The organism is Pseudohongiella nitratireducens, from assembly GCF_001642735.1.
Taxonomy (GTDB): Bacteria; Pseudomonadota; Gammaproteobacteria; order Pseudomonadales; family Pseudohongiellaceae; genus Pseudohongiella; species Pseudohongiella nitratireducens.
In genome coordinates this window covers 1-57,671 of sequence record NZ_LWHM01000031.1, presented here as the reverse complement: position 1 = coordinate 57,671, position 57,671 = coordinate 1, and the positions used below count along the sequence as shown (strand labels likewise).

The 57,671-nt window shown below is 53.4% G+C and carries 47 protein-coding genes and 1 tRNA gene; 32 read left to right on the top strand and 16 right to left on the bottom strand.

What is annotated here, in order from left to right; translation table 11 throughout:
• Positions 1-7: 7 nt before the first annotated feature.
• The 4 genes from PSCS_RS10765 to PSCS_RS10750 all read left to right on the top strand — a co-directional run bounded on the left by PSCS_RS10765 (position 8) and on the right by PSCS_RS10750 (position 2,935).
• Positions 8-439, top strand: coding sequence for a MotA/TolQ/ExbB proton channel family protein (locus tag PSCS_RS10765; RefSeq protein ID WP_068812108.1), 432 nt, complete (start codon positions 8-10; stop codon positions 437-439).
• Between the two features lie 2 nt (positions 440-441).
• Positions 442-849 carry an ExbD/TolR family protein gene (locus PSCS_RS10760; RefSeq protein WP_068812107.1) on the top strand — a complete coding sequence of 136 codons (408 nt, stop codon included), beginning with the start codon at positions 442-444 and terminating at the stop codon, positions 847-849.
• Between the two features lie 83 nt (positions 850-932).
• Positions 933-1,505, top strand: a complete 573-nt coding sequence (locus PSCS_RS10755) for an energy transducer TonB (RefSeq protein ID WP_229694612.1) — start codon at positions 933-935, stop codon at positions 1,503-1,505.
• 14 nt (positions 1,506-1,519) lie between these two features.
• Positions 1,520-2,935 carry a tetratricopeptide repeat protein gene (locus tag PSCS_RS10750; protein ID WP_082866344.1) on the top strand — a complete coding sequence of 472 codons (1,416 nt, stop codon included), beginning with the start codon at positions 1,520-1,522 and terminating at the stop codon, positions 2,933-2,935.
• Between the two features lie 4 nt (positions 2,936-2,939).
• Here the strand turns inward: PSCS_RS10750 and PSCS_RS10745 are convergent, their stop codons facing one another.
• Positions 2,940-3,902, bottom strand: coding sequence for a helix-turn-helix domain-containing protein (locus tag PSCS_RS10745; protein ID WP_068812106.1), 963 nt, complete (start codon positions 3,900-3,902; stop codon positions 2,940-2,942).
• 222 nt (positions 3,903-4,124) lie between these two features.
• On the opposite strand from PSCS_RS10745, the gene PSCS_RS10740 reads away from it, so the two are divergent.
• Together PSCS_RS10740 and PSCS_RS10735 are read left to right on the top strand one after the other, a co-directional pair.
• Positions 4,125-9,872 carry an MBG domain-containing protein gene (locus PSCS_RS10740; RefSeq protein WP_068812105.1) on the top strand — a complete coding sequence of 1,916 codons (5,748 nt, stop codon included), beginning with the start codon at positions 4,125-4,127 and terminating at the stop codon, positions 9,870-9,872.
• Positions 9,872-11,647 (top strand): ShlB/FhaC/HecB family hemolysin secretion/activation protein, encoded by a 1,776-nt coding sequence (locus tag PSCS_RS10735; protein WP_068812104.1) that lies wholly within the window; start codon positions 9,872-9,874, stop codon positions 11,645-11,647. Before PSCS_RS10740 ends, PSCS_RS10735 begins: the two co-directional genes overlap by 1 nt.
• A 92-nt stretch (positions 11,648-11,739) precedes the next feature.
• Here PSCS_RS10735 and PSCS_RS10730 read toward each other — a convergent pair whose 3' ends face one another.
• Together PSCS_RS10730 and pckA are read right to left on the bottom strand one after the other, a co-directional pair.
• The gene (locus PSCS_RS10730; RefSeq protein WP_068812103.1) at positions 11,740-11,925 is read right to left on the bottom strand and encodes a ribbon-helix-helix domain-containing protein; all 186 of its coding nucleotides are present in this window, start codon (positions 11,923-11,925) and stop codon (positions 11,740-11,742) included.
• A 50-nt stretch (positions 11,926-11,975) separates the two neighbouring features.
• Positions 11,976-13,598, bottom strand: a complete 1,623-nt coding sequence (gene pckA, locus PSCS_RS10725) for a phosphoenolpyruvate carboxykinase (ATP) (protein WP_068812102.1) — start codon at positions 13,596-13,598, stop codon at positions 11,976-11,978.
• Between the two features lie 334 nt (positions 13,599-13,932).
• Here pckA and PSCS_RS10720 point away from each other — a divergent pair, with 334 nt between their 5' ends.
• Positions 13,933-16,419, top strand: a complete 2,487-nt coding sequence (locus PSCS_RS10720) for a zinc-dependent metalloprotease (protein WP_188619127.1) — start codon at positions 13,933-13,935, stop codon at positions 16,417-16,419.
• Positions 16,420-16,702: 283 nt separating this feature from the next.
• Positions 16,703-17,146 (top strand): pseudoazurin, encoded by a 444-nt coding sequence (locus PSCS_RS10715; RefSeq protein WP_068812101.1) that lies wholly within the window; start codon positions 16,703-16,705, stop codon positions 17,144-17,146.
• Between the two features lie 150 nt (positions 17,147-17,296).
• Here PSCS_RS10715 and PSCS_RS10710 read toward each other — a convergent pair whose 3' ends face one another.
• Entirely contained in the window at positions 17,297-18,145 is an 849-nt protein-coding gene (locus PSCS_RS10710; RefSeq protein ID WP_068812100.1) for an arylamine N-acetyltransferase family protein, read from the bottom strand.
• Positions 18,146-18,332: 187 nt separating this feature from the next.
• Between PSCS_RS10710 and PSCS_RS10705 the strand changes: the two genes are divergently transcribed.
• On the top strand, positions 18,333-18,674 hold the full coding sequence (locus PSCS_RS10705) for a MerR family DNA-binding transcriptional regulator (protein WP_068812267.1): 342 nt from the start codon (positions 18,333-18,335) through the stop codon (positions 18,672-18,674).
• A 17-nt stretch (positions 18,675-18,691) separates the two neighbouring features.
• On the opposite strand, the gene PSCS_RS10700 is transcribed toward PSCS_RS10705, so the two are convergent.
• Together PSCS_RS10700 and PSCS_RS10695 are read right to left on the bottom strand one after the other, a co-directional pair.
• Entirely contained in the window at positions 18,692-20,719 is a 2,028-nt protein-coding gene (locus tag PSCS_RS10700) for a hypothetical protein (RefSeq protein ID WP_068812099.1), read from the bottom strand.
• Positions 20,720-20,796: 77 nt separating this feature from the next.
• Positions 20,797-22,020 carry an ATP-grasp domain-containing protein gene (locus PSCS_RS10695; protein WP_068812098.1) on the bottom strand — a complete coding sequence of 408 codons (1,224 nt, stop codon included), beginning with the start codon at positions 22,018-22,020 and terminating at the stop codon, positions 20,797-20,799.
• Between the two features lie 260 nt (positions 22,021-22,280).
• Here PSCS_RS10695 and PSCS_RS10690 point away from each other — a divergent pair, with 260 nt between their 5' ends.
• Positions 22,281-23,258, top strand: a complete 978-nt coding sequence (locus tag PSCS_RS10690) for a DUF6607 family protein (protein ID WP_229694613.1) — start codon at positions 22,281-22,283, stop codon at positions 23,256-23,258.
• Here PSCS_RS10690 and PSCS_RS10685 read toward each other — a convergent pair.
• Both PSCS_RS10685 and PSCS_RS10680 read right to left on the bottom strand, forming a co-directional pair.
• Positions 23,226-23,561, bottom strand: a complete 336-nt coding sequence (locus PSCS_RS10685) for a DUF3817 domain-containing protein (RefSeq protein ID WP_106387108.1) — start codon at positions 23,559-23,561, stop codon at positions 23,226-23,228. The two genes, PSCS_RS10690 and PSCS_RS10685, sit on opposite strands and share 33 nt — an antisense overlap.
• Before the next feature lie 47 nt (positions 23,562-23,608).
• Positions 23,609-24,880, bottom strand: a complete 1,272-nt coding sequence (locus PSCS_RS10680) for a DUF2254 domain-containing protein (RefSeq protein ID WP_068812097.1) — start codon at positions 24,878-24,880, stop codon at positions 23,609-23,611.
• A 200-nt stretch (positions 24,881-25,080) separates the two neighbouring features.
• Between PSCS_RS10680 and tadA the strand changes: the two genes are divergently transcribed.
• The 3 genes from tadA (at position 25,081) to PSCS_RS10665 (ending at position 29,932) form a co-directional block, all read left to right on the top strand.
• The gene (gene tadA, locus PSCS_RS10675; RefSeq protein WP_068812096.1) at positions 25,081-25,551 is read left to right on the top strand and encodes a tRNA adenosine(34) deaminase TadA; all 471 of its coding nucleotides are present in this window, start codon (positions 25,081-25,083) and stop codon (positions 25,549-25,551) included.
• A gap of 116 nt (positions 25,552-25,667) precedes the next feature.
• Positions 25,668-29,603, top strand: a complete 3,936-nt coding sequence (purL, locus tag PSCS_RS10670) for a phosphoribosylformylglycinamidine synthase (RefSeq protein WP_068812095.1) — start codon at positions 25,668-25,670, stop codon at positions 29,601-29,603.
• A gap of 17 nt (positions 29,604-29,620) precedes the next feature.
• The gene (locus PSCS_RS10665) at positions 29,621-29,932 is read left to right on the top strand and encodes a Nif3-like dinuclear metal center hexameric protein (protein ID WP_068812094.1); all 312 of its coding nucleotides are present in this window, start codon (positions 29,621-29,623) and stop codon (positions 29,930-29,932) included.
• A gap of 492 nt (positions 29,933-30,424) precedes the next feature.
• On the opposite strand, the gene PSCS_RS10660 is transcribed toward PSCS_RS10665, so the two are convergent.
• Genes PSCS_RS10660 through pspA form a run of 5 tightly spaced genes read right to left on the bottom strand, consistent with a single transcriptional unit; the run spans position 30,425 to position 33,189 of the window.
• Positions 30,425-31,009, bottom strand: coding sequence for an NUDIX hydrolase (locus PSCS_RS10660; RefSeq protein ID WP_068812093.1), 585 nt, complete (start codon positions 31,007-31,009; stop codon positions 30,425-30,427).
• Positions 31,010-31,054: 45 nt separating this feature from the next.
• Complete coding sequence (locus tag PSCS_RS10655; RefSeq protein WP_068812092.1) at positions 31,055-31,444, bottom strand: DUF3135 domain-containing protein; 390 nt, start codon at positions 31,442-31,444, stop codon at positions 31,055-31,057.
• 4 nt (positions 31,445-31,448) lie between these two features.
• Positions 31,449-32,300, bottom strand: a complete 852-nt coding sequence (locus PSCS_RS10650; RefSeq protein WP_068812091.1) for a PspC domain-containing protein — start codon at positions 32,298-32,300, stop codon at positions 31,449-31,451.
• On the bottom strand, positions 32,293-32,520 hold the full coding sequence (pspB, locus tag PSCS_RS10645) for an envelope stress response membrane protein PspB (RefSeq protein ID WP_068812090.1): 228 nt from the start codon (positions 32,518-32,520) through the stop codon (positions 32,293-32,295). Before pspB ends, PSCS_RS10650 begins: the two co-directional genes overlap by 8 nt.
• A gap of 9 nt (positions 32,521-32,529) precedes the next feature.
• Positions 32,530-33,189 (bottom strand): phage shock protein PspA, encoded by a 660-nt coding sequence (gene pspA / locus PSCS_RS10640; protein ID WP_068812089.1) that lies wholly within the window; start codon positions 33,187-33,189, stop codon positions 32,530-32,532.
• Positions 33,190-33,417: 228 nt separating this feature from the next.
• Here pspA and pspF point away from each other — a divergent pair, with 228 nt between their 5' ends.
• From pspF to PSCS_RS10620, 4 genes are read left to right on the top strand one after another with little or no spacing between them, the layout of a single operon-like run.
• Positions 33,418-34,479, top strand: a complete 1,062-nt coding sequence (pspF, locus tag PSCS_RS10635) for a phage shock protein operon transcriptional activator (RefSeq protein WP_068812088.1) — start codon at positions 33,418-33,420, stop codon at positions 34,477-34,479.
• A 23-nt stretch (positions 34,480-34,502) separates the two neighbouring features.
• The gene (locus PSCS_RS10630; protein ID WP_068812087.1) at positions 34,503-34,817 is read left to right on the top strand and encodes a histidine kinase N-terminal 7TM domain-containing protein; all 315 of its coding nucleotides are present in this window, start codon (positions 34,503-34,505) and stop codon (positions 34,815-34,817) included.
• Entirely contained in the window at positions 34,814-35,278 is a 465-nt protein-coding gene (locus PSCS_RS10625) for a PAS domain-containing protein (RefSeq protein WP_068812086.1), read from the top strand. Before PSCS_RS10630 ends, PSCS_RS10625 begins: the two co-directional genes overlap by 4 nt.
• Complete coding sequence (locus PSCS_RS10620) at positions 35,275-36,138, top strand: 4'-phosphopantetheinyl transferase family protein (RefSeq protein WP_068812085.1); 864 nt, start codon at positions 35,275-35,277, stop codon at positions 36,136-36,138. Before PSCS_RS10625 ends, PSCS_RS10620 begins: the two co-directional genes overlap by 4 nt.
• A gap of 33 nt (positions 36,139-36,171) precedes the next feature.
• On the opposite strand, the gene PSCS_RS10615 is transcribed toward PSCS_RS10620, so the two are convergent.
• Together PSCS_RS10615 and PSCS_RS10610 are read right to left on the bottom strand one after the other, a co-directional pair.
• Positions 36,172-37,470, bottom strand: a complete 1,299-nt coding sequence (locus tag PSCS_RS10615; RefSeq protein ID WP_068812084.1) for an HlyC/CorC family transporter — start codon at positions 37,468-37,470, stop codon at positions 36,172-36,174.
• A 7-nt stretch (positions 37,471-37,477) separates the two neighbouring features.
• Positions 37,478-38,287, bottom strand: coding sequence for a cytochrome C assembly family protein (locus PSCS_RS10610; RefSeq protein WP_068812083.1), 810 nt, complete (start codon positions 38,285-38,287; stop codon positions 37,478-37,480).
• A gap of 208 nt (positions 38,288-38,495) precedes the next feature.
• Here PSCS_RS10610 and ffh point away from each other — a divergent pair, with 208 nt between their 5' ends.
• The 15 genes from ffh to PSCS_RS10535 all read left to right on the top strand — a co-directional run bounded on the left by ffh (position 38,496) and on the right by PSCS_RS10535 (position 56,289).
• On the top strand, positions 38,496-39,881 hold the full coding sequence (gene ffh, locus PSCS_RS10605; RefSeq protein WP_068812082.1) for a signal recognition particle protein: 1,386 nt from the start codon (positions 38,496-38,498) through the stop codon (positions 39,879-39,881).
• A 186-nt stretch (positions 39,882-40,067) separates the two neighbouring features.
• Entirely contained in the window at positions 40,068-40,328 is a 261-nt protein-coding gene (rpsP, locus tag PSCS_RS10600; RefSeq protein WP_068812081.1) for a 30S ribosomal protein S16, read from the top strand.
• Between the two features lie 34 nt (positions 40,329-40,362).
• Positions 40,363-40,947 (top strand): ribosome maturation factor RimM, encoded by a 585-nt coding sequence (gene rimM, locus PSCS_RS10595; RefSeq protein ID WP_068812080.1) that lies wholly within the window; start codon positions 40,363-40,365, stop codon positions 40,945-40,947.
• 19 nt (positions 40,948-40,966) lie between these two features.
• The gene (gene trmD, locus PSCS_RS10590; protein ID WP_068812079.1) at positions 40,967-41,725 is read left to right on the top strand and encodes a tRNA (guanosine(37)-N1)-methyltransferase TrmD; all 759 of its coding nucleotides are present in this window, start codon (positions 40,967-40,969) and stop codon (positions 41,723-41,725) included.
• A 59-nt stretch (positions 41,726-41,784) separates the two neighbouring features.
• On the top strand, positions 41,785-42,144 hold the full coding sequence (rplS, locus tag PSCS_RS10585) for a 50S ribosomal protein L19 (RefSeq protein WP_068812078.1): 360 nt from the start codon (positions 41,785-41,787) through the stop codon (positions 42,142-42,144).
• A gap of 212 nt (positions 42,145-42,356) precedes the next feature.
• Positions 42,357-43,166 carry a DsbC family protein gene (locus tag PSCS_RS10580; protein WP_082866348.1) on the top strand — a complete coding sequence of 270 codons (810 nt, stop codon included), beginning with the start codon at positions 42,357-42,359 and terminating at the stop codon, positions 43,164-43,166.
• 83 nt (positions 43,167-43,249) lie between these two features.
• Positions 43,250-44,593 (top strand): homoserine dehydrogenase, encoded by a 1,344-nt coding sequence (locus tag PSCS_RS10575; RefSeq protein ID WP_068812077.1) that lies wholly within the window; start codon positions 43,250-43,252, stop codon positions 44,591-44,593.
• Between the two features lie 30 nt (positions 44,594-44,623).
• Positions 44,624-46,015, top strand: coding sequence for a threonine synthase (gene thrC / locus PSCS_RS10570; RefSeq protein ID WP_068812076.1), 1,392 nt, complete (start codon positions 44,624-44,626; stop codon positions 46,013-46,015).
• Positions 46,009-47,802 (top strand): DHH family phosphoesterase, encoded by a 1,794-nt coding sequence (locus PSCS_RS10565; protein WP_068812075.1) that lies wholly within the window; start codon positions 46,009-46,011, stop codon positions 47,800-47,802. Before thrC ends, PSCS_RS10565 begins: the two co-directional genes overlap by 7 nt.
• A 217-nt stretch (positions 47,803-48,019) precedes the next feature.
• Positions 48,020-50,203, top strand: coding sequence for a protein-disulfide reductase DsbD family protein (locus tag PSCS_RS10560; RefSeq protein WP_068812074.1), 2,184 nt, complete (start codon positions 48,020-48,022; stop codon positions 50,201-50,203).
• A 144-nt stretch (positions 50,204-50,347) separates the two neighbouring features.
• Positions 50,348-51,439, top strand: a complete 1,092-nt coding sequence (locus PSCS_RS10555) for an AI-2E family transporter (protein WP_068812073.1) — start codon at positions 50,348-50,350, stop codon at positions 51,437-51,439.
• Positions 51,440-51,665: 226 nt separating this feature from the next.
• Positions 51,666-54,272 (top strand): alanine--tRNA ligase, encoded by a 2,607-nt coding sequence (gene alaS / locus PSCS_RS10550; RefSeq protein ID WP_068812263.1) that lies wholly within the window; start codon positions 51,666-51,668, stop codon positions 54,270-54,272.
• A gap of 113 nt (positions 54,273-54,385) precedes the next feature.
• Complete coding sequence (locus PSCS_RS10545) at positions 54,386-55,618, top strand: aspartate kinase (protein ID WP_068812072.1); 1,233 nt, start codon at positions 54,386-54,388, stop codon at positions 55,616-55,618.
• 316 nt (positions 55,619-55,934) lie between these two features.
• Positions 55,935-56,138 carry a carbon storage regulator CsrA gene (gene csrA / locus PSCS_RS10540; RefSeq protein ID WP_068812071.1) on the top strand — a complete coding sequence of 68 codons (204 nt, stop codon included), beginning with the start codon at positions 55,935-55,937 and terminating at the stop codon, positions 56,136-56,138.
• 61 nt (positions 56,139-56,199) lie between these two features.
• Positions 56,200-56,289, top strand: a tRNA-Ser gene (locus PSCS_RS10535).
• Positions 56,290-56,403: 114 nt separating this feature from the next.
• On the opposite strand, the gene PSCS_RS10530 is transcribed toward PSCS_RS10535, so the two are convergent.
• Positions 56,404-57,594: an ISL3 family transposase gene (locus tag PSCS_RS10530; RefSeq protein WP_068809987.1), complete on the bottom strand. Its 1,191-nt coding sequence runs from the start codon at positions 57,592-57,594 to the stop codon at positions 56,404-56,406.
• Between the last annotated feature and the right edge of the window lie 77 nt (positions 57,595-57,671).

Sequence of the window (57,671 nt, the reverse complement as noted above, 5' to 3'; positions counted from 1 at the left end):
GCCGACCATGGTTGAGCAAATGACGATGATTGAACAAATGGCCGGTAACTGGCTTTGCTGGGCAATCCTGGTCATGGCGATGGTCTGTTACCAACAACTCTGGCTTGAATACTTTGCTCGTCGTAATCGCGTTGAGGATGAAGCAGCGGCAGTCACGGACGACCTGAAACGGGAGTTTTCCGGCACGTTGATTGGTGTGCTGCCACTGATGGGGCTGCTAGGTACTATTATCGGCCTGCTGGATGTCTTTGCCGGCATATCCGTGGATGGTGCCAGTAGTGAGCTGGTCAATGGTGGCATCGCCGATGCATTGATCACTACGCAGCTTGGCTTGATTTGTGCGATTCCAGGCTGGTTGCTGCAGGCTTTTGTTCGAGCCAGGCAGGGCAGTGCTGATACCCGATTGGTTGAAGCGGTTACTGAAACGGAGCGGGGGTAACTATGTCCAGTCGATTACAGCGACGCCTGGAGCAGCAGCACAACGAAACCATCGATATGTCGCCATTGCTCGATGTGGTGTTTATTCTATTGATTTTTTTCATTGTCACCACCGTTTTTGTCAAGGAAACCGGGGTGGAAGTGGATAAACCCCAGGCAATTTCTGCGCAACGACTTGAGCAGACTGTGGTGCTGATTGCGATAACGGATGCTGGAGAGGTCTATTATGATGGCAGCCAGATTGGTGTCGCAGGTGTAAGAGGTACGGTAGAACAGTTACAGCGAAATGAACCACGACCGGTCGTGGTTCAGGCCGATAAAATGGTACCCACTGAGTTACTGCTGCAGGTTATTGATGAAGCCAAACTTGCGGGTGCCCAAACCGTTAATCTGGCAGCACTGAACCCATAATGATGTTATCCGCCGATACATATCGAAGATTCAGGTTGTCCAGGCATCACTGGACGTCAGTATTGTTCAGTATGGTGATGCTGATGGCCGCATTGAGTCTGCTGTTCCTGGGCTACTGGTTGCCTGACCAGGTTCAGGAAACCATTGAAGTCAGAGAGGTAGCGATTGCCGTGCCGCCACCACCGCCGCCGCCTCCGCCCTCAGTGCAGCAAAATGTTGTGGAAACGCCGGTAAATCTGCAGATACAGGGCAGTGGACCGGTTTTACAGATGGTGGAAGTCGAGCCCAATATTGATATTGCGCCACCCGAGATCCCCGACATTGTCACCGAGGCAACGCAGTGGCAGTCACTGGAAGTCAACTGGGATGCCTTTGATCTTAACCAGTTGGACAGTCCGCCATCGTTGCTGACGGCACTGCGTGTGAATTTCCCACGAAGTCTCAGCCGACAGGGCATTGGAGAAGTACTGGTGAGACTGGATGTTGTTATCGATGAAGAGGGGCGCGCGACCCTGGTAGAGATTGTCGAAAACCCTTATCCGGCATTAAGGGGGGAGATAGAACGTTTGGTGCGTAGCAGCCGGTTCACCGCTCCGCAGAAAGATAATGAGAGTGTTCGTGCCCGTTTTATCTGGCCAGTCGAAATAAAATCATAGAGATGAAATAGTGTATGTGGAAAATGTATTCACTGACAAAAGTTCCTGCCATCACGCGCCGCACATTCAGCCATGTCTGCTCAACATTGATGCTGTGTATGCTTACCAGCATGTCCGGTAACTTGCTGGCGGCAGAGGTGCAATTTGAACTGGCTGAGCCACAATGGCAGTTTCTGTTGGAAAACTATCCATTGCATGAAACGGAAGCCACACTGGACAGCAGCGAAAGTGAGTTCGCCAGTGTCATTCAGCCTTTGCTGTCTGCCGGGGATCATGAAGCTGTTGTTGAAGCGTTTAACAATCGTGATATCAGTGAGGATAGTACAGCTTTAAGGTTATTAAGAGGTCAGGTTTTACTAAATCTTCGCCGTACCGTAGAGGCCGAGAGCGCATTACAGTCGGCGCTGGAATTAATGCCGGACCTGGCCATGGCTCATCGCAGCCTGAGTATGGTTTACCTGGTTAGTGAACAGTATGAAAAGGCGAGATTACATTTAACGCGCAGCATTGAGCTTGGTGTCAAAGATGCGCAGCTTTATGGTCAGTTGGCCTTTGCCAATCTGGAACTGGGCAATGCAGCCAGCGCCATAGCCGGTTATCAGATGGCGACTTTCATGGCGCCTGAAAACAATCAATGGCGTCAGGGGTTACTTTATGCATTGATCAATAGCCATGCCTATGACCAGGCGCAGGGATTGCTGGAGGAAATGATCCAGTCAGACCCTGATAACAAGGACCTCTGGTTGCAGCGCAGTCAGATCGCGCTCAATCAGGAACGGGAAATGCAGGCACTAAGCAGCATGGAACAGGCTATTGCGTTGGGAGAAGTTGCTCCGGCTAACCTCGTCATTGCTTCGCAACTCCATATCCAGATTGGCAGTCCGACCAGAGCCGTCAGTCTGCTCGCTGAAAATATGATCGCACTAATGGAATCTGATCCCGGTAGTGGCGCGGAGACGATTGATCAAATTGGTGCATGGTTGGCAGGGCAGGAGAACTGGGAGGGGCTGGATCGGTTGATGTCATCGCTGTCAGACAGTGATGTGTCTCTGCCAGATCGAATGGCGTCACGGTTTGATGTCTATCGTGCACAGGTTGCGCTTAGTCGGGATGCACTTCAGGATGCGAATGAACAGCTACAGGAGGCATTGATGCGTGACCCCGCCAATGGCGAAGCGCTGCTGACATTGGCCTCAGTGTTGCGGGATCAGGACAGGGCCAATGCAGCATTATCATATTATGTGCGAGCCGAGGCGCTGCCTATGTTCAAGGAAAGAGCAATGATTGGGCGTGCCCAGCTTGAAATTGATCGCCAGAATTACGAAGAGGCATTACGGGTGCTTCGCCAGATTGTGCGCAGCAGCCCCAATCGTGCGGATATCATGGCAAATATTCGCTCGCTGGAAAGTCTTGTCCGTAACCGCAGTTAAGTCCCTACTTGTTGTAACGGGGACGTCCCGGGGTTTCACCGTGAAAATCCCGGTAGGCCTTGGTGAAATTACTGACGTGATTATAGCCAACGAGGTGGGCGGATTCCTTGACGGTCAGTCCTTTGTCATTGATCAACGTAAATGCCCGTTTCATGCGCTCACTTTTAATCGCTTCCCTGATAGAGCAATCGAATTGATCTTTGTAGAGGGAAGCCAGTCTTTTTGGCGACAATAAAAATTGATCTGCCAGCATCTCTGTGCCCAAAGGTTGGTTGAGATTGTTCTTGATGTGGTCGTTAATTTCTTCCAGAAGATTTAATTCCCAGGGCGATGCAGCCACTACGCTTTTGTCGTTTTTCTGCATGGTGGTGTAGCCTTCAAGTACTTCGGCATAGATCGAGAGGGCCAAACTTTCCAGCTTTATTTTATGAATAGGATTGGTGGCCTGTGTGGTAAATGCCTGGGTCAGCAATTTTCTGAAACGGGAGGTAATAGGAATTTTCGCGGAAATGATCCGGGCATCACCGAAACTCTCAAAATGCTTCAATGCACCGGGCAGCCTGGAATCTAGCATTTCATGCAGCGAATCAAGATGACATGATACCCCAATGTGCTTGATGATCTGATTGCCAGGTATCTGAATTTTTGTATGGATATCTTTGATCCGGTGTAACGTGGCATGTTTGCTGTCTACTTTTATCTCACTGCCGTCGGGAGAGAGATAGCTGCAACGTCCAACCACGTGCATGCTGCTACTGAGCGAAGACGAAAAATCATCTTCAGCTATCGTATCAATCACACAATCAGAATCGACACGAAATTCGGATCGATAAAAAACTAAATCATTGCGGAATCGAAATTTTTGCAGCCTTCCCAGGCCACCATTGTCAGGCAACGTGAAACTGTCTGTCTGAAAATCCCATAGGGCGTTGGATTGACTGTAGCCTGTCTTGCCGGTAGTGCTCATATCACGCGTCCTGCTGATATTCCTTTAAATCGGTTTACAAGATAACGGATTGAGCCTTGCCTGTCGATAACACACCAGCATCAAGAATGATGGTTAAATCACAGAAAAGTCAGTGTGTTGGTAAAGCGCATAAATTGGTACTGAAACTATAAATCCCTTTGCTTGAGCTTCTGGTGTCTCCTCCCTAGCATACCGAAGACCAGTGCTTTGAGGGTAGGTGCCATGTCAATTCCAGATAGTTGTTTCGATTCATTAGACAGAAAAAACTCGCGAAAACGACTGCTGGTATATCTGATAAATTGCTCTATTGTTTGTGCACCACTCCTCCATAATACAGCGTCTGCCTTACCCACTGGCGCAGGCATCGTCGCTGGTGATATTGATATCCAATCGTTTGCGAATGAGCAACTGATCAATCAGTACTCTGACTTGGGCATCATCAACTGGGATGATTTTTCGATTTCAGCCGATGAACTGGTCAGAATCCTGCAAAACAGTCCGGACGCCACCCTTCTGAACCGAGTCACCAGTGCGAATCCCAGTGAATTACTCGGTGCGCTACAGGCCACGGGAAAAGTTTACGTGATCAACCCCAACGGCGTGCTGGTTGGGGAAAATGCTGAAATCAATGCAGCAGAATTTATTGCGTCCACCCTGGATGTTTCTGACCAGGATTTTCTCAATGGTGGTGATCTGCAGTTCCTGGGGAGCAGCGAATCGGCTGTGGTGAACCTGGGCAGTATCACGGCGGAAAATGGCGATGCCATTCTGGTTGCCCAGATTGTCGACAACCAGGGTGAGATCACTGCGCCAACCGGCATGGCTGGTTTGGTCGCTGGTCAGGACGTGCTTTTCATGCCAGAAGGCGATCAGCGTATTCGTGTCCAGCGGTCACTTGAGGCAGAACTTGAAACTGGCGTAATCAATAGCGGTCTGGTCGAAGCGGCCCAGGCCGAGCTGAAAGCGGCCGGCGGTGATGTCTATCAACTGGGTATCAACCAGCAGGGCGTGGTTCGCGCCAGTGGTGTTGAAAACGTGGGTGGCCGAGTCCTGTTGACGGCCGAATCCGGCATGATTCAGCACAGCGGTGTTATTTCCGCGGTCAACGCTGACGGCAGTGGTGGTGACGTTCGTATCGGGGGCGATTTTCAGGGCAAGGGCAGTGAACTGCCAACGGCTGATTATGTGAGTGTGTCTGAGTCGGGCAGAATCGATGTCTCAGCTCAGGCTGATAATCAATCCGCCGGTGAAGCGATTGTCTGGTCGGATGTTCAGACCGATTTTGCTGGGCGTGTTGATGGCCAATCCGGTTCCGCCGCTGGCGATGGTGCTTTCGTCGAGGTGTCTGGCAAGAAAGTATTGAATTACACAGGCCTGGCAGATTTGCGCTCAACACAAGGACGTGTGGGCACCCTGTTGCTGGATCCGGAAACTGCCGTGATCAGCGATGCCACCGATGACCAGGGCAACGGTGTGTTTAATACCACCGTGCTGGAAAACAACCTGGCTTCAGCAAATATGATCATTAATGCCTCCACTTATGGCGATAGCAATACAGGGGCTAAAGGCGATATTGAGGTCAATAGTGCACTGGGATGGACATCGGGTAACAGCCTGACCTTGAAAGCGGGTAGCCGTATTCTTGTCAATGCAAATGTCGATGCCGGCACGGGTAGGGTCAATTTGCTGGCAGGTGCCTATGATTTCTCCAACTCGACCAGCATCAATCTGGCCAGTTCGGCCACCATCACTGCGGGCACCCTGCAAACCGGACAAAACCCGGACGCGGCGCCGCCCGGCATAAACCTGGAGCCGATTAACTCTAGGAGAACAGGTGCCGTCAACCTGGCAGGTACGTTGGATGTCGGTACATTGGACATCACCACGCTGGGTGGCGGGATTCAGGGTAATTACGAGGCAGACAATGCGGGTAACCGGATTGGCACACTGACGACCAGCAGCACCAGTGGCACCATTTCAGGTGAAATCGATATCGTTGACGGCTTTGGTGAATTGACCGTGGGCGGCACGATTACCACAGACATACAGGGCCATATTTCGATTGTGACGCCCGGGGATCTGACCTTGTCGTCTGGGACAGGTATCAATGCAGGCTATAATGGCAATATCGTGCTCGCCAGCCAGGACGGCAGTTTTATCAATAATGCGGGCTCCAGCGCGCTGACCGTACAGAATAATGGGCGCTATCTGGTTTACTCTGACACGCCTAACAATACGACAACGGGCGGCCTTGCAGGGGCGCCAGTCTACAATACCCGTCACAGCACCAGTGCACCGTCCACCATCACCGCGACAGGCAACCGTTTTCTGTATGGCATGCCGGCAACAGCCACCATCACGGCGGATGACCTGTCTCGCAGTGCTGGGCTGGCCAACCCCAGTTTTACCTACCAGGTCAGTGGTTTGGTCGGTAGTGATACCGCAGCACAGGCCTTTACCGGTATACCCAGCCTGACCACGACGGCGGATAACAGTTCCGCTGCTGGCACCTATACCATTACTGTCGGTCAGGGCAGTCTGCAGGCAACCGATTACAATTATGGTTTTCAGTTTGTCGACGGCACATTGACGGTGACGGCAGACAAGGTGCTCGTGGTCACGGCCAACAATGCGACACGTGACTTTGGCGATGACAACCCGAGTTTTTCATCTTCCTTCTCAGGGTTTCAGGGCAGTGATGATGAAACGCTGTTTGATGGGTTCAACATCTCTTACGCTACCAGTGCGGTTCCCAGTTCTCCCGTTGGCACTTACAGCATCACGCCGTCAGGTGCATCGTCATTGAACGATTATGACGTAACCTACCAGTCAGGTACTTTGACCATTGATCGACGCATGGTCACGATTCGGGCCGATGATGCTTCGATGACCTATCTGGATACCACGCCATCGTTAACCAGCACTATCAGCGGTCTGGCATCATTTGATGATGAAAGTGTCATTAGCGGCTTACAGGTGGTAGCGGATAACATCACCGGAGCTGGCACATTTGCCATCCGTCCCTCATCAGCCACTGCCAGCAATTACGCCTTCAATTATGTCAATGGCGAGCTGACGGTTAATCCTCGCGATATCACCTTGCGGGTAGGTAATGGCAATATCACCTATGGTGAAGCCACGCCGGATTTTGGTCTGTTTTATAGCAACCTGAATGGCCATAGCAGTAGCGTTGTAGATGCCAGCGACCTGGTGCTGGAAAAGCCGAGTTCACCGACGGCGGCGGGTACTTATACCATATACGCCAGTGGTATCAGTGATTCAAACTTTAATGTGACATACGAGCCTGGCACGTTAACTGTCAATAAGGCAGACTTGATAGTGACGGCCAATGATGCAAACCGTGAGTACGGTGACGAAAACCCGACTTTCAGTGCATCTGTGACCGGCCTGGTTGCGGGTGACACGATTAATACCGCCGTGCCTGGCTTGTCGTTTAGTACGAATGCCAGTCAAAGCAGCAATGCAGGTCAGTACAGTATCATTCCCTCGTCCACTGCCGATTCCGGTAATTACAATATCGACTACAACTACGGTCAGTTAACTGTGACCAAAGCGCCCATTTCGTTTCTGAGCACAGTGCCTGCCAGTCGACAATATGGTGATGACAATCCGGGCTTCACCCTGCAAGCGACTGGCCTTAAAAATGGCGACAGTGTGTATAGTGCATTCAATTTCGCCGCTTCAACGACGGCACAAGTTACGTCTCCAGTGGGGCGTTACGCAGTCAATATCGATTCAGTGAACTCGGTCAATTATTCAATTCCCAGTCACGTTATCACGCAAGGCAGTTTAACGATTGCACCGCGTGACCTGAATGTGGTGGTCGATGATGTGGTGCGAGAGTACGGTGATCCCAATCCCGAATTTACAGCATCAGCATCAGGTGTCGCCTTTTTTGATTCGGTGGATCAGGTGCTGGGCGGATTCAGTTTCCTGGCACCGGAACAATTCGCTAACGCAGGGTCTTATACCGATGCCATTGTGCCGTCAGCGACGAGCAATGCGAATTACAACATCGTCGTTGATGCCGGTGATATGACCATCACACCCGCAACGGTCACGCTGTATGCGGCAAATAGCAGTCGGATATATGGTGACAGTGCTGATCCTGCGATTCAGCTAAATCAGGTCCAAGGGCTCAAGCGAGCCAGCGACATTGGCATTCTGGATGAAACCATTCGCTCTAACGCGACATCATCCAGTGATGTTGGATTCTATTCACTCGAGGCGACACTGGGCACACCCAATTATGAAGTGGTGTCAACAGAAGGCACCTTATATGTCGTACCCGCGCCCATCACTGCCTCGTTGTCACCCACTACGGTGACTTACGGGGATGATCCCTCGGATCAGTACAACTTAACGGTGGACGGTCTGAAAGCGGGAGATTCTGCTAACAGTATCTTTGACATTGGACCGATAACATCCACGAAATTGAATGTGGGTACCTACGACGTGCTGGCGTCGCTGACTTCGCCCAATTATCGCTTGCAAGGCACCGTCGATGGCAGAGGCATGTTGAATGTGACGCCCAGGCTGATTGCCGCTGACTTTGTCGGTGAATTCAGAAAGGAATTCGGTGGCCCCCACCCCAACTATTACGATGGATTCACGCTCAGCAATAGTATCGTCGACCCCATTACCTCAGTTTTTCAGATCAATGGCCTGCCGAGTGTTGAAATGCCTGGCAGGTATCAGCTGTCGGCGGAACTGATTAATCCCAACTATCAACTCGATCCGACGGTGGTTGGTATCCAGGTCGCCAGTTTGACAGTTGGAGACATCATCATTGACGCGATTGATGTTGATGTCGATGTCACGGTGAAAGAAGAAACGGCCGTTGTGCTGGACAACATCGATTTGTACCAGGACATCGAAGAACGACTGGAGCAGCAAAACCAGAACATCGAGGTGATACGGGCCGACCGCTATTACGGTAACGCGGATCGCTGGTTTTCGGATTTCCCGGAGTTAGGGCTTGATCAAATCCGCAGCTATCTGGATTCACTCGGCCCTGCTGAGCGTGAGAACAGTATTATTCTTCAAATGATTGTCGAAGAAAACGGTCTCACGGGCGGGGAAGTGACTGATGCCATGATTCGGGATTTTATGGCAACGCTGGAGATGCCTGAGGAACCAAGTGAGGGAGCCTCTGAGAGTGAGCTGGCCGCATATGCCGAACAACTGGAACGACGAGGCATCGCGATTGGTGGACTGGCTCCGGTACTGGTGGGGTTTAGTGAGGACATGCAAGCACGTGTGTCCAATGGTGAAGCATTAAGTGTCGGTGAACGCAGGCTGTTTGATGCAATAAATCGCAAGTTTACGGAAAACCGTGATGCCATGATCTCTGATATGAGCAGTCGGGCTGCAGCGTGGCAGGCGCAGCAGGAAGAAATAGCACGGAATAACCCAGGGGCCACGTTGAGTAATTTATTGGGTAATGACGTCCCTTATACCAGTTTTATTGATGGGGCTGAAGCTGATTTTATGGCTGAGCGCACGGCAGCATATGCAGCCATGATTGCTGCAGGGACAGCGGGTGTGGTTGGCGGTGCAGTCGCAATTTCATCAGGGTTGGCAGGGTCGGCGGCTGTGGCAGCCTTGATGGGGTCGCTAGTTGGAATGAATCAGGCGGCTTATGGTGCGGCTACATCAGCGATGATAGCTGGTATCAGCTCTGGTTCACTTGCCGGTGTCTTTGTCGGTGTGTCTTTTGGGGTACTCGTCGGCGCTGCTCGAACTGTTCAGGTGGTGCAAAATGCCGAACAGGAGGCTTTTTATAACCAACTTGTTTCCGGGGAAAGCGCTGGATCCCTTAATTTCAGTGAAGTACCACCGCCAGATATGATCACTACGGTCTTTGGTGATCCAATTGATGAAGTGGCGGCATCTCTGGATCGCACGGCCAGTATGATGGCGATCATGGATATGTTGGTGGAGATTTAATGATGAAGTTGTATTCGAAACCAGCCTGTCTGCTGATGTTTTTGACTACTTTCTCTGCGCAACACACGCTTGCCCAGAATCTCAATAACGCCATGCCTGATGAAGTGCCACAACTGTTTGATGATGAGGTTATGCAGTCGACAATGGAGCCTGCTGATGTCACTGCCAGCGAGCTGTCCAATGAAGTGCTGGTGGAAGCGTTTACGGGCATTGTTATCGTGGCGGACCCGTCGTTGATTGAAGAGGCTCCCACTGTATCCTCGTCACAACCTGTACGGGTGAAAGGGGAGACCGTTTTACCGGATGATGAACTCACGGTTATTCGTGAGCTGTTTATCGGTCAACCGATCTCCCGAGCCATGCTCGATCTCCTGGAGCAAGGCGTTACGCAAGCCATGAACCTGGCAGGACATCCATTCTCTTTGGTCTACTTGCCACCCCAGGATATCAGCGAAGGTATGGTACAAGTGGTTGCTCAGCCCTCAGCGCTATCATCACTGGAAATTGAAGGTGCCAACTATTTCTCCGAGCAGGACTATCGGCGCCGATTGCCGCTGGTGGTCGATAATGCCATTGATCAGGCTGCGCTGAGTCGCGGCCTGGACAGAATCAATGCCAACCCTTTCCGGCGCGCCACGCTCTCGGTTGCGCCGGGGGATGAGCCCGCCACCAGTCAGGTGGTTGTGCAGGTACAGGAGATGAATCCCTGGCGGTTTTATGTGGGTGCCAATAATCAGGGGACATCTACCACAGGAGAAGAACGGCTGACTCTCGGTATGAACTGGGGCAATGTGCTGGGTCGTGGCTATCAGGGATCGCTTCAGTTGATGACGGATCCCGCGGTTGAACGTTTTCGAACCATCTCGGGTGACCTGGCGCTGGATCTGTGGAATGCTGATATGCTGACATTCTTTGGCGCATACTCTGAGATCGAGGGAGACGTGCCGGCACCGCTGGACCAGGCAGGCAAGAGCTATCAATTGGGCAGCGTCTGGTCTCATGATCTTGCCAGTACCAGCACAAGCTTCCAGCACAGTGTACAGGCAGGACTGGATTACAAGTACAGTGATAACAACCTGGATTTCCTGTTTCCCGGCGTGATCGTACCCGTTGTTGATAACGCGACAGAAGTGTTTCAAGGCAGCCTGACCTATCAGGCCAGCTATCGTGACGCCTACGGTGACACCCGTGGCCGCCTCAAAGTGACAGCATCACCAGGCGATCTGTTTGGTAAAAATTCCGATGAGGCGTTTGCTAAAACACGTGCTGGTGCAATGTCAGATTATGCCTATGCGACGCTGGATATCACCCGCAATACACCGCTGACAGCCGTGCTGCCAGGCTGGAACTGGCAACTGCGGGGTTCTTACCAGCAGGCCAATGGCAACTTGCTGGGCAGCGAGCAGTTTTCCGGCGGTGGTACGGGCCGGGTACGGGGCTATGAAGAAGGCGAGGTCATCGGTGATGAAGGTTACCTGCTAAGTCAGGAGCTGCAGATGCCCGCTTTCTCCCTGATTGACCGTTTTTCAGGCAGTGAGCAGGGGATGGACCAGTTCCGTCTGTATCTGTTTCAGGATTACGCCTCGGTCTGGAATGTGGACAAGTTACCCGGAGAGTCCACCTATCAGTTGCATAGTGTTGGGCTAGGCTTTCGTTACCAGTGGATGCAGCGTCTGAGTATCAGCCTGGAACAGGGTTGGCAATTGAAGGACAGTGGCAGTTCCGTGTCAGGTGATAACGGCGATTTCCACTTGAGTGTCCAAGTGAATTTCTAGCAGTCAGCACAGAGTTGCCACAGTACCCATGCATCCTGGCCTGGTCATGAATAGCTTACCGGACCAGAGTGTATTCTACTGACAGCTTATTTCTAATCTCCGTTGCTATTAAATACTTGATCCCGCCAGTCTGGTCCGAGTTCCTGCTCAATGTACTCACGCATCAGCTGACGGATTTTCTGTGACGGAGTGACGTCTTCCCGTTCGCAAAGTTTTTCAAAAGCTGACTTCTTTTTGGGATCAACCAGCACTGTTAATCTCGCTGTGCGTTTCTCCATGGTGTCCTCGTCTGACTCAGGTTAGCGAAAGCGGCGGCATTCTACCTGTTTCAGGGCATATTCTCGACCTGTGGTCCAGCAGCAACCAGTGCTGCCCCTTCGGGCGTATCAGTAAAGCGCTGGAAATTGGCGACAAACTTTTGTGCCAGCCCCGTTGCTTTTTGGGTCCACTCATCAGGGTGCACATAGGTCTGGCGCGGATCCAGAATATAGCCATCGACGCCCGGCAAGGCTATTGGGACATCCAGATTGAACAAGGGCAATGAGTGGAATTGGGCATCTTCAATGGAACCATCGAGAATGGCATTAATAATGGCCCGTGTCGCTTTGATGGAAATACGTTTGCCGCTGCCGTTCCAGCCGGTATTGACCAGATAGGCCTGGGCATTGGCATCGGCCATGCGCTTGTTTAGCACCGCCGCGTACTGGGTAGGGTGCAGGCTCAGGAACGCCGCGCCAAAGCAGGCAGAGAACGTTGGCGTGGGCTCGGTGATGCCTCGCTCGGTACCCGCCAGTTTAGATGTATAGCCGGACAGAAAATAATATCGGGCCTGCTCCTTGGTCAGCCTGGCCACTGGAGGCAGCACACCAAAGGCGTCCGCGGTCAGGAAAATAACCTTGCTGGCATGTCCTCCCACTGATATGGGTTTGACGATATTATCGATGTGATAAATCGGATAGGAAACCCGGGTGTTTTCTGTTTTGGATCCGTCGTTGTAGTCAATGTTGCCGGCATCATCGACGGCCACATTCTCCAGAAGCGCATCACGGCGAATCGCCGCATGGATCTCAGGTTCATGATCTGGATTCAAATTAATGGTCTTGGCATAACAACCCCCTTCAAAGTTGAACACACCATGATCGTCCCAGCCATGCTCATCATCGCCAATCAAAGCCCTGTGCGGGTCTGTTGACAGCGTTGTCTTGCCCGTGCCCGAGAGGCCAAAAAAGATGGCGGTGTCTCCGTCTTTGCCCACATTGGCCGAACAATGCATGGAAGCAATGCCCTGTTGTGGCAGGAAGTAGTTCATGACGGAGAACATGCCTTTTTTCATTTCACCGCCATACCAGGTACCGCCGATCAATTGCATTTTCTCGGTCAGGTTAAAGGCGACAAAGTTTTCTGAATTCAGCCCCTGGCTTTGCCAGTCAGGGTTGGTGACCTTGGCGCCGTTGAGCACTACAAAGTCAGGTTCGAAGTCCTGGAGTTCTTCCTCGCTGGGGCGAATGAACATGTTTTTGACAAAGTGCGACTGCCAGGCCACTTCCGTAATAAAGCGGACTTTCAGGCGAGTGGCCGGGTTGGCACCGCAGTAGAGATCGTTGACAAACAACCGTTTGCCGCTGAGCTGTTGGGTAACCAGTGCTTTTAGAGATTGCCAGACCTCGGGAGTGATGGCCTTGTTGTCATTGTTGCCCTGGTCAGACCACCACAGCGTATCTCGCGTGGTATCGTCTTTAACGAAGTACTTATCCTTTGGCGAGCGCCCCGTAAAAATACCGGTATCAACAGCCACAGCACCGGATTTGGTGACCCGCCCAGCATCATAGCCGCTCAGTTCCGGTCTGGTTTCTTCACGGAACAGCGTTTCGTAATCCGGGTTATAGAGAATTTCAGTAGGCGATTGGATGCCAAGTCGTTGCAGGGCTTGCAATGGGAGTGTGCTGGGCATGAGGTCGGGTCCTTGGTCGCTGTGGGTGACGGTGCTGGATCGATTCCATTTGATTCTAACCAAAGGGTGATCACATGTTAACCTCATTAACATACAAAATGACCATGAACGTGCCTGTTCTCCAGCAACCGAAGGCTGTGTTGTTATCGTCAAATGTGCAATGACAGGGCAAGGGGTGCCCCACAAATGGGCCGTACTCCTGGAATCATATTGCTCCGCAGTGGACTTTGGCGGCGCAGGCTGCTACTTCTAGGGTCAATACATTGAGCATCTGGCTGGCACTTTTCTTGCTCGACTTTATTTCTGACTGATTTAATCAATGAGAGTAATAACGATGGCGCTATCAAGTGATTTCCCTGGATACCTGCGACCTCGCCGGTACCTGTCTCGGCTACTGAAACGAAGTTCAACCGTATTGGTCCTGTTGTTGGCCACTGTTGTTATGGGACAGGCTCAGGCTCAGTCCCTGCCGTCCATTGCGGAAACGGTAACTGGCAAACGTGCCATGGAAGGTTATTTTGACCTCTACTGGGATGATTCAACGGGCAAGCTCTACTGGGAAATCGACAAGCTTGATACGGAGTTTTTGTATCAGGTATCCATGGGTTCCGGGTTGGGTTCCAACCCCATCGGTATTGACCGGGGACAACTCAGGGGTACCTATTTGCTGAAGGCGGAAAGAGTCGGGCCGAAAGTGTTCCTGAAAGAACCCAATTACCGCTACCAGGCGCTCAGTGATAATCCGCTGGAACGCCGGGCGGTACAGGATGCCTTTGCACCCTCCATTATTTGGGGCTTTGATATCGTCGCGGTCACGGGTGAGAGCGTACTGGTCGATGCGACGGATTTCTTTGTCAGGGACACGCGCGATGTGATTGGCCAGATTGCCAGCCGTGGGCAAGGAACTTTTTCCCTTGATAAAAGCCGCAGCGCTTTCTATCTGGAAAACACCAAAGCCTTTCCCGACAATGTCGAAATTGAAGTCGAGCTGACCTTTACCAGCAGCAATCCTGGCAACCTGGTCAATGCTGTCGCAGCTACCGGAAGTGCCATTACGCTGCGTCAACATCACTCACTGGTCAAACTGCCCGATGATGATTTTCAGACCCGCGTTGCAGACCCCCGAATCGGTGTAAACGGGCCAACCATCATGGACTACGCCGCTGGTATTGGCGAAGGCATGCCAATTCACCTGATTGCCAAACACCGACTGGTGAAGCAGGACCCCGAAGCGGAACGTTCCGAACCTGTCGAACCCATTATTTATTACGTCGATTCTGGTACGCCTGAGCCCATCAAAAGTGCCCTGATTGAAGGCGCAAGCTGGTGGAACCAGGCATTCGAAGCAGCCGGTTTTATTGACGCTTTCCAGGTGAAAGAATTGCCGGAAGGCGCTGATCCTCAGGATGTTCGTTACAACATGATTCACTGGACGCACCGTCGTACCCGTGGTTACTCCTATGGTTCATCGGTCATTGATCCACGTACCGGTGAAATCCTCAAAGGCAACGTCAATCTGGGTAGTCTGCGTTTACGCCAGGATTACATGCATGGCCAGGGTATGATTCCTGCCTTTGATTACCTGGAAACGGTCGCGGATAACAATACGGCCTCGATTAACATGGCACTGGACCGGGTGCGTCAGCTGTCAGCACATGAAGTGGGTCACACGCTGGGTTTCCCACACAATTATCTGGCGAGCTCCTATGATCGTGAAAGCGTGATGGATTACCCGGCACCTTATGTAGAGATCACTGATGATGGTGAACTGGATTTTGCCAATGCTTACGTTCAGCGTATTGGTGAATACGACAAACTGGCGGTGCGCTATTCCTATGAACAGTTTTTACCCGGTGAAGATGAGGAAGAAGAACTGGCGAAAATCGTACAGGAAAGTCTGGATCGTGGTCTGATCTTTGTTGCTCATAATAACAATAACTTCCGGGGGGCAGGACACCAGTACGCCAGCGTCTGGGACAATGGCTCCAACCTGGTCGATCATTTGAAGCATGAGATTGAGGTCCGCCGTATTGGTCTGGAAAGTTTTGGCCTGGCCAATATCCGCGAGGGTGAACCGGTATCAACACTGGAAGATGTGCTGCTGCCGCTGTATATGCATCATCGCTTTCAGCTCAATGCCGCTGCGCAAAGTATCGGTGGTGCTGATTATCGCTATGCGGTACGTGGTGACGGGCAAATTCCGTTTCAGATCATTGCTGGTGAAGAGCAGCGTGATGCCCTTGAAACCGTGCTATCCACCCTGGATACGGAGTTTCTGGCATTGCCAGACAGAATTCTGGAGTTGCTGCCGCCAGCAGCCTATCGATTTAACCCCAGCGAACCTTTTCCTGGCCGTACCGGGTTGTTGTTCGATCCACTGGGCGCTGCGGAAGCCTCTGCCAGTTTGACGGTACAAACCTTGTTACACCCGGCACGGATGGCACGACTGGTTGCCTATGGCAGCATGGGTGGCAGCATAGAAAATTATCCGGATCTGGAAGAGGTCGTAGATCGGCTGATTGAGGTCACCTTTGGTGTTTCAAACCCGGATGATGGCTACCATTTGCAACTGCTGAGGACGATACAGCGTGTGACAGCCGATGAAATGATGATTCAGGCGTCCAGTGATGAAGCCTCCGGAGAGGTTAAGGCCGTGCTGGCAGATCGTCTCGGCAAACTGGTTCGACGACTGGAGCGACAAGGCAATGCCATCAGTGCGCACCAGGCTGCTGTGGTTGCTGATATTCGTCGCTGGCAGCAGCGTGTTGATAACACCGTACCCGGGCCTGCGCTGCAGATGCCTGCGGGTGATCCGATCTGATCAAGGGGAAAGGTAAAGGGGGTGTGCCGATCTGGCAACACCCTCAATATCAATTTCTGGTACAGCTCCTTTTTTGGCCCCAAAATGCATCCTGCGTACAGTTTGTTATACTTTCCCTAATGGCCGGGCTTCACAATACGGTGAAACCCTGGCGCTGGCCCTGAATACCGACCTGAATATCCCGGTTGGCCGCATAGTTGACAAATAAAAAACAGAAATGATTATCATTAGCGTAAGTGATATTCTACATCCACAATGTATTTGTTAAAGCAGGAGCTTTAAGATGAAGTATCCAGTAATAATTGGTCTGGCAGCGATGGCGCTGGCAGGTAGCGTTCATGCTGAAGAGCATGTTGTTGAAATGAAAAACATGGGCGCTGAAGGTCCAATGGTCTTTGAGCCTGCGGTTGTTCAGGCGGCAGTTGGTGATACAGTACGTTTCGTACCAACAAACCCAGGCCATAATTCCGTATCCACAGAAGGTCTTATCCCTGCAGGTGCCACTGCCTGGGAAGGCGGTCTGAGCCAGGAAGTCACAGTCACCCTGGATGCAGAAGGTGTCTACGTCTACGAATGTGAGCCGCACACCATGATGGCGATGGTGGGTGTGATCGTTGCCGGTGAGCCGGTAAACCTGGAAGAAATCCGTGCCAATGCGGGTGATCTGGAAAGCGAATTTCTGGCAAACCAGGATCGTTTAAACAACTACCTGTCTGACGTCGAATAAGTCACAGGTTGAGTTCAGCCTGCTCACCAAATCAATACCACAATCGTGTGAGCAGGCTTCAATATTTTCAGAAATTATTTTTCCCTCCAATTTTCCCTCCAATATAGTATTCAGATTTAGTTTGTTTTACCTGCAAGGTCCAACAGCTTGCTAGCTGTTCTCCTGAACAATGCGATTCAGCACCTCATCCAATCCAGTCAATGGCTCAACGTCGATGTTAAAAACATCATGTAAAACACCACGTATTTCAGACGTACTCGTCAGTATCTGAGTGGTATCGTCCCCGTCCAGAGATCGAGTCGTGAGCCGGTTGTTACTCAATGTTAAGCGGCCATTAGCAACCGGTTTGCTGACGATCAGATTGTTGACGAACATGGATTCGGGGTGTGTTGACACATACCAGTTGAATACCTCGTAATCGGCTGGTTGCTGAATTTGCAGATCAAACTGGTAGAGGTCATGCCAGCTCTTATCAAACTCTACCTGGAGTTTGAATTCACCATCGTCTGTCATCAGCAATTGAAAACGTCCATGTGGTGTTCGGGCTATAGTGCCTGGTGCTAAAGGAATGGGGCCAGTTGGCACAGCCAGTCCAAAACCGACATCGACCAGAAAGGTGCCTTCCTGGCAGGTCACACGCAGCACTTTGTGCGATCGCATAATATCGTCTGATGTGGCATTCCAGATGACTTTGGCAGCGAAACCATCCACACGGAAACCGATCTGTTCCAGCACCCGTTTGAACAGCCCATTTTGTTCGTAGCAGTAGCCCCCGCGTTGTTGATTAAGCAGTTTTCCATTCAGTGATTGCGCATCCAGCTTAATAGGTAAGCCGAGCAGGGGATTGAGATTCTCGAACGGTATCGCCTGACTGTGGTGCCACTGCAGGGCAGCCAGTACCTCATAGTCGGCCTGCAAGGGAAACGGTCCTTCGTAACCTATTCGCTTAAGGTATGCGTCCAGGTTGATTAAATCATTGTGATTGTCTGAGTGATTCATGTTGAAAAATCCTTGTTAACCGAGAACCTTTTCATAAGGTGTGTTGTTCCTGGCGATCCTGTCTGGCACTGCCAAGAATGATTTCGATGTTGAGGGTCTGCATTTGCCGCTCCTCCTTTTTCAGTTGAACTGTGATGATTTGTGCGGCATGCTAAAACCTCAACTTAAGTTTAGGTCAAGCGTTTTTATGAAAAAAAATGACTGCCGGGTCAATGGCAAAGTATTGAGTATCGGAGATGTCGCCAGGCGCAGTGGTGTCACGGTGTCTGCTTTGCATTTCTATGAACGAAAAGGGTTGATTAAAAGTCGCCGAAGCGCGGGGAACCATCGGGTTTTTCATCGAGAAGTACTGCGTCGTGTAGCCATTATCAAGGTGGCTCAGCGTATCGATCAGCTAAGCCGGTTACGCGATTATCTGGACGGTTGCATAGGCTGTGGATGTCTTTCTGTAGAGCAATGTCCGCTGCGCAATCCAGACGATGAACTGGGCCACCGCGGCTCTGGTGCCCAGTTTGTTCAACCCGTCTGATACTCCATGACAGCCTGCTAGAGAGTGGGAGACTGACTCGCCTGCGCCCCTGTGGGCGGCAGCCGGGTGGCTCCCCAACTGTTCTCAATCATGCTGATAACTTCGCTTAACTCGTCCTGGGTGACATTGGCGAGCTTGCCGTGCTCCAGTGGGTCATAATGGAAAATATAAAGACGTGAGGCAAATTGCGCAAAGGGCAGGGAAGACTCGCCAAAGCGCTCACCATTACCCGCCGTGCTGACTTTGACATCATTGCCCCAATCCTGGCCACCGTCATTGTTCGGATTATAAAAGTAGATACGCATCTCACCATTGGGGTCAGTTGCCGCCCGCAAGATGCTGATGGCATGCCAGCCAATGAAACGAGCCGCGCTATCGGTAATCGCAATACCCGCCGGTTGTGGATGAATCAGCGGCTGGTTGCCGTTATAACCGGGATGGTAACTGGCATAGAAATGCCTGACGAAGGCGTCCAGGTCATCCAGGTGGCCAGTCGCGACGTCGACATTGATACGAAACCCCCGTCCTGTCCACCAGCCGTGAAACTCCGGATTAATCCATTGATGCGGGTCACCTTCGCGACCAATGCATTGGCGTCCCATTTCACCGTAGATCCGGTCCAGATGTGGCACGACCAGTAAAGAAACAGCATCCAGGTCAAGCGGTAATGTCTGTGCCACGCCGGCTACGCATTCTTTGGATGAAATCCGCTGACCTTCGAAATGCATGACGATTTCATCGTCACGTGCGGCCCAGGTCACCATCTGCAATAAATAATCGGGATCGTTGTATGACCACATGGATAAAGCTCGGGCTGACTGACAGGTCGGGTTGTTGCCCTGACCGATGCCCAGGGGTTGTCCCAGCATGCTGAGTACACTTTCCATCAGTTTGGCACGATACGGAACGCTGTCGCCGAAAGCGGCAAACAAGCGAGCCTGTGACCAGTCAGACAAGGTTAAACCTAGCTGGCGCCACAACGCCGGCGCAATGGGAGGCTGATAAAGAATACCGCGCTCCAGCATCAGCGCCAGTCCGTAGATGCCTTGTGCCGTGGTGGGCATAAGAGATGATTCAATAATGGCCTGAATCAGATCGTGGAAACAAAGCAGACAGTCACGGCCAGTGGCTGAAAGCCCCAGGGCTTCTGCGACCAACTGGTCACTTTGGCCTGCAAGGTGGTTCAGCAGCACAGCGTGGTACGGAGAAACCAGGCCTGTATCGTGCATGGCCCGGGCAAAGCCAGTGGCTTCATACTGCAGAGCGGCTGTGTCCATGGACTCCAGCCGTTGCTGGTAGACGTCGACGCCAGGATCTTCATGACAGGCCTGGGTGGGGCCAAACAAGGCGCTGACCAAACGGTTGGCGCCCTGGCCAGAGGTCCCCAGATCAATCTCGGGATTGCTTTGGCAGAGACTGATCTGAGTAATCATCTGCTTGACCGGTTCAACCTGAATCGGTCGCTGCTGGAGAATTCGCCAGATTTCGTTGATCAGCTCATCAATGATGTGTTCAAAACCGATACGAGTAGCCAGGTGTTGAAACAATTCGCGCGGTATTTGCGCCAGACGCCCCTGGGTTTCGCGTTCGGCCTCGCTAGGCGCGCCAAACAGCAACGCCAGATTCAGGGCTAGCACCTGGGTCAGGAAATGGCGTGCTGCGACCGGACTAAGTCCTTCGTGCAGGTAGCGGGATTTGGCCACAGCAAGCATCCGTAACTGGCTCAGCGCCTCAATAACGACGGTGGTGGCGTCGGCACTTTTCAGTGACAGACCACTGAGCGATGGGACCAGAATAGCGGGTTGGGCCCAGTCAGATCCGGCGAACACCCCGGCTCTCTCCAGGCGTTCTGCGCGATCTTCAATGGCTGCGCAGCCGCCGGTTTGCAGCAACACACGACGGGCAATATCCATGACCGGCTGGAGCCGTGCTGGTTTGGCAAAATCCGGTGCATCACCGAGTTGTTGCGTGGCGTTGTCGAGTTTTTTCAGCAGGCCCGGCAGAAGATCCGCACCGGGCGATTGCAGGTTGCTGTTAGGCGTCACACAGACTCCTTGCTAAATGTCAGGGGCAAGACTGTATACGAAAGTTGTATGCGCAGACAATCCCGTTTGTCCCCCACCTAGATATAGTAGTCCAGATCTTCCTGGGCTTTCAGCGTATCGCGCAGCGTATGTGCGTCTTCGCCACGAAAGTAGACAAGGCCCCAGTGGGTGCCGAAGGCGGTGCGCTTAGTCACCGTTTCTTCTGCCGGCGGCGTCAGTTCATGAGACTCGAAGTAGGGGTGATCCTCCACTTCCTCCGGAATACGCAACTCGCTGACCACTCGTCGTCTTGGATAAACACCAAAGCAGCCTGCAAAGCCATCCGCATCGACCACTTCTTTCGGGAAGAAGGCTTTGACTTCCTCTTCTGTGGAGTTGGGGTCGAATACCAGCATACTGGCCTGGTAGGCGTTGAATCCGTAAACGCGTTCCAGCAGTTCAAAGACCTTGAAACCAGGTGGACGATAAGCCACTTCGCCGAAGTACATTTCACCGTCGCTGGTGACAAAGTATTCGGGGTGGATCAGACCAAACTCAATATCAAAAGCTTTAATGAGCTTCTCAATCTGTGCATGAATCTGTGCCCGGTATTTCTCCAGTTCAGGTGATGCCGGCACAAACACGGAATAGCCTAACGTGACGTACTCTGAGACGTTCAGGAAGACAATCTTGCCATTATGGATCCAGGCTTCAACGGCGAACTCCCAGCCATCGAGGTGTGACTCCATAAGCACCGGAAACTCTTCGTCGGGAATGGTATCGACTTCATCTGGCGTGCGAATCACACGGTGACCCAGGCAGCCGGCCTTGTCGAAGGCTTTCAGATGAATCGGGTCGTTGGGGTCGCCATCGAGCTTCAGCAAGGTCTGGTTAACGCGTTTGAGAAAGCGCACCACGTCTTCTTTATCGTGGGCTTCTTCGAATATACCTACGCGTATGCCGCCAAGCTGCGCACGACGCTTCATCAACGCTTTATCGCGTAGCAACAGAGACTGGCCATACAGCCTTGGATTATCCAGCAGTACGGAATTAATCGCACCGGCCCATTCAACCGTTTCTTCAAACAGGGGAATGGCAACGTCGACGCCTTTCTCCTTTAATGTCTCTGCGATTTCCATGGAGCGGTCATTCAGACGTTCGAAGTTCCATGACAGATAAGGGATATTGTGCTGCTGGCAGTATTCTTCAGCCCAGTCAGGTGCGACCACAATGTATCGCCGGTCGAACGTCTCGGCAGCTTCCACTGCATTCAAACTCCAGCCCAGCAATGCAATATATCCCTTATTAGGATCCTTCGTCATGGTATTACCTCTACGTCTGTTGATGTAAATTCCTTTAATTTTCAATCATTTTCATTACCTACTGTACAGGAGAAAGCAGCAACTTGCATGGTGCCAAGGGGCACACCCAGGAAAAAGACAGCCGTTGGCAACTGACTTTTCCGCAATACAACTGCGTTCCAGCGCTGTTATTTGTTGTTATCTTTAGCTTGTAAATGAGAAGCATTCTCGTATAATGAAGTTAAATAACCAATCACAGCGTGTAACACAGGGTGCAATGTATGCCAGATATCCAGAGTAGACGATTCAACCGGTTGCCGTGGCTGGGGCTGCCAATGGTGCTTGTGGCAGGGGTGGTAGAAATGGTAAGTGCCAGTGAGTCGGCAACACTTCCATTTCCGGCCAGTGACCGGGAGGCGATTCTGGCCATGACCGGTACTTACGACATTGACTTCAGTTTCTTTGAAACCGTGCGCTATCAGCCTGATTATGAACATGCGGAAGAAAAGCTGACCGGTGGTAGTGAATGGGTTGTCGTTGTTGAAGACAGTGCTGATAAAATTTCACTGCAGCACATTCTGGTGGATCCCAAAAGTGGTTACGTTACCAAACACTGGCGACAGGACTGGGTCTATGAGGCGGATACCCGGTTTGAGTTCCGGACTGATCAGACCTGGCGGGTGCGGGAATTATCTGACGCAGAAACGTCGGGAAAGTGGACCCAGTGCGTTTATGAAGTCAGCGATGCGCCTCGTTATTGCGGCACAGGTAAGTGGATTCATGAAGATGGCGCTTCCACCTGGACGTCAGATACGACCTGGCGCCCACTGCCCCGCCGTGAATACACCACGCGTGAAGATTACAATGTCATGGAGGCGATCAACCGTCACACCATCGTGGCTGATGGCTGGACCCACGAGCAGGATAACCTGAAGGTTCAGATCGGCGAGAACGGTGAGCGTCATGTGATTGTGCGCGAATACGGCTTTAATGATTACCGGGATGAGAACGAAGTCGACTTCACTCCCGCTGAAGAATACTGGGCTGCTACCAAAGACTTCTGGGCGCAAGTGCGAACCCGCTGGGGTGATTATCTCGACCAGCCGCCAGGGCTGGTCATGTTGACCGGCGAGGATGGCATGGACATGATCATGCCACTGTTTGAGATGGCTGCCTCGGTCCAGGAAGGGGAGACAGTATACGGTGCCGAAATTGACGCCGTGTTCTCAGACTGGCTTGACCGCGCTTCGGCTGAGTAAGCCGCGACGTTTGAAAAAGATTTCCAGCGGCAGCGTGACCAGAGGTGGAATCGCTGCCAGGAAGGCCAGTATGGTCGCCCACCAGGGCCAGCGCAGGCGCGCACTGCAAATCAGGCAGGCAATCACATAGGTGACAAAAGCCGCGCCGTGCAGTCGTCCAAACAGCCACACTCCCATCTCCGTCGTGCCGCTTACATATTTCAGATACATTCCGACCAGCAGACCTGCCCAGGTTAACGCTTCGATCAGGGCGATGACCGAAAATACCCGGCCGGTGAAAGAAATTTGTGCGGAAGAACTCATCGGTTAACTGCCTTGAAACGGGTGGAAAACCAGTGATTCTATCATGATCAGTCGTCGCTATCCGCAAGGCAGACTGACTTCAGGCGTTCCAGGTCATCCTCAAGGTACATAACATGTTTTGCGTGCTGCCAGGCAAGGACCGACTGATGTCTGGCCGCATCGTGAAACTCGTCGTCGCCCAGTTCCGTCATCACACAAAGCGATTTCTGTAAACGTAATTGCACTTCCAGGTTAGCGGCTCCATCGCGGGCAATCATGCGGAAAGCATCGTCAAACAGATCACTGGTTTGTAATGGATAGACGTGCAGGCGTGGATACTGCACATCATCCTCACTCACTTTCTTCCGGCCAGCGGACCAGCGCATTAACAGGCGCGTATTTCGGGTCAGGATATCAATAGCCGTTCCGGGGTCGTTGACGCCGGGGGATAAGGCCCTGACACCAATCTCACTGAGCACGGCGAGCCCGAAGCGAGGATCCTGGTCGAAATTGCGTTCTTTTTCGATACTGAAAGCGCGGCTGATTTCTCTGGCAATGGCGTCCGGGTCGTCGATATCTCGCTTGCTGTCAAGCCAGGCTAAAACAGCGCCTTCATGCACGAAGTTACCAGGCAGGACATCCAGGTAAATCTCGGTGTTACATTGCTCTGCGCATTCGGACAGTGCCTGCATATCAATGTGCTGGATATATCCGGTGACATCGCCGCGAATGATGATTGCATCAGCCGGGCGATCCTGTGTCTGGTGCCGCGGCTGGCCACCCAGATAAGGGGTTTTCAGACGGAGTTGCAGAGCCTTTTCGGTCGCCTGCTCAACCCGGTTTGATGTTTCACTGACCCGCCCCAGACGTGTCAGGTGGTCAATCCAGCGCAATAACGCCGTGACCACCATGGCGATGACCGTCACCGTCACCACAAAGAGCACAAAGCGGCCCTGCACATCATAGGCATCGGCCTGCATGACAATCATGCCAACCATGCTGAAAATGAAAGAGCCCACAAACACTGACAGCACGCCTTGTGTCGTGCCGTCTTCCATCAGTAACCGGGTGGCGCGGGGTGTGACATTACTGGTGGCCGCGCCGTAAGCTGAAGTCATGACGCTGAGTGAGAAGGTGGTCACCGCCAGCATGCTGGAAGCCATGATGGATAGTAGGCTGGTCACGGCCTCGGCGTTCATATCCAGCGGCGGATGCCATTGGGTGAAGTTATCCGCCTGCGATGCCAGCAAGGCAGCAGCCAGTCCCAGGGAACCAATCAATGATGCCTTGAACCAGAGCTTGCGGGTGAACTGCAGCAATATCCATTGCCATTTTGTCATGTTGTTATCCCGTATGCCGACCCGCGAACAGGCCCTGTCGGTTGATTTTGTTAATGAAGTCTCTGCCCGTCAAGCGTACAAATGGTACATTTAATCGCAGAATAGCATTACCGGGGCCAGCGGCGCCGGAGAATCTGATATGATGCCGCCCTTTTTAGCGTCGCATACCATCAGGCATAGCATCAGGAAAGTATACTCCCATGAGCGATACTCATTCGGCAGAGACCGATAATGCATTTATGCAGCGAGCCCTTGAGCTTGCAGATCAGGCTGCAGCCCTTGACGAAGTGCCGGTAGGCGCAGTCATTGTCATTGACGGTGAAATTGTCGGAGAGGGGTTTAACCGCCCCGTCAACTCTCGTGATTTCAGTGCACATGCCGAAATCAATGCCATGCGCGATGCCTGTCAGCGGCTGGGGAACTACCGCCTTCCCGGTGCCACGCTCTATGTCACCATTGAACCTTGCACCATGTGTTTTGGTGCGCTTGTCCATGCCCGGATTGAACGGCTGGTTTTTGGCGCCCCGGAACCGCGCTATGGTGCTGTGGTCAGTGGCCAGAAACTGCTGGAAAACGGGCAGTTTAACCATTATCCCGAGCTGACATCCGGCATCCTGGAAGCAGAATGTGGCACCCGTATGCGCGATTTCTTTCGTGCCCGCCGTAAATAAAAATTCCGTAATTCTTACCTGCATTTGCCGCACAAACGCTGAATTTTGCCGCGATTTGTCCTATAATCGCGCCCGCCGCAATCCCATTTCCGTTCTTCACTAGGAATCACTGACACATGCTAATTCTGAATGGCAGCGCTGCCCACTCTGATTTTCGCCTCCGCAAGTTACTGAGACTGATCCAGCTTGAGCTGCCCCAGGTCACTGCACTGACGTCGGCTTATGTCCACCTGGCTGAGTGTGACCATGAACTTAACGACGATGAATTACAGGTGTTGGAGCAACTGCTTCACTATGGCAGCTGGCCGGAAGATGATGCAGAGGCAGCCGCACAAGGCGTAAGCCGGGTAGTTGTACCGCGCCCGGGTACGATCTCGCCCTGGTCCAGTAAAGCCACTGACATAGCCCACAACAGTGGTCTGTCGGCCATCCGTCGACTGGAGCGTGGTATTCAGTGGCTGGTGACTGTTGATGCGCCATTGTCGGACGAGGAGCTGCTTCAACTGGATGGTTATCTGCATGACAAGATGACCCAGGCGGTGATGAACGAAGTGGAAGCCGCAGCCTGCCTGTTTGAGCACGCCAGCCCCAAACCGATGACCTCGATTGATATTCTCGAGCAGGGCCGCCCGGCGCTGGAGCAGGCTAACCAGACCCTGGGCCTGGCCCTGGCTGATGATGAAATGGATTACCTGGTGGATGCTTTCAAGGGGCTGGACCGCAACCCCAATGATGTCGAGCTGATGATGTTTGCCCAGGCCAACTCGGAGCATTGCCGTCACAAGATTTTCAATGCGGACTGGACCATCGATGGCCAGCCACAGGATCGTTCATTGTTTGCCATGATCCGGCATACGCACGAACAGTCGCCAGACAATGTACTGTCGGCATACAAAGACAATGCCGCAGTCATGACGGGATCGGTGGCCGGACGTTTCTTCCCGCAGCCATTGACCCACGAATATGCCTATCACGAAGAACCCATCCACATCCTGATGAAAGTGGAGACGCACAACCATCCGACCGCGATTGCCCCGTACCCCGGCGCTGCGACAGGCAATGGCGGTGAGATTCGTGACGAGGGGGCAACCGGTATCGGTGCCAAGCCGAAAGCCGGCCTTTGCGGTTTCAGTGTTTCCAACCTGAAATTGCCTGACTTTCCCCGTCCCTGGGAAGAAGATTTTGGCAAGCCTGGCCATATCGTATCTGCCCTGGATATCATGATTGAAGGCCCGATTGGCGCAGCGGCGTTTAATAATGAATTTGGCCGTCCCAACCTTTGTGGTTATTTCCGTACCTATGAAGAACTGGTGCCAACAGCGAAAGCCGCTGCCAATGATGCCACGGGTAAAGAAGTACGCGGGTATCACAAGCCCATCATGATTGCCGGTGGCCTGGGTAATATCCGTGAATCTCATGTTGAGAAGAAAACCTTTGATAAAGGGGCCAAACTGGTAGTGCTGGGTGGTCCGGCCATGCTGATTGGCCTGGGTGGCGGCGCCGCCTCATCCATGGCTGCGGGTACAGGTTCGGCGGACCTGGATTTCGCTTCCGTACAACGTGAGAACCCGGAGATTGAACGCCGCTGTCAGGAAGTGATCGACCGTTGCTGGCAGCTTGGTGATGATAACCCCATCGCCTTTATTCATGATGTCGGTGCCGGTGGTCTTTCTAATGCCTTGCCGGAACTGGTCAAGGACGGTGAGCGCGGCGGTCGTTTCTCCCTGCGCGCCATCCCCAATGCCGAAACCGGTATGTCACCCCTGGAAATCTGGTGTAACGAAGCACAGGAACGCTACGTGCTGGCTATCACACCCGAGCATCTGGAACAGTTCGCGACCATTTGTGAGCGTGAGCGCTGTCCTTATGCGGTAGTGGGCGAGGCTGACTCGGAAATGCATATCAGCCTGGAAGATGAGCACTTTGCCAATCGTCCTATTGATTTGCCGATGTCTGTGCTATTTGGCAAGCCACCAAAAATGCATCGTGACGTTGTGCACGAGGAGGTGGCACTGACGCCACTGGATACGGCTCAGATTGATCTGCCGGAAGCGATTGAACGTGTGTTGAGTCTGCCAGCGGTGGCCAGCAAGAATTTCCTGATTACCATTGGTGACAGAACCGTCACCGGCCTGGTCAGTCGCGACCAGATGGTCGGTCCCTGGCAAGTTCCTGTTTCTGATGTAGCGGTAACCGCAGCGTCCTTTGACAGTTACAAGGGTGAAGCCATGGCCATGGGTGAGCGGACGCCGCTGGCGCTGATTGATGCGCCGGCATCGGGCCGAATGGCGATTGCCGAGGCAGTCACCAATATTGCATCCGCATCAATCAGTGATATCAGTGATATCAAGCTGTCTGCCAACTGGATGGTTGCAGCAGGGCACCCGGGCGAAGACGCGAAACTCTATGACACCGTCAAGGCGGTTGGCATGGAACTGTGCCCGGCACTGGGGATTTGTGTCCCTGTCGGCAAGGACTCCATGTCCATGCGTACCGTCTGGGAAGAAGATGGCAAGAAAAAAAGCAACACGGCACCATTGTCATTGGTGATTTCAGCTTTTGCGCCCGTTAACGACATTCGCAAGACGGTGACACCGCAGTTGAAAATAACTGAGGGTGAAGAGTCGGAGCTGCTGTTGATTGATCTGGGGCGGGGTAAAAACCGTATGGGTGGATCGGCACTGGCTCAGGTTTATCGTGAACTGGGTGCGGTTGCCGCTGACCTGGAACACCCGGAAGACCTGCGTAATTTCTTTGCCCTGATTCAGCAGTTAAAGCAGGATGATCTGTTGCTGGCCTATCACGACCGTTCTGACGGTGGCATGCTGGCCACGATTGCCGAAATGGCGTTTGCCGGTCATTGTGGCGTCGATATTCAGTTATCTGAGCTGCTCAATGATGACTCGGGTGTTATCGATGTGCTGTTCAGTGAAGAACTTGGTGCAGTCATCCAGGTCAACAAGAAATCCCTCAATGCCGTCCTGAGCCGCATCGAAGAATTCTCGCTCTCTGATTGCACGGCGACAGTGGGCCGGGTGGTACCGGGCGATGAAATTCGCATATTCAATGCGGGCAAATTACTGCAGGAAGGCAGCCGTACCAAATGGCAACAAGTCTGGTCGCGCACCAGCTACGAAATTCAGGCATTGCGGGATAACCCCGACTGTGCGACCCAGGAATTCGAGCGCATCGCTGACCCCAAAGACACCGGGTTGTTTGCCCGACTGGACTTTGATGTCAACGAAGACGTGGCCGCACCGTTTATCAATACCGGAGCCAAACCGGCAGTTGCTGTGTTGCGCGAGCAAGGTGTGAATGGCCATGTCGAAATGGCAGCTGCATTTGACCGGGCCGGCTTCAGTGCCGTGGATGTGCACATGAGCGATCTGGTGTCGGGTCGCCGTCACCTGGATGATTTCAACATGCTGGTGGCTTGCGGTGGCTTCTCCTACGGTGACGTACTGGGTGCCGGGGGTGGCTGGGCCAAGTCCATCCTCTTCAATCCGGCGTTGCGCGATCAGTTTGCCGCGTTCTTTGCCCGGCAGACCACGTTGTCACTGGGTGTCTGTAATGGCTGTCAGATGCTGTCGCATTTGCACGAATTGATTCCTGGCGCCGAGAACTGGCCGAGTTTTGAGCGTAACCGTTCTGAACAATTTGAAGCTCGCCTGAGCCTGGTGAAAGTCACTGACAGTCCCTCAGCACTGTTTCAGGGAATGAAAGGGTCGGTCTTCCCGATTGCCGTGGCGCATGGTGAAGGTCGTGCGCAATTCCATAATTCTGAACAGCTGGCGGCACTGAAAGCCGTGTCGGGCATTTCTGCACAATATGTGGATGCCCAGGGAAGTGTCACAGAACATTACCCTGAAAACCCCAACGGATCGCCTGGAGGCATCAGCAGTGTTTGCAGCAAAGACGGTCGTGTTACGATTATGATGCCGCATCCGGAACGTGTGTTCCGGGCCGCACAGCACTCCTGGCAGCCCAAAGGCTGGCAGGAAGATGCACCAGCCATGCGGCTGTTTCGTAATGCCCGGGCCTGGCTGAAATAACCACAGATTGCTTGCTTATGCTGAAACTGACATTTTTTGTACCGGAAGATCATGCTGAAAGCGTCAAGCAGGCCGTGTTTGACGCCGGGGCAGGGCGTATCGGTGATTATGAGCACTGTGCCTGGCAATGCCTGGGCACAGGTCAGTTTCGTCCCATGCAAGGTGCCAACCCTTTCCTTGGTAAAGTAGGTGACCTGGAGACTGCGCCTGAGCTGAGAGTGGAGATGGTTTGCGAAGACCACTGCATCGAAGCTGTCATCAAGGCGTTAAAATCTGCACACCCATTCGAAGAGCCTGCCTACGACGTCATTCAGGTCCTTGACCTCTAACGCTGTCTCCGCTGACATGGGTTGCCCTGCGGAAGCGGAATCAGTCATTTCTGAGACAACCATCAAACGACATATATTTCTGCATCAATAGCGTGCACTGTCACATTTCTGAACGTATTCACCTGTCATTGGGCTCGCTTTGGCGTATGCGTGTCACACTATGTTGCAAATAGTAATACGTGTGCCTATGATGCACCTTGTAGCGATAAGGCTACTGTCAAGGGGAATTCAGGCAGCATATAGATAAATGATGACATTCGGCAGGATGGCAGGATGGTGCATTTATAGATAGGTTGCTTGAGACAAACGCTGAAGGAATACTGAAGGATCAGTGATAGCTCGGGCGTTGACACAGAATTCAGTTCAACCGCCGACCCCGATCAAGGATGTTGCAGGATGCAGCAGGACGCACTGGCCAGGCAAGGACGCATCGGCCGACGTTTGAGGTGATTCTGGCTCTTAACTCTCACCTCACACCTTTCATCTCCCGCCTTAACTTTCCGACTGGCTGACACAGTCCATATCCACCTGTCGGTCGTCACCGTAGTTCACATCAAACATTCTCACCGGATACCTGGCATTGACACGGTCTGCAAAGAATTGCTGCAGGGTATTTTTAACCACCGCAAAAGCGATGTTATCCCATGGGATTTCATGTTCACTGAACAGGGCAACTTCCAGGCTTTCCTCTCCAGCATCAAAGTCCGGACTTTGCATGTCAGCCAGAAAGAAAAAATAAACCTGGTTGATGTGATGCAGGTTATACAGTGAGTACAGGCGGCAATGCGCCGCTGGTATGGTGACGCCGGCTTCCTCTTCGGTTTCTCGCAGCGCGCCTTCCAGCGTGGTCTCACCATTTTCCATGAACCCGGCGGGAAGGGTCCAGAGACCTTTACGTGGTTCAATAGCGCGCCGGCACAGCAACACCTTGTCCTGCCAGACGGGCAGCGTGCCAACAATGTTGTTGGGGTTCTGATAATAGATGTTGTCGCAGGTCAGACAGCAATAACGAAGTTTATTGTCACCCGCGGGTATGTGGTGGGTGATTGGGGCGGCGCATTGTGGGCAGAACTTCATGGTCTCTCAGTCACTGCCAGCTGTTGGGCGTTGGCAGGGGTTTGATTAATGGGGTTTGTTTCCTTTCCAGGAATGATCCTGGGGAAACGATAGAATATCAGCACTGCGCTGGTTTTGTCCTCGCTGATTTTCTTTGTTGAGCAAGTCTTCGGGCTGGTGAAGCGAGTGATGTAACTCCGAGAAGCTGCTGTACATCATGTCAGAGAGCCGGAGATAGGCGGTGGCTGGATTGCGGGCGCGTCGTAATTCCATGTTGATGCGAAAGAGTAATCCTTCCAGGCGGCGGCGTGAACTGTCGGGGCAGGAGTCGAGGAAGTCATCACTGAGGCGCTGCCGTAACCGGGTCAGCGCCTCCGGGTCTTTCTGGTTGATGTCGATCAGGGTATCAAAGTCGGGTAGCTCAACTTTGTGGTCGTCATCGGGTTTCTTCGCCATGGCCTCATATCCTGTTTATCTCGCAGTGCAAGCGAAATTGCTTGGATGTAATAAAGGCTTCAACCTGTTGTAACCGCTGATCAGTCGCTTTCAGTTCCGTCAGGCAGTTTTCAATATCCTGCTTGCGCTGCTCCCTGGAGACGGCTTCTTCGGTTGCATAGCGGCCATAATCTGCCGCATTACCTTGTTTACCCTTCCTTTTTTGGCCAATTTTGGGTTCTTTGTCAAGTACTATCCATAAAATGACGTAAGTCCAGAAAGCCACCGGGCCGAGCACAAACAGAGCCAGCAGTGTTGCCAGGCGAACAAAAAACGTGGAAACCCCCAGGTAATTTGCCAGGCCCGCGCAGACACCGGCAAGGCGGACATTACGACGGCTTCGGTAGAGTGGGCGGTTTATCCGGAAGCCTTCCCGGGACTGCGTTTCACCATGATAAAGCGGGTCGTTGGGGTCGGTTTCATAGGCTTCATTGGCGTACATGTCTTCCTCCGTGCCCCTGTCAGGGCGAGGGCGTCCGTTGGCGGCACTATCTTCCGTGTTGTCACTGGCAGAGCGGCTTGTTCTGTCCGTGTATCCACCACCGGATTTAACGGTTCTGTTAATGGATGCCTGGATGCGGGCAGCCCTGTCGTCATCCTGCAGCAGCCAATACACGACCAGATAAGCGATGACCAGCACCGGTGAAACGATACAGGCAATACAGTAGATCACACGGACCAGGGCGGGTGGCACATCCAGGTAGCGGGCCAGCCCGGCACAGACACCCAGCACCTTGCGGTTGGCCCGGTCCAGTCTCAGAGGACGAGACTGGTTGGGGCGTGGGCCTTGTGCGCTGTCAGAGGCTGACTCAGTCATGTTGTTCCCTCCAGCCAGGTATCTCAGCATCGAGAATGGACTCCAGCGTGTCGATGCGTTGATTCATTCGGTCCGCCATCTGTGTCAGCTCCGCCAGCGTGCATGCCTGTTCTGCTTCCGGCAGCTTCTTTTCCTTGCGACGGTAGATCAGCACGACCCAGATAGTGACAAAGGTGCCACCAATGGCGACCAGTGAGATGACAAATTCGAAGAATTCCATGACGGGTCCTTACTTTTTATTTAGCTTGGCTTTGATATCTTCCAGCTCCTGGTCAATCTTCTCCTGATTGGCCAGTTCCTCGAATTCATCCGCCAGACCGCGTTGTTTGAGGTTCATGCTGTCAACCTGACCTTCCATCAGATCGATCTTGCGCTCGTAATATTCGAACTTGTGCATGGCGCTGTCAATGTTCACATCATGCAGCTTCTGATTAACGTCCACACGCGACTGCGCAGCAGTGGTTCGCATCAGTAATGTTTTCTGACGAGCACGGGCATCAGTCAGCTTGGCCTGCAGCTGCTCTATCTCTACAGTGAGCTTGTCCAGCGTCATGTCCAGCTTGCTGAGTTCCTCTTCCAGGGCGGCAACGGTTTCCAGCACCGAGTTCTTTTCGATCAGAGCCGCGCGGGCCAGATCTTCGCGTTCCTTGCCCAGAGCCAGCTCTGCTTTGCTTTCCCAGTCAGCAGCCTGCTGACGCAAACGGTCGATGCGGCGATTGACTGTTTTCTTCTCAGCAATGACCTTGGCGGTACTGCTGCGAACTTCGACCAGGGTTTCTTCCATTTCCTGGATCATCATACGGATCATTTTCTCCGGGTTCTCCGCCTTGTCCAGAATGGCGCTGATATTGGAGTTAATGATGTCACTTAAACGAGAGAAGATTCCCATGTTCTATTCCTCTATCTCTAAATACATAGTCGATGACCATTCATCGAGTTATTGGGGTCTGTCGCAATAGACAGAGCAGGATGTGTGCCAAAAACTTTAAAAATAATTAAGTTATTGAATTTGTTAAATTTTAAAATATAGGCAGGGTTAAGTCCTATCCAGGTGTTGGTGGTCTGAGCCAACAAGTGGTATTTTTCGCAACATCTTGGTCGAACCCTGGAGTGACCCATGTCGTCGGAACCACAGTTACCCCGCATGATAGGCGAATCCGCCTGTTTTTTGGAGATGCAGGAACATGTGTCCCGTGTAGCCCCACTGCACAAGCCCGTGCTGATTGTCGGAGAGCGCGGCACAGGTAAGGAACTGATTGCCTCCAGACTGCATTACCTGTCATCGCGCTGGCAAAATAACTACCTGAAAATTAACTGTGCTGCGCTGAACGAATCGTTACTCGATGCGCAGTTGTTTGGCCATGAAAGCGGTGCTTTTACAGGTGCCAGTGGTCAGCGCAAAGGTGTATTCGAGCGGGCACACGGTGGTACGTTGTTTCTGGACGAACTGGCCAATACCTCGCTGGCTGTGCAGGAAAAGATACTGCGGGTGATTGAATACGGTGAATTTGAACGCCTGGGCGGATCCCAGACGATTCAGGTAGACGTGAGGCTGATCGCGGCCACCAATGAAGACCTACCAGCATTAGGCCGGGCAGGGAAGTTCCGGGAAGACCTGATTGACCGGCTGGCGTTCGACGTGATCACCTTGCCGCCGCTGCGTGAGCGGGCTGAAGATATCATGGTACTTGCCGAACACTATGCGGTATTGATGGCCAAAGAGCTGGATCATGAATTATTTGCCGGGTTCAGTGATGAAGTACAGGAGCAACTGCTGGAGCATGCCTGGCCTGGTAATGTCAGGGAGTTGAAGAACGTGGTGGAGCGTGCGGTATACCAGCACCCTGGAATGGTTGTAGAGTCGCTGGTCTTCAATCCCTTTGCTTCTCCCTGGCGACCGAAGCTGTCACCTGCCCGGCAGATGGAATGCGCTGAGGAAGAGAAGAACCGGCCCAGCGAGGCGGCGCAAACGGAGAAAAGCGATGAGAGCACACTGACGGCAGCTGGCTGGACCGGTAAACCCATGGATTTCAGGCAACATTTGCAGGATTATGAAATTGATCTGCTTCGCAAGGCGATGGAACATTGCCAGTTTAATCAGCGCAAGACGGCGGAGTTCCTGAACCTGAGTTATCACCAGTTACGTGGTTACCTGAGAAAGTACGATTTGTTGCCGTAAAATAGCAGAGAGATAACCCTGGCATGGATTTGCAGTTCCCTGACATCAATTATTTATATCTGCTGGCGTTGGTAACGTCGCTGGCGCTGGCTCTGTTTACGCATAGTCTGGTGAAGTCGTCCGGTATACGTTTGTGGTTGACCGTCATTTACGGTTTTTCCCTGTGGACGCTGGGCGAACTGCTTGCTAATAGCGGTACGACGCTGGCGTGGCAATTAGGTTTTCAGCGCCTGGTTCATGCCGGTGTGCTGGTGTCAGTGACGGGCTGGTTATTGTTCGCTCTGCATTATGCGGGCTACGGTCGCCTGATCAGTCGCAAGACAGCGCCATTATTGTGACATTTGCCACGCATCAGTTTCAGTTCCTGACATTGGCACCGGTTGCCCGGGATCAGGTGTTTGACAGTATTTCGACCAGTGTTGCCATTACCAATAATCAGTGGCGTATTACTGATGTGAACCCGGCTTTTTGCATTGCCTTTGATGTTGAGGCCACGATGTTGATCGGTTGCCATTTGCCAACGCTGATCAGCGAAAAATACGATCGGCGGGAAGCGGAAATGGCATCCGGCAGTTTACATGGCCGGCTGGTAACTAACGATGGGATGCGCCATTTCGATGTCAGCTCTTTGCCTGTGCTCGATAATCGTCGCAAACAGCTGGGACACCTGGTCATGCTGCAGGATGTCACTCTGGTACAAAAGGCACTGCAAGAAATTGACCGCCTGGCTAAAGAAAACAGCCAAGGTGAAGAAACGGTGTCAGAGCGTCAACTCAAGCTGCTGGATAATGGCGGATGACTGTGCAGGATCTGTGGTTGTTACCTTTACCAGATATGTCGCTGGAGTTGCTGCTGGAGCGGGAAGGGCATGTCCTGGCTGAGGCAGAAAAGGCGCAGCTGGATAATAAGCGTCTGCCCAAGGGTAAACATATGTATGCCTTCACCCGCATTGCCTTGCGTCATGTGTTAAGCCGCTATGAGACTCATGTGGCACCTGGTGAGTGGCAGTTTTCCCGAAAAAGTGCCGGGAAACCCATAATAGGATGGCCGGAAAGTTCCCTGCATTTTAACCTGACCCATGCTGATGACTTGCTGGTGATCGCTGTCTGCAATCATGCCGAAGTGGGGGTGGATGTTGAGGCGCTCGACAGAGAGGTGGATGTCATGGCCCTGTCTGTTCGTTACTATCAGCCGCAGGAGATCCGTGCACTGAGTGCCATGTCCGAAGAGTCAGCGAGACGTCATCGGTTTCTGACGCTCTGGACCCTGAAGGAAGCTGCTGTTAAAGCCACAGGCAAAGGCCTCTCGCGCGCACTGCGCGACTTCAGTTTTACGCTGCAGGCACCAGGGAGTATTCAGGTTGAGCAGATTGGCGAAGCCGGGCAAGTTGCTGTACAGGGTAAAGAGCATGGTAATGAACATGGTAAAGAACAGTGCACTGAACCGGTTGATGAGCAGATCAATGAACAGGAGCTGTACCCTGAGTTCTGGACTTTTACCTGGCTGGACTATTTGCTGTCGACCGCAATGCTGCGGCCAGCAAAGCTGTCTGAAGCATCTGCAGCCTCAAAAACCAGCCTGGCTGACTGGCGCTGCTTCAGCTGGAAGTGGCCAGACCTGCCAGTTACCGAGACATTGCCATTGCAATGGCACTCCTGATTCTAAACAGGTTGCTCATAACAGGAACCAGTATCAGAGGTCGCTGTCGTCATCACCGACATCACTGTGATCAGGCTGGTGTTGCCACATGCGTACGGTACGAATCACGTTGTCTTTTACCTGGATAATCTCGGCACGATAGGGCCCGATCCTGATCCCGATCGGGGATTCAGGAATGGTTTCCAGCACCTCGACCAGTAAGCCATTCAGGGTTCTTGCATTGTCAGCGCTCAGTTCCCAGCCCAGGTGTCGATTCACTTCGCGCAAGGTGGCACTGCCATCGATCAGGTAACTGCCATCATCCTGAGGATGAATGTCCTGACTGTTGTCGGCCAGGTCGGTCGTGAATTCCCCCACGATCTCTTCCAGCAAATCCTCCAGTGTCACGATACCCATGATATCGCCGTACTCATCGACCACAAACGCCATGCGCTTGCGGTTGGTTTGAAAGTTTACAAGCTGCGTGTGCAGCGGTGTGCTTTCCGGGATGAAGTAGGGTTCATCGATTTCTTCCATCAGGACGTCGAGAGTGATTTCATCATGGCGCACAAATTTGCCCAGACTGCGCATGTGCAGTACGCCTTTGATGTTATCGATATCACCCTCATAAATCGGCAGGCGAGTATGCTGGCTGGTGCTGATCTGGCTGAGAATGTCGCGGATATTGTCTTCAATATCCAGGCCAATGATCTCACTCTTGGGCACCATAATGTCATCCACGGTCACCTTTTCCAGATCCAGTACGTTGAGCAGCATCCCCTGGCCCTGGCCAGGAATTGTGTGGGCTGACTCGTGCACAATGGTACGCAGTTCTTCTGAACTGAGATGCTGGTCATCAGTGGCATCCACCCGCAGGCCCATGGCGCGTATCAGCATGTGAGAAATGCGGTTAGCCATCCACACCAGCGGATACAGCAGTTTCAGGAGCAGTCCCAGCGCCAGGCTGGAGGGGTAGGCAATGCGTTCCGGATACAGGGCCGCAACTGTTTTCGGGGTGATTTCAGCGAATACCAGGATAACAATGGTCAGCAACGCCGTGGTCATCACGGTTTCCGGGTTACCGAAAATCTGAATGGCCAACGTGGTGGCAATGGAAGCCGACAGCAGGTTAACAAAGTTATTGCCGATCAGAATCACGCCCAGCAGTTTATCGGGCGCTTCCAGTAACCGCGAAACGCGCATGGCACCCGCGTGCTTTTGCCGGGCCATGTGTTTCAGACGGTAGCGGTTGATGGACATCATGCTCGTTTCCGAGCTGGAGAAGTAGGCCGAAGCCAGAACCAACAGAATAAGTAAGCCAAATAAAAAGGCCGTGGACGAGTCAGCGTCCATAGGGACGTTATCCTCCCAGGATAAATTCAATAACTGCTTTTGAGCCGTAAAAACCCAGTAGCAGGCAAACGAAACCAGTCAATGTACCGCGAATGGCTGTATTGCCACGCCAGCCTAGCTGATGTCGGCCCCATAATAATACGGCAAACACCAGCCATGCGAGTATGGAAAAGAACATTTTGTGAATCAGCCCTTGCTCGGTCCAGCTTTGCGCGAAGGCAAAACCGGCGATGATGCCGACGGTCAGCAGTATTTGTGTCAGCCATAGCAACTCAAACAGCAGCTTCTCCATGTCCTGCAGAGGCGGGAAGCGGCGAATGACGGCTGTTGGATGGTGGTTGCGCAGCTGATAATTCTGGAAGGCCAGAAACGCTGACTGCAGAGCTGCCAGTGCGGCAAAACTGTAGGCCAGGACCGATACCAGGATATGGAAGAAAACATCACCGGACATTTGCTGAGGTGGATACTGGCTTTGGAAAATCAGTGAAACCAGGGTAATCAAAGCGGTGATTGGCAATACGCCAAGGATCAGATCACCTAACGGGCGCCTGGCATTGGTAATCAAGGCAATCGTGGCCAGGGCGGCGCTGATGAGTACACTGACCTCTATGACACCGAAATGATAGCCGTCGACCTTCACCATCAGAAACCAGGCCTGAACAAACTGTGCGGCCGCGCCCAGTCCGCCGACCAGCAAGGTGGGAAAACCCGCACGCGTGCGAGCGGTGCCAGCCTGTTTGATCATGTTGGCATGCAATCCGGTGGCGAACAGGTAGAGAATGATTGCAGCAATGCCTGACAGCGTCGTAATAGGCATGGTGTTTGTTGAGAATCCTTTTCATTACTATTTGGCGCAACAGCCAAGTGTCGCACAACTCTGCGGCCGCTTGAAGTGATTTTTTAGCAAGCCGACGTGTTTGTCAGGGGTCTGAGCCAGGTTCGCGTAATCAGCTATTGTTCATTGCGGCCATGATAGCGATAATATACCGTTTTACTTGCCCAGAATTCCTCAGAGGTTATACCAGATGTTTGACAATTTGACCGAACGACTCTCGGGAGCGCTTCGAAAGATCAGCGGTAAAGCGACGCTGACCGAAAACAATATCGAAGAAGCCCTGCGTGAAGTGCGACGAGCCTTGCTGGAGGCGGACGTTGCGCTGCCAGTGGTCAAGTCGTTTATCGATCAGGTCAAGCTGCGCGCGGTAGGTCAGGAAGTCTCCCAGAGCCTGAATCCAGGCCAGGCATTTATCAAGATTGTCGAGGCCGAGCTGATTTCGGTCATGGGCAATGCCAACGAAAAACTGGATCTGAACGCCCAGCCACCAGCCGTGGTGTTAATGGCTGGTCTGCAGGGTGCGGGTAAAACGACCACCGTGGCCAAACTGGCGCGCCTGCTGAAACAGGATCAGAAAAAATCGGTAATGGTGGTCAGTGCCGACGTTTATCGTCCGGCAGCGATCAAGCAGCTGGAAACGCTGGCAGCTGAAGTGGATGTCCGGTTCTTTGCTTCGGATATCTCGCAAAAGCCGGAAGACATTGTCAAAGCCGCGGTCGCTGAGGCCAAGAAAGCCTTTATTGATGTGCTGCTGGTGGATACCGCCGGTCGACTCGCCATCGATGAAGACATGATGGCGGAAATCAGCAACCTGCATAAGGTGCTGAACCCGGTAGAGACGCTGTTCGTGGTTGATGCCATGACCGGTCAGGACGCGGCGGTCACGGCCAAAGCCTTCCACGAAGCCCTGCCGCTGACCGGTGTGGTGCTGACCAAGGCAGATGGCGATGCTCGCGGTGGTGCAGCACTGTCGGTGCGCGAAATCACTGGCAAGCCGATCAAGTTTATCGGTGTCAGTGAGAAGATTGATGGTCTGGAGCCGTTTTATCCGGATCGTATTGCGTCGCGTATTCTGGGCATGGGCGACATGCTGTCGCTGATTGAAGAAGCCGAACGTAAAGTCGACAAGAAAAAAGCTGAGCGACTGGCAGGCAAGTTCAAAAAGGGCAAGTCTTTCGATCTGGAAGATTTCCGTGAGCAGCTGCAACAGATGACCAACATGGGCGGCATGGCCAGCATCATGGAGAAAATGCCGGGTATGGGCATGTTGCCACCTGGCGCCGCGGCCAATGTCGACGAAAGCCAGTTCAAGCGCATGGAGGCCATCATTAACTCCATGACGCCAAAAGAGCGGCGTAGCCCCGATACGGTCCTTAATGGCTCGCGCAAGCGTCGCATCTGCCAGGGCTCAGGCACCCAGATTCAGGACCTGAACCGTCTGCTGAAGCAGCATAAACAGATGCAGAAAATGATGAAGAAGATGAAAAGTGGTGCCCTGGCCAACATGATGCGTGGGCTGGGTGGCATGAAAGGCCCGGGCGGTTTTCCGGGCGCAGGGGGTCCACCGCGCTTTTGATGGAATATCTGATATAATAGCTGAGTCGAGTCCGTACAGGACAATAAGTGGCCGTTAAGTGAGAAAAAAACTGAAAGTTTTCTTCCAACTGACGGCCATTTCGCTTAGAATACCGCACTTTTTCCGGCACAGGGTCGGAAATTACCCGTTTTCGTACGAAAAATACTAGTTTAGGAAGAGTAGTCTATGGTCACAATTCGACTGGCTCGTGGCGGCGCCAAGAAAAAGCCTTTTTACCACATTACAGTAACCGATTCGCGTAATTCACGTGACGGCCGCTTCATTGAGCGCGTTGGTTTTTTCAATCCGGTTGCACGTGGTAAAGAAGAAGGCCTGCGTCTGGACCTGGAGCGTGTTAACTACTGGGTTGGCCAGGGTGCACAGCCAAGCGAGCGCGTTGCCAAGCTGATCAAAGAAGCCAGCAATACTGCCAGCACAGAGGCTTAATCAGCCTTTACGCTGACCGGTTCGGGAGACGAGGGTGGCGCAGGATTCCATTTGCCTGGGGCGCATAGGCGCACCACATGGCATCAAAGGCTGGGTGAAGCTGATTTCATTTACCCAGCCTCGCGAGAATCTGCTGCAATATGCCAAGTTTTCCGGGCAGCTTGACGGGCGAACCATCGCACTGAAACTGGATGGCAGTCGTCCGCAAGGCAAGGGTCTGGTTGGTCATTTTACCGGCTACGATACGCCGGAAGAGGCCAGGGTTTTGACCCATATGGAATTGCATGTTCCGTCTGAGGTATTACCTGAGCTGGATGCCGGTGAGTTTTACTGGCATCAATTGACGGGGCTGAAGGTGATCAATCAGCAACAGGAATTCCTGGGTGTGATTGACCGCTTGCTCGAGACCGGCGCGAATGATGTGCTGGTAGTCAGTCCGGTTCGTGATAGCCGTGGTTCGGGCGATAGCCTGGATGGCAGTGATCACAGCATTGGCGGCAGTATTGATGATCAGGAGCGACTGATTCCCTGGTTGCCCGATCAGCTCGATGTCAAAGTGGATCTGGACAAACAGGAAGTAACGCTCGATTGGCCGTCAGATTATCTGACACAGGACTGACTGTTACAGGAGTGAGTCCATGCAGATCGGCATTGTTTCGCTGTTCCCCGAGATGTTTCGGGCCGTGACAGACTTTGGTATCACGGGGCGAGCATACCGGCAGGCGCTGTACACATTGCAGTGCCACAGCCCGCGGGACTTTGCCACTGATCGGCATCGCACGGTAGATGACAAGCCGTTTGGCGGCGGTGCCGGCATGCTGATGAAAACGGGGCCATTGCAGGCAGCGATTGCAGCCGCCCGACAATGGCAGGATAACAGGCCGACGGTGATTTACATGTCACCCCAGGGCCGAAAGCTGGACCAGAGCGGAGTGACCGAGCTGGCGCAGCGCAAGAACCTGGTGATCGTCTGCGGACGTTATCAGGGGATTGATGAACGAATTTTACAGTCCGAGATCGATGAAGAATGGTCGGTCGGAGACTACGTCACCAGCGGCGGCGAACTGCCGGCCATGGTGATGCTGGATAGTGTTATCCGGTACTTGCCGGGCGCACTGGGGCATGAAGATTCGGCGGGACTCGACTCCTTTGCCAAAGCCTCGGAAGACGCACCGACCTTGCTGGATTGCCCGCGCTACACCCGGCCGCAAACCTACGAAGGGGAGGCGGTGCCAGAGGTACTGTTGAGCGGGGATCATGAAAGAATACGACGCTGGCAGTTAAAGCAGCGTTTGGGCAGGACCTGGTTAAAACGGCCTGACTTGCTGGCACAGCAGACGCTGGATACAGAAAGTCAGACCTTGTTGAATGAATTTATTAGCGAACTGGAGACCTGAGGTTGTTCCGCTGCGAATACAGGCAGCACAGCGCAGGAATCTGATACGGGAGTATGGCAATGAGCAAGCACATTGATATGATCGAAAAAGAACAGATGAACAAGGAAATCCCGGCTTTCGGTCCTGGTGATACTGTCGTCGTTCAGGTAAAAATCAAAGAAGGCGATCGTGAGCGTCTGCAGGCTTTTGAAGGCGTTGTCATTGGCAAGCGCAATCGTGGCCTGAACTCTGCTTTCACGGTTCGTAAAATTTCTCACGGTGTTGGTGTTGAGCGTACTTTCCAGACGTACAGCCCGCTGGTTGACAGTGTAGCCCTGAAGCGTCGTGGTGATGTGCGTCAAGCCAAGCTCTACTACCTGCGTGACCTGTCTGGTCGTGCGGCACGTATTGCTGAGAAGCTGGACAAGAAAGTCAGCTAATCTGACTTTTGATTTGCCAGGTCGCTTGGCGACCCGGGGATCACAGCATCATCGTGTGTTTCTGCAGGGGAAGTCCTGCAGAAATGCCAGAAAAAAAGGGCTTAACAGCCCTTTTTTTTTGTGGTCGTGTTAAAGTTTCGTACTAACCTATTGCCAAGCGAAATTAAGACAATCACCCGCGGTCGATTAGCCGTTCAGTCGGGAGTGGATATATGAACAAGCATTACCTGCCAGACCGAATATTGGCGGCGCTCGTCCTGAGCCTGTCCGTGTTTGCTGTCTCAATCAGCGTGACATCGTCGGCACAGGCGCAGCAAAGCAGCAACAATCCAGAACTCACCGAGATCACTGAAAACCTGCGCATGACGCTGAATGCCTCTTTGGGTGCAGCCAGCCAGGGGCAGTTGCAAGTCGTCCAGATCAGCTCAACGCCGATGGCAGACCTGTTTGAGGTAGTGATCAGTTCCGGTGAGGTGCTGTTCGCCGATAAGTCCGGTACTTACCTGATTGCCGGTGAAATGTTCATGACCCGTCCGGACGGGCTGGTCAATCTGACTGCTGAAACGCGCAAGACACAAGTCGCGCAAATGCTGCAGAACGTGCCGGAAGAAGAAATGATTATCTTCCCGGCCGACGATCCAAAAGCCGAGATTACCGTTTTTACGGATGTTGATTGCACTTACTGTCGTCGTCTTCACGGCGAGATCGAGCAGATCAATGATTATGGCATTACGGTGCGGTACATGGCCTATCCGCGAGGCGGACAGGCTTCACCGGCACTGGCCAAAATGATCAGTGTCTGGTGTGCCGGTGACGCACAAGGCCGTGCCGAGGCGCTGACTGATGCCAAGCACGGGGAAACCCTGCCGCAATGGCAGTGCGAAAATCCGGTGATGTCCCACTACAATCTGGGTAACCGGATTGGTGTGACAGGGACACCGGCCATTGTCATGAGTGATGGTACATTGATGCCGGGCTATGCACCGGCAGACACCCTGCGAGAGCGAGTATTGGGCGAGTAAACATCAGGCATTATCATCCTGAAAAATTTAGAGACGAAACAGTAGCCGAAACAGGGTTGCTGCAGATTTGATGTGAGGAAATTGTGAGCCAGGATAGTGACAAGCACGAGTTAAAAATCGGCATCTGCGGACTGGGTACCGTCGGTGGTGGCACCTTTAATCTGCTGCGCAGCAAGCATGCAGAACTGACGCGTCGCGTCGGCATGAACTTGAACATTACGCATGTCGCCACCCGAAACCCTGCTGACTCACTGAAAAACAGTGGTGTCAAAGTCAGTACTGATGTCTTTGCGGTTGCCAACGATCCTGGTGTCGACCTGGTTGTCGAGCTGATTGGCGGCTTCGAGCCGGCACTGGAGCTGGTGCTGAAGGCAATCGAAAATGGCAAGCATGTCGTTACCGCGAACAAGGCACTGATCGCTGTTCATGGTAATGAGATCTTTGCGGCAGCGCGTAAAAAAGGCGTTGTTGTCGCTTACGAAAGCGCCGTCGCCGGTGGTATCCCTATCATCAAGGCATTGCGTGAAGGCCTGGCAGCCAATTCGATTCAATGGCTGGCCGGTATCATCAACGGCACCAGTAACTATATCCTCACCGAGATGGGCGAGAATAACCGCGACTTTCCAGATGTGCTGAAGGAAGCCCAGGCGAAAGGTTACGCCGAAGCCGATCCCACCTTTGATATTGAAGGTATTGATGCCGCACACAAGCTGGCAATCCTGGCGGCCAATGCCTTTGGCACCGGCCTGGATTTTGACCGTGTTTACACTGAGGGCATCAGCCATATAACAACCTCAGACATTGCCTACGCTGAAGAGCTGGGTTACCGAATCAAACACCTGGGCATCAGTCGCATTACGGAACAGGGTATCGAGTTGCGTGTACACCCGACACTGATCTCTGACCAGACGCTGATTGCCAACGTCAACGGTGTCATGAATGCCGTTGTGGTTAAAGGAGATTCCTCGGGTAGTACATTGTATTACGGTGCAGGCGCCGGTGCAGAAGCAACAGCCTCTTCTGTGGTAGCAGATGTCATTGATATTGCCCGCAGCAACCGTGAGTCCTGCCAGCAGGCACTGATTCCGCCACTGGCTTTCGACAAGTTGCAGGGCGAAATGCGTATCCTGGATATTGAAGAAATCGAATCCGGTTACTATCTGCGCATTCCGGCTAAAGACGAAGTGGGTGTGATGGCAGGTATCTCTCAGGTGCTGACTGACTATGGTATCAATATTGAGGCCGTTATTCAGAAAGAACCCGGCTATGATGAATCAGAACCAAATATCGTGCCGGTTGTCATTCTTACAGCGCCAACCGTGGAAAAGAACATGAACGTCGCGATCAAAGCGATTGAAGAGATGTCAGAAGTGGCTGGTAAAGTGACCCGCATTCGCGTTGAGCACTTTGACGGCGAGAACGAATAACAGGTAAGGGAACAAGTAAGGGCAGGGGCCATGAAATACATCAGTACCCGGGGCAAAGCACCGGCCAGCAGTTTTGAACAAGTGTTGCTAACCGGCCTGGCTCCGGATGGTGGTTTGTACGTGCCGGAAACGTTACCCAGGTTTTCCAAAGAGGAAATCGCCAGCTGGGCAGGCTTGCCATACGATGAGCTGGCTTTCCATGTCATCAAGCCCTTTGTTAATGGCGAGATACCTGACGAAGTACTCAAGCAGTTGATTACCAACAGTTACCGTGACTTCTCGCACAGTGCTGTGGCGCCAATGCGCAACATCAACAGCAATGAGTGGGTCCTGGAACTGTACTGCGGGCCTACGCTGGCGTTTAAAGATTTTGCCCTGCAACTGCTGGGTCGTCTGCTTGATTACGTGCTGATTCGTGACGACAAGAAAGTCGCGGTACTGGGTGCCACTTCCGGTGACACCGGTTCTGCCGCCCTGGAAGGCTGTCGTCATTGCGCCAATATCGATCTGTTTATTTTGCATCCCTATCAGCGCGTCTCTGAGGTGCAACGTCGCCAGATGACCAGCGTACCCGGTGAAAATGTGCATAACATTGCCATTCGCGGTAACTTTGACGACTGTCAGAAGATTGTTAAAACCGCGTTCGGCGACCAGTCATTTCTGCCGGAAGATCGCCAACTGGTCGCGGTCAACTCGATCAACTGGGCGCGCATCATGGCGCAGATCGTCTACTATTTTTACGCAGCATTGCAGGTTGGTGCGCCGCATCGTCCGGTATCCTTCTCAGTGCCTACCGGTAACTTTGGTGATATCTACGCGGGCTACCTGGCGCGTGGCATGGGGCTGCCGGTCGATCAACTGGTGATTGCAACCAATCACAACGACATCCTGCATCGCCTGATCAGCCAGAATGATTACTCGCTGGGCGAGCTCAAGGCATCGCTGTCACCGAGCATGGATATCATGGTGTCCAGTAACTTTGAACGTTACCTCTTCGATCTGTTTGATCGTGATGGTGAGGCGGTAGAGAAGTTTGTCACAGCCCTGGGTGAAACACAGCAGCAACTGCCCGAGGCCTTGCTGCAAAAAGCTCAGTCACTGTTCAGCAGTTATGCCGTCGATGATGAGACAACCTGCAAGGTGATTGCCGAGATTTATCAGGATACCGGCTTCCTGCTGGATCCGCATACCGCCATTGGTGTTGAAGCGGCCCGTCGCTGTCACCGCAACCCGGCGGTACCGATGATTTCCCTGGCCACGGCGCATCCGGTCAAATTTGCCGACGCTGTGAAAAAAGCGGGACTGGAAAATCCGGCCCTGCCATTGCACATGCAGGATCTGTTTGAACGTGAAGAGCGCTACGACGTGCTCGACAACGACATCTCAGCGGTCACAGGATATATGCGCCAACAGTTATGCTGATACGCCAGCGCCATGCTGAACCCTCTCAGGCACTGCTTGCCAATGTGTCACCCCTGCTGGCCCGCATTTATGCGGGCCGTCAGATTCAGGACCCGGCAGAACTGCAGCTCGATGCTGCCGGTCTGCACCCTCCCGCCCAACTCCAGGATATTGCAAAAGCTGCTGCCTTACTGGCAGACATTCGGCAGCAACAGGGCCGTATCCTCATTGTGGCGGATTTTGATGCGGATGGTGCCACGTCCTGTGCGCTGGTGATCCGTGCCTTGACGCAAATGGGCTTTCAGCATATCGATTACATTGTCCCGGACCGTTTCACCTGCGGCTATGGCCTCAGCCCGGAAGTGGCTGACATGGCGCTGGCCCGAAAACCGGATCTGGTTATTACTGTCGATAATGGCATTTCCAGTATCACCGGCGTAGCCGCACTGAAGGCGGCCGGGGTCAACGTGCTGATTACCGATCACCATTTGCCCGGTGACACCCTGCCTGATGCCGATGCCATCGTGAATCCCAACCGATTCGACTGCACCTTTCCATCCAAAAACCTGGCTGGTGTCGGTGTGGCCTTCTACCTGATGCTGGCTCTGCGCGCTCAATTACGTCAGGCCGGCGCATTTGCTGACAGCAAGGAACCACAGCTGGCTGATCTGCTTGACCTGGTTGCCTTAGGTACCGTAGCGGACCTGGTGCCTTTGGACAGAAACAATCGCATCCTGGTTGAACAGGGGTTACGCCGCATGCGGGCAGGGCGCTGTTGTGCCGGTATTGCCGCCATCGTCAAACGCGCCGGTCGCAACCTGGGTCAGCTCAATACCGGGGATCTTGGTTTTGCCGTGGCGCCGAGACTCAACGCCGCGGGTCGGCTGGAAGATATGTCGCTGGGGATCAGTTGTCTGCTCAGTGATGATCCCATTAACGCTGACCGTTTTGCCGTTGAACTCAACGCCATCAATGAGGAACGTAAACGCATTGAAACGGATATGCGTGAACAGGCAGCCATCATCATGGCGGACCGGGAATTGCAGGCGCTGGCTGAAGCGGGTAATGAATTGCCGCCGATTCTCTGCTTGTACCGGGCCGACTGGCATCAGGGCGTAGTGGGTATTCTGGCCTCACGATTGAAAGAACAATTCCACCGTCCGGTCTTGGTATTCGCAAATGCTGCACAGACAACACCTGGTGGCAACGTGGCGACGGCGCAGCATGATGCTGCTGACGTGACCGCCAGTGAGGGGATGGAACTCAAAGGTTCTGGTCGTTCCATACCCGGGTTGCATTTGCGTGATTTACTGGACCGTGTGGCCAGCCAGCATCCGGGTTTGATTGACCGCTTTGGTGGTCATGCCATGGCGGCTGGATTAAGCCTGGCCTCCGATCAGTTGGAGGCCTTCACCCAGGCCGTCACGGAAACTGCCCGGGAGATGCTGGACGAAGAAATGCTGACCCGCACGGTGGTCACCGATGGCAATATCGCGGCCCAGGATCTGCAGTTAGCCACCGCAGAAACATTGCGAGAGGCTGGCCCCTGGGGGCAGGCCTTTCCTGAACCGCTGTTCGATGGCGAGTTTACCGTGCTGGATCAGCGGATTGTGGGCAGTAATCACCTGAAACTGCGGGTGAGACCACACGGCAGCCAGCAGAGCCTGGATGCCATTGCCTTTAACGTCGACACCGACATTTGGCCTAACCCGTCATGCAAGACGGTCAGGCTGGTTTACCGGCTGGATGTGAACGATTTTCGCCAGCAGCGGCAGCTGCAATTGGTCGTTGACCATATCCTGCCTTAGACGAGTCCGGGTACCAGGCCAAATCGTTACTTATTGTCACAAACCGCTCTGCCAATCGTTAGTCGAAGGGGCTACAATCGGTGAGCATAATAACAAGGGTGCCCTGTGTTTCAGACAGTAAACCTGCCTAAACACAGCAAGTTACACAAACCTGGCGACTGATAGCGACTGGTGAGGTCGCAAAGAGAGTTGCAGTCATATCAACGGAGAGTCACTGATGCGACAGATATGGATTCGGTTTTTGCTGATTATGTGGAGTATAGGCCTGGCTGCGATGGCACAGGCTGAAGTCTATGTCGGTGAGGAAATCGAAGTCGAATTCGTTGCCGAGACCGAGAACGTGGTACCCGGCCAAACCTTGTGGACTGCGATCCGACTGGATCCCAGTGAACACTGGCATACCTATTCCAAGTGGCCAGGCGATAGTGGTGAACCCACGTTCGTGACTGACTGGGAACTGCCCGAAGGTGCAGTCCCCGGCGATATTCACTGGCCGGTGCCGGAATGGCTGCCGTTCCCCGGTTCTGACCTGGTGACATTCTCTTACGAGCGCGAAGTCTTCCTGATGATCCCGATTGAGATCCCCGAAGACATCCAGGGTGACCAGTTCAACGCCAGCACGCACGTCTACTACCAGGTCTGTGAAATGATCTGCATCATTGACGATACGCGCGTTTCCCTGCAATTGCCGATCGAACGTGATGCCGAGCCGCGTCCTCATCCACAGTGGGCCAGTGCCATGGCCGAAGAGCGTGAGAACTGGCCAGAGCAGGTCGACTCGATCGATGCCATGTTTGCCATTGCTGGCGACCGGGTCAGCTTTTCCTTTGCTTCCAATGATGACCTGTTTGAAGAGAGCGATAACGCCTGGTTCTTCCCCGAACAGCGCCGCATCCTCAAGCCCGGTCCATTACGCGATGTCACGCTTTTTCCTGGCCTGGTCCAGATTACTCACGGCCAGCCGCGCCGCATGCTGACCGATGCCGAAGAAGTGGCCGGGTTGCTGGCAGTTGAAAACGAAGACGGCAGTGTCACGGGCTATGAAGTCAATGCCGATGTGGCAACACCTGACGGTCTGGCGGCGATGGCCGCGGTTGCCGCCGAACAAAGCGGTGGCAGTGGTGGATTGCGCGCCGGTAACAGTGATGCCGGCCCCGGTCTGCTGTTTATTCTGGGTGGCGCCATTTTGGGCGGACTGATTCTTAACCTGATGCCCTGTGTTTTCCCGGTGCTGTCACTGAAAGCGCTGAGCCTGACCTCCAAAAGCGGTAAAGAAGCCGGTACGGTGCGTTTACACGGTCTGCTTTACACGGCAGGTGTGATTGTCGCCTTCCTGGTACTGGCAACGGTACTGCTGGGTCTGCGTGCCGGTGGTGAAGCGGTCGGCTGGGCATTCCAGTTGCAGTCTCCCTGGTTTGTCGCACTGCTGGTGTTCCTGTTCTTTGTCATGGGCCTGAGCCTGTCCGGTGTCTACGAATTTGGTGGTGGTCTGATGGGGCTGGGCAGCGGTCTGACCCAATCCAAAGGCTACAAGTCTTCCTTCTTCACAGGTGTACTGGCAACCGTTGTCGCCAGCCCCTGCACAGCACCGTTCATGGGCGCAGCGCTGGGCTTTGCCCTGGCACAGCCCTGGCTGGTGGCCATGCTGGTGTTTGTGGCACTGGGTTTTGGTATGGCACTGCCATTCCTGATCCTCTCCTTCAGCCCGACACTGATGCGCTATATGCCCAAGCCCGGTGCCTGGATGGAGACCTTTAAAGAGTTTATGGCTTTCCCCATGTACGCGACAGCGCTGTGGCTGCTCTGGGTACTGGGTATCCAGGTTGGCGTCAACGGCATGGTAGCTGTTGCTGCAGCAGCGCTGCTGCTGGCACTGGCGCTGTGGGTACTGCAGAAAGGCCAGCAGGCAGCAGTATCCGCTCGCCGGGTAGGCATGGCTTTCAGCCTGGTACTGGCGGTGGTCGCACTGTCTGTATTGCGCATGCCGATGCTGGACGCACAATCCGGCATGAGTCAGTCAATGAGTAATGGCGGTGCCAGCGCGAGCGGTGAAGCGGCCGAATTTGAGCCCTTCTCCATGGCACGACTGGAAGAATTGCGTAATGAAGGCAAACCCGTGCTGGTCAACATGACTGCTGCCTGGTGTATTACCTGTTTGGCCAACGAGCAGACGACGCTGGGCACCACACAGGTAAAAAATGCGTTGGAAGAGCATGGCATCGCTTACCTGAAAGGGGACTGGACCAACCAGGATCCGGAAATCACGCAGATGCTGGACATGTACAACCGTCCCAGCGTGCCGCTCTACCTGCTGTACTCCGGCGATCCTTCAGAAGAGCCAAGAATCCTGCCGCAATTGCTGACACCGTCAATCGTCATTGATGCCGTTGACAATATCTAAGGAACTGCTGGCTAATTCTGCAACACTCAGGCTTGGCCAGCTTTTATTTCTTCTGTAATATCAGCAGCATGGTTTGCCCGGAGAGGGCAGCCATGCTGTCAGCATTTACTGATTGCACAAGTCCGTTAAGCCAGGGAGCGCAACATGGACGTCAGGCAACAAATTACACCGTTGATCAGTTTTGCCGTGTCTGCCGTGCTGGTGGCGCTCAGTGTGTATCTGCTGGTTGTCGGTCAACAGTTGTTGCTGCCGCTGGTGATTGCCATCGTCTTCTGGTTTTTGATTAACGTTCTGGCCAACCTGGTCGGCAGACTTCATATCGGTCAACGCCACCTGCCCAGACCGTTCTGCTTCCTGGCTGCCATTTTGCTGTTCTTTGCCGCTGTCGGCATCATCGTGCAGTTTGTCTCCGGCAGCCTGAATGACCTGGGGTCAGTGACCCGGGTTTATGAAGCCAACCTGCGACAGCACTGGCAGTCCGTCCCTTTCAACGAAACCATCGGTTCCGCGGGTATGTCACAGATCATTGGTGAGTGGCTGGATATCTCGGCCATTCTGACCGGTCTGGCGCTGACCTTCACGGGGCTGGCGGCAGACGGGGTGCTGATCACAATTTATGTCGGTTTCATGCTGTTTGAGCAGGGCAACTTCAAAGCCAAGCTGGCGGCCCTGGTCGGCGATCCTGGCCGTGAGCGCCGCGTACTGCGCATTATCGACAAAGTGCGCTCGGATATTCAGATGTATATCAGCATCAAACTGCTCACCAGCCTGATGACCGGTATTCTCAGCTATATTGTGCTGCGGGCCCTGGGAATCGACTTTCCCGAAGTCTGGGGCGTGCTGATTTTCCTGCTCAATTTCATTCCTACCGTGGGTTCCATCATTGCCACGCTGTTCCCGGCGGTGATTGCGCTGGCACAAAGCCCCGACGGTATTTATCTGTCGCTGACCGTACTGGTGCTGATTGGCGCACTACAGGTCTTTATCGGCAACGTCATTGAGCCGCGACTGATGGGCACTTCGCTAAACCTCAGTCCTATCGTGATTCTCTTCAATCTGGCACTCTGGGGCTATATCTGGGGTATCGCAGGCATGTTCCTCTGCGTCCCGTTCCTGATTATCACCACGATAGTTTTATCGCATTTTCCCAAAACGCGCCCGATTGCTATCCTGTTGTCCAGCAACGGGCAAATTGACCTGCCGGATGAGACATCCGAGCTGCTGAACAAGCCCTGATATTTCGTGAAAAAGACAGCAAATTAGTGTTAACAGGCCCTAAGAGAGTATAATCGCGCGTTTTTCGCGCAACCGGTTCGGCGCCGATTGAGCCAATGACCTGAACCAGTGACCTGAACCAGTGACTAGAGCCGGTGACTAGAACCAGTGATAAGCCGCTAAGCGTAACTGGTTAACAAAGATTTTGGATGCAAAGATATTGGATGAAAGTGTAATGACAGGTTTCATGAAAAGTAACGACATACGCCAGGCATTTCTGGATTTCTTCCGTGAACGCGGTCACCAGGTCGTGGACAGCAGCCCGCTGGTCCCCGGCAACGATCCGACGCTGCTGTTCACCAATGCCGGTATGGTGCAATTCAAGGAACTGTTCCTGGGTACAGAGTCACGCGGCTACACCCGTGCCACCAGCTCCCAGCGCTGTGTGCGCGCCGGTGGCAAGCACAACGACCTGGAAAATGTCGGTTACACCGCCCGTCACCACACTTTTTTTGAAATGCTGGGTAACTTCAGCTTTGGCGATTACTTCAAGGAAGACGCCATCCGCTATGCCTGGGACTTTCTGACAGAGACCCTGCAACTGCCCAACGACAAGCTCTGGGTCACCGTCTACAAGGACGATGACGAAGCGGCCAGGATCTGGGCAGAAGAGGTCGGTGTCCCCGTGGATCGCATTGTGCGCCTGGGCGACGACTCCAACTTCTGGCAGATGGGTGATACCGGCCCCTGTGGTCCCTGTTCCGAAATCTTCTACGATCACGGCCCCGACGTTGCCGGTGGCCCACCCGGCAGCCCTGACGAAGACGGCGACCGTTACATCGAAATCTGGAACCTGGTGTTCATGCAGTACGACCGCCAGCCCAGCGGTGAACTGATCCCGCTGCCCAAGCCCTCGGTAGATACCGGCATGGGCCTGGAGCGCCTGGCTGCTGTGCTGCAGCACGTGCACAGCAACTACGAAATCGACCTGTTCCAGAACCTGCTCAACGCCGCAGGCCAGATCACCGGTATCAAAGACACCACCAATACTTCATTGCGCGTGATTGCCGACCATATCCGCTCCTGCGCCTTCCTGGTACTCGATGGCGTGACGCCATCCAACGAAGGCCGGGGCTATGTGCTGCGTCGCATCATCCGCCGCGCTGTGCGCCATGGCTATCAGCTGGGCGTCAGCGACCTGTTCTTCTACCGCCTGGTGGCCGCTCTGGTCACCGAAATGGGCGACGCCTACCCAGACCTGGCCAAAGACCAGGCCCGCGTAGAGCGCGTTCTCAAGGAAGAAGAGCAGCAGTTCGCCCGCACCCTGGAAAACGGCATGCAGATCCTCGAACAGGCCATCGCCAAACTCGACGGTAAAGTCCTGCCCGGTGAGACCGTGTTCCGCCTTTACGACACCTACGGCTTCCCGGTTGATCTGACTGCTGACGTGGCGCGTGAGAATAACCTGACCCTGGACATGGCAGGCTTTGAAGCCGCCATGGAAGTGCAACGTAACCAGGCCCGTGCCGCCAGCCAGTTCAATGCCGTGGAAAAGCTCAGCATCGAGAACACCGACGGCACCGACTTTGTCGGCTACGAGCACCTGCACCACAGCGCAACAATCAGCGCGATCTACCAGGACGGCCAGTCCGTCAACGACCTGATCGGCCAGACTGAAGCAATCATCCTGCTCGACCAGAGCCCGTTCTATGGCGAGTCCGGTGGCCAGATCGGCGACCAGGGCGTGCTGGAAGTGAAGCAGGGCGACGAAGTCGTTTGCCGCTTCGAAGTCAGTGACACCCAGAAGCAGGGCGAACACGTCCTGCACAAAGGCAAGCTGACCGAAGGCCGTCTGTCCCTGGGAGACCAGGTCGATGCCCAGGTCGAGGCTGAGTCACGTCGCGCAATCATGCTCAACCACTCAGCCACCCACCTGCTGCATGCAGCACTGCAGCACGTACTGGGCGACCACGTCACTCAGAAAGGCTCACTGGTCACCGCAGACCGCCTGCGATTCGATTTCTCGCACAACGCCCCGGTATCCACCGAGCAAATGGCGATCATCGAGGCCATGGTTAACGAACAGGTATTGGCCAACGTAGTGGTTGCCAAAGAAGTGATGAGCATGGACCAGGCCAAAGAGAAGGGCGCCATGGCCTTGTTCGGCGAAAAATACGGTGATGTTGTGCGCGTTGTCACAATGGGCGACTTCTCCACGGAATTATGTGGTGGCACACACGTAAACCGTACAGGTGATATTGGTTTATTCAAACTGGTCAGCGAAAGCGGCATTGCCGCTGGCGTACGCCGCGTCGAAGCCGTCACCGGCCCCGGCGCACTGGCCTACGTCAACCGCGAAGAGGCACTGCTGCGCCAGGTCTGCGAGACCCTGAAAACCGGCGCCGACGGCGTACTGGAACGCGTCCAGCAGCTGCAAAGCGGCCAGCGACAGCTGGAGAAAGAGCTCGAAAGACTCAAGGCCAAAGCCGCCAGCGCTGCCGGTAACGACATTGCTGCCCAGGCCGAGCAGATCAACGGCGTCACCGTGCTGGCTGCCCGCCTTGATGGACTGGACAACAAAGCCCTGCGCGAGACCGTGGATCAGCTAAAAGACAAACTCGGTTCTGCCGTAGTAGTGCTTGGTGCCGATAATGGTGGTAAAGTCGCACTGGTAGCAGGTGTCACTAAAGATCTGATCGGCAAATACAAAGCCGGAGATCTGGTTAACCTGGTCGCCAAACCACTGGGCGGCAAGGGCGGCGGACGCCCTGAAATGGCCATGGCCGGTGCACCTGATGCAGCCGGACTGGACGATGCCCTGGCCCAGGTAAAACCCTGGATCGAGAATAATTAAGGTCTGGTTGTCCGAAAACAGTCGACAAAGACGAATTAAATAATCCTGAAAACAGGTTACAAATTAACGCATAAATAACGCATTAAGCGCAGGCAGGGTCAAGGAAAGATAACATGGCACTTTGGGTTCAAAAGTTCGGTGGCACCTCCGTGGGCACCGTAGAACGCATCGAAGCGGTGGCCGACAAGATCGTTGCCGCACGTCAGCAGGGCCACGACATCGTCGTCGTGGTCTCCGCCATGAGCGGCGAAACCAATCGCCTGATCGGCCTGGCCGAACAGATACAAAGCAAGCCCACTCCCCGTGAGCTCGACGTCCTGGTCTCCACCGGCGAACAGGTCACCATTGCCCTGTTATCCATGGCCCTGCACAAACGCGGCTGCGACGCCCGCAGCTTCACCGGCTCCCAGGTGCGCGTCCTCACCGACAGCGCCCACAATAAAGCCCGCATCCGCGAAATCGACGCCGACAACATCCGCAGCGAAGTGGACCAAGGCCGCGTCGTCGTTGTTGCCGGATTCCAGGGCGTGGACGAAGAAGGCAATATCACCACATTAGGGCGGGGCGGCTCCGACACCTCAGCCGTGGCCCTGGCCGCCGCCATCAAAGCCGACGAATGCCAGATCTTCACCGACGTCAAGGGCGTCTATACCACCGACCCCCGCGTCGTCGACGACGCCAGACTGCTGCGCACCATCACCTTCGAAGAAATGCTGGAACTGTCCAGCCTCGGCGCCAAGGTGCTGCAGATCCGTTCCGTCGAATTTGCCGGCAAATACAAAGTTCCGCTGCGGGTCCTGTCCAGTTTCGAAGACGATCCGGGCACATTGATCACTCTGGAGGACAAGAACCTCATGGAAGCCCCCATTATCTCAGGCATCGCCTTCACCCGCGATGAAGCCAAAGTCACCGTCACCGGCGTCCCAGACATCCCCGGCGTAGCCTATCAACTCCTAGGCCCCGTCAGCGACGCAGGCATCGAAGTCGACGTCATCGTGCAGAACATCTCTTCCGATGGCACCACCGACTTCACCTTCACGGTAAAACGCAACGACAGCGACCAGGCGAAGGCGATCGTCGAGGGGACTGCGAAGAAGATCAACGCCAAATCGGTCAAAGTAGATGACAAGATCGCAAAAGTCTCCCTCGTTGGCGTCGGAATGCGGTCACATGCCGGTATCGCCAGCCAGATGTTCAAGACCCTGGCCGACGAGTCGATTAATATCGAAGTCATCACAACATCAGAAATTAAAATATCCGTCGTAATCGACGAAAAATACCTGGAACTGGCCGTGCGCAGCCTGCACAGCGCCTTTGGACTGGGTGACGAGGGAGAAAACGTCTAGGTTGCTGGAAAATTAGACAAAAGTCATAGGTTATATCGCCCATGACAAAGGTACTAACGTATCGCAGCCTAGATGTGTATGATGGGGCTAGCGCCCCGCGGTGATTTGAACGGGACAAATGACTGAAAGCAGCCCAAAGCCAGCAAGCAGTCACGCTGGTGCTCGAGTGCCCTAAAGAGCGCAGGTAGCAAGACAATGCCGCCAAATGCGCCTTACAGGCATCTGAAGGGCCTCTCCATACGTATAGATAAGTGTATAGGTAACCAGAGTATGTGAGAGGTTGAATGGATATCATGTATGGGAAAGGAGAAGCATCATGTTAATCTTGACACGCCGCATTGGAGAAACCCTGATGATAGGTGACGACGTCACCGTCACTGTTCTTGGTGTCAAAGGCAACCAGGTCCGCATCGGCGTCAACGCCCCCAAAGACGTTGCCGTCCACCGTGAAGAGATCTACCAACGCATCCAAAAAGAAAAGGATGACGGCAACGATCAGGACAATCACGGGAATCAATAAAATTCCTCGAAATCAACCCTATCATTTACGCATAGTTATGCTATGATAGCGCCCGTTTTTCGGAGAGATGGCCGAGTGGCTGAAGGCGCGCCCCTGCTAAGGGCGTATAGGTTTACCCCTATCGAGGGTTCGAATCCCTCTCTCTCCGCCACTTCTTCTTTAGCTCAGACCCACCCGGGTCTGATCAGCTAATCGGCTCTACCCCATTAACGGGGGATAGCACTCATTAAACCGGCTCTACCCCATTAACGGGGGATAGCACTCATTAAACCCTGTTCACAATGCCATCCCACCCACAGTGGGCCAGCACTCGTAATCGATAGTTTTCAAAGTTTCTAAAACCATACGCTCTCCTTGAGATCATTTCCATCTTGTTGTGAAACCCTTCGGTAATACCGTTGCTTTTACTAAAGCGCCACATGGCGACAATCGGTTCCATCCAAGAGGTTAATGTCTTGGCCAATGCCTTCAGCGGACTGTCTTTCAGTTGTTCCAACAGCGCCAGATACTGTGGCAGTTTTTGCTTCATTCGTTTGACTCTGAGGGTTTTGAGCAGGATAAAGCGCATCAGCCTTTGCTTGATCAGGTACAGCTCTTTCAGGACAGGAAACTCGGCCAGGTAATCCATCAGTTTTGCGTGCTGTTCATCGCTCAGATGCCACTTATGTCGGCGCATCAGACTGAGTAGCCCGCGGTTTTTTCTGCCCTCCTGGTGGTGCTGTTGCCACAGTTTCAAAAAGTGCTGATTGATCAGTCGCACGACATGGAAACGGTCGGCAACAATCTTGGCATTGGGGAAGTGTCGTCGGGCAATACTGCGATAGGTTTCTGACAGATCCATGACCACGATCTGCACCTGATCTTTGCCTTCAACCCCTTGTAAATAGCGGCGTAGAGACGATTCTGAGCGCCCCAGTTTGACATCAAAGACCTTACGGTTGTTCAGGTCGACGAGAGTGGTGGCGTAGCCCTTTTTACGGGTAAAGAAATGCTCATCAATGCCCAGCACCTGAGGACAGGGGCGTCCGCTCATCTCTGAAGTTCTCATGCGAACCCGATACTGATACCAGCGCTCGATGGTGGCAGCGCTGATCCGATGTGTCAGTGAGAGTTTGCGCTGGGTGATACCGCCGTCATGGGCTTCAAAGACCTCCAGTCGGAAGGCTTCAGAGGCGCGGTAGCGGGGTCGAATACCCAGGAAAGGATGGCGAAAATAGCGGTGACACTTGAGACAGCGGTACTTGGGTACGCGCAGGTGCAAGGTCATTACCTTATTGCCCAGCCGGGTGTGTTTGACGGTGCGCTGATGGGTGGCTTTGATGTGTAAATGCTGGTGCTGACAGTGCTTGCAAAGTGGTCGTCGTGCGGGACTGGCCCACACTTCGAGGTTCTTCTGATGATCTATCCGTTCAATCTGAAGCTCAGGTATGCCTATAATTGTGCCTGCGAGGGACATCGGTGTTCTCCATTAAAGTGATCGTCGCAAAATCAGTTTAATGTAATGCCGGTGTCCCCCGTTAATGATGTAGAGCC

Coding starts and splice junctions, on each gene's coding strand:
- PSCS_RS10685 (WP_106387108.1), bottom strand. CDS start 23,561: ATGAGTTCTTCCGCACAAATTTCTTTCACCGGCCGGGTATTTTCGGTC.
- thrC (WP_068812076.1), top strand. CDS start 44,624: ATGAAATACATCAGTACCCGGGGCAAAGCACCGGCCAGCAGTTTTGAA.
- PSCS_RS10650 (WP_068812091.1), bottom strand. CDS start 32,300: ATGACTGAGTCAGCCTCTGACAGCGCACAAGGCCCACGCCCCAACCAG.
- pckA (WP_068812102.1), bottom strand. CDS start 13,598: ATGCCCAGCACACTCCCATTGCAAGCCCTGCAACGACTTGGCATCCAA.
- PSCS_RS10680 (WP_068812097.1), bottom strand. CDS start 24,880: ATGACAAAATGGCAATGGATATTGCTGCAGTTCACCCGCAAGCTCTGG.
- PSCS_RS10765 (WP_068812108.1), top strand. CDS start 8: ATGGTTGAGCAAATGACGATGATTGAACAAATGGCCGGTAACTGGCTT.
- PSCS_RS10750 (WP_082866344.1), top strand. CDS start 1,520: ATGTGGAAAATGTATTCACTGACAAAAGTTCCTGCCATCACGCGCCGC.
- pspA (WP_068812089.1), bottom strand. CDS start 33,189: ATGGGAATCTTCTCTCGTTTAAGTGACATCATTAACTCCAATATCAGC.
- PSCS_RS10565 (WP_068812075.1), top strand. CDS start 46,009: ATGCTGATACGCCAGCGCCATGCTGAACCCTCTCAGGCACTGCTTGCC.
- PSCS_RS10760 (WP_068812107.1), top strand. CDS start 442: ATGTCCAGTCGATTACAGCGACGCCTGGAGCAGCAGCACAACGAAACC.
- tadA (WP_068812096.1), top strand. CDS start 25,081: ATGAGCGATACTCATTCGGCAGAGACCGATAATGCATTTATGCAGCGA.
- PSCS_RS10705 (WP_068812267.1), top strand. CDS start 18,333: ATGAAAAAAAATGACTGCCGGGTCAATGGCAAAGTATTGAGTATCGGA.
- PSCS_RS10715 (WP_068812101.1), top strand. CDS start 16,703: ATGAAGTATCCAGTAATAATTGGTCTGGCAGCGATGGCGCTGGCAGGT.
- PSCS_RS10755 (WP_229694612.1), top strand. CDS start 933: ATGGCCGCATTGAGTCTGCTGTTCCTGGGCTACTGGTTGCCTGACCAG.
- ffh (WP_068812082.1), top strand. CDS start 38,496: ATGTTTGACAATTTGACCGAACGACTCTCGGGAGCGCTTCGAAAGATC.
- PSCS_RS10710 (WP_068812100.1), bottom strand. CDS start 18,145: ATGAATCACTCAGACAATCACAATGATTTAATCAACCTGGACGCATAC.
- PSCS_RS10630 (WP_068812087.1), top strand. CDS start 34,503: ATGGATTTGCAGTTCCCTGACATCAATTATTTATATCTGCTGGCGTTG.
- PSCS_RS10545 (WP_068812072.1), top strand. CDS start 54,386: ATGGCACTTTGGGTTCAAAAGTTCGGTGGCACCTCCGTGGGCACCGTA.
- PSCS_RS10580 (WP_082866348.1), top strand. CDS start 42,357: ATGAACAAGCATTACCTGCCAGACCGAATATTGGCGGCGCTCGTCCTG.
- PSCS_RS10660 (WP_068812093.1), bottom strand. CDS start 31,009: ATGAAGTTCTGCCCACAATGCGCCGCCCCAATCACCCACCACATACCC.
- PSCS_RS10655 (WP_068812092.1), bottom strand. CDS start 31,444: ATGGCGAAGAAACCCGATGACGACCACAAAGTTGAGCTACCCGACTTT.
- PSCS_RS10730 (WP_068812103.1), bottom strand. CDS start 11,925: ATGGAGAAACGCACAGCGAGATTAACAGTGCTGGTTGATCCCAAAAAG.
- PSCS_RS10615 (WP_068812084.1), bottom strand. CDS start 37,470: ATGGACGCTGACTCGTCCACGGCCTTTTTATTTGGCTTACTTATTCTG.
- PSCS_RS10735 (WP_068812104.1), top strand. CDS start 9,872: ATGATGAAGTTGTATTCGAAACCAGCCTGTCTGCTGATGTTTTTGACT.
- PSCS_RS10745 (WP_068812106.1), bottom strand. CDS start 3,902: ATGAGCACTACCGGCAAGACAGGCTACAGTCAATCCAACGCCCTATGG.
- rpsP (WP_068812081.1), top strand. CDS start 40,068: ATGGTCACAATTCGACTGGCTCGTGGCGGCGCCAAGAAAAAGCCTTTT.
- alaS (WP_068812263.1), top strand. CDS start 51,666: ATGAAAAGTAACGACATACGCCAGGCATTTCTGGATTTCTTCCGTGAA.
- PSCS_RS10695 (WP_068812098.1), bottom strand. CDS start 22,020: ATGACGAAGGATCCTAATAAGGGATATATTGCATTGCTGGGCTGGAGT.
- PSCS_RS10620 (WP_068812085.1), top strand. CDS start 35,275: ATGACTGTGCAGGATCTGTGGTTGTTACCTTTACCAGATATGTCGCTG.
- trmD (WP_068812079.1), top strand. CDS start 40,967: ATGCAGATCGGCATTGTTTCGCTGTTCCCCGAGATGTTTCGGGCCGTG.
- PSCS_RS10690 (WP_229694613.1), top strand. CDS start 22,281: ATGCCAGATATCCAGAGTAGACGATTCAACCGGTTGCCGTGGCTGGGG.
- PSCS_RS10560 (WP_068812074.1), top strand. CDS start 48,020: ATGCGACAGATATGGATTCGGTTTTTGCTGATTATGTGGAGTATAGGC.
- PSCS_RS10720 (WP_188619127.1), top strand. CDS start 13,933: ATGGCGCTATCAAGTGATTTCCCTGGATACCTGCGACCTCGCCGGTAC.
- purL (WP_068812095.1), top strand. CDS start 25,668: ATGCTAATTCTGAATGGCAGCGCTGCCCACTCTGATTTTCGCCTCCGC.
- PSCS_RS10665 (WP_068812094.1), top strand. CDS start 29,621: ATGCTGAAACTGACATTTTTTGTACCGGAAGATCATGCTGAAAGCGTC.
- PSCS_RS10530 (WP_068809987.1), bottom strand. CDS start 57,594: ATGTCCCTCGCAGGCACAATTATAGGCATACCTGAGCTTCAGATTGAA.
- pspF (WP_068812088.1), top strand. CDS start 33,418: ATGTCGTCGGAACCACAGTTACCCCGCATGATAGGCGAATCCGCCTGT.
- csrA (WP_068812071.1), top strand. CDS start 55,935: ATGTTAATCTTGACACGCCGCATTGGAGAAACCCTGATGATAGGTGAC.
- PSCS_RS10740 (WP_068812105.1), top strand. CDS start 4,125: ATGTCAATTCCAGATAGTTGTTTCGATTCATTAGACAGAAAAAACTCG.
- PSCS_RS10555 (WP_068812073.1), top strand. CDS start 50,348: ATGGACGTCAGGCAACAAATTACACCGTTGATCAGTTTTGCCGTGTCT.
- pspB (WP_068812090.1), bottom strand. CDS start 32,520: ATGGAATTCTTCGAATTTGTCATCTCACTGGTCGCCATTGGTGGCACC.
- PSCS_RS10610 (WP_068812083.1), bottom strand. CDS start 38,287: ATGCCTATTACGACGCTGTCAGGCATTGCTGCAATCATTCTCTACCTG.
- rplS (WP_068812078.1), top strand. CDS start 41,785: ATGAGCAAGCACATTGATATGATCGAAAAAGAACAGATGAACAAGGAA.